This is a genomic window from Micromonospora sp. WMMD736 (genome assembly GCF_049179015.1).
Lineage (GTDB): Bacteria > Actinomycetota > Actinomycetes > Mycobacteriales > Micromonosporaceae > Micromonospora.
Genome location: NZ_JBMHMI010000001.1, coordinates 3,682,572 through 3,738,314, shown reverse-complemented (window position 1 = coordinate 3,738,314; position 55,743 = coordinate 3,682,572). Strand labels below are relative to the sequence as shown.

At 69.9% G+C, this 55,743-nt stretch carries 57 protein-coding genes, 4 tRNA genes and 1 pseudogene (2 of these 62 running past the window's edge); 38 read left to right on the top strand and 24 right to left on the bottom strand.

Annotated features, from left to right (window positions below):
- On the bottom strand, positions 1–361 hold the beginning of the coding sequence (locus ACN269_RS16575) for a hypothetical protein (protein ID WP_421473275.1). Its footprint begins 845 nt before the window's first position; 361 of the gene's 1,206 nt are visible here — the first part of the coding sequence; the start codon lies at positions 359–361; its stop codon lies off the left edge, out of view.
- The gene (locus ACN269_RS16570; RefSeq protein ID WP_357134126.1) at positions 354–890 is read right to left on the bottom strand and encodes a SigE family RNA polymerase sigma factor; all 537 of its coding nucleotides are present in this window, start codon (positions 888–890) and stop codon (positions 354–356) included. The genes ACN269_RS16575 and ACN269_RS16570 overlap by 8 nt, the downstream gene beginning before the upstream one ends.
- Before the next feature lie 178 nt (positions 891–1,068).
- Here ACN269_RS16570 and ACN269_RS16565 point away from each other — a divergent pair, with 178 nt between their 5' ends.
- Both ACN269_RS16565 and ACN269_RS16560 read left to right on the top strand, forming a co-directional pair.
- The gene (locus ACN269_RS16565) at positions 1,069–1,635 is read left to right on the top strand and encodes an NADH-quinone oxidoreductase subunit B (protein WP_421473274.1); all 567 of its coding nucleotides are present in this window, start codon (positions 1,069–1,071) and stop codon (positions 1,633–1,635) included.
- Between the two features lie 37 nt (positions 1,636–1,672).
- Positions 1,673–2,989 (top strand): DUF2252 domain-containing protein, encoded by a 1,317-nt coding sequence (locus ACN269_RS16560; protein WP_421473273.1) that lies wholly within the window; start codon positions 1,673–1,675, stop codon positions 2,987–2,989.
- 4 nt (positions 2,990–2,993) lie between these two features.
- Here the strand turns inward: ACN269_RS16560 and ACN269_RS16555 are convergent, their stop codons facing one another.
- Positions 2,994–4,040 (bottom strand): glucose 1-dehydrogenase, encoded by a 1,047-nt coding sequence (locus tag ACN269_RS16555; protein WP_421473272.1) that lies wholly within the window; start codon positions 4,038–4,040, stop codon positions 2,994–2,996.
- A gap of 206 nt (positions 4,041–4,246) precedes the next feature.
- On the opposite strand from ACN269_RS16555, the gene ACN269_RS16550 reads away from it, so the two are divergent.
- Positions 4,247–5,041, top strand: a complete 795-nt coding sequence (locus ACN269_RS16550) for an NADH-quinone oxidoreductase subunit C (protein WP_421473271.1) — start codon at positions 4,247–4,249, stop codon at positions 5,039–5,041.
- The gene (locus ACN269_RS16545) at positions 5,041–6,003 is read left to right on the top strand and encodes a complex I subunit 1/NuoH family protein (protein WP_421473270.1); all 963 of its coding nucleotides are present in this window, start codon (positions 5,041–5,043) and stop codon (positions 6,001–6,003) included. Before ACN269_RS16550 ends, ACN269_RS16545 begins: the two co-directional genes overlap by 1 nt.
- Before the next feature lie 313 nt (positions 6,004–6,316).
- Here the strand turns inward: ACN269_RS16545 and ACN269_RS16540 are convergent, their stop codons facing one another.
- Positions 6,317–7,366 (bottom strand): glutathione S-transferase family protein, encoded by a 1,050-nt coding sequence (locus ACN269_RS16540; RefSeq protein WP_421473269.1) that lies wholly within the window; start codon positions 7,364–7,366, stop codon positions 6,317–6,319.
- Positions 7,367–7,631: 265 nt separating this feature from the next.
- Between ACN269_RS16540 and ACN269_RS16535 the strand changes: the two genes are divergently transcribed.
- A complete protein-coding gene (locus ACN269_RS16535; RefSeq protein WP_421473268.1) occupies positions 7,632–8,063 on the top strand; it encodes an ester cyclase in 432 nt (143 codons plus the stop codon).
- Here the strand turns inward: ACN269_RS16535 and ACN269_RS16530 are convergent.
- Entirely contained in the window at positions 8,044–8,619 is a 576-nt protein-coding gene (locus ACN269_RS16530; RefSeq protein ID WP_421473267.1) for a Uma2 family endonuclease, read from the bottom strand. The two genes, ACN269_RS16535 and ACN269_RS16530, sit on opposite strands and share 20 nt — an antisense overlap.
- A 95-nt stretch (positions 8,620–8,714) precedes the next feature.
- On the opposite strand from ACN269_RS16530, the gene ACN269_RS16525 reads away from it, so the two are divergent.
- The 7 genes from ACN269_RS16525 (at position 8,715) to htpX (ending at position 16,187) form a co-directional block, all read left to right on the top strand.
- Positions 8,715–9,323 carry a NuoI/complex I 23 kDa subunit family protein gene (locus tag ACN269_RS16525; protein ID WP_421473266.1) on the top strand — a complete coding sequence of 203 codons (609 nt, stop codon included), beginning with the start codon at positions 8,715–8,717 and terminating at the stop codon, positions 9,321–9,323.
- A 25-nt stretch (positions 9,324–9,348) separates the two neighbouring features.
- Positions 9,349–9,900 carry an NADH-quinone oxidoreductase subunit J gene (locus ACN269_RS16520; RefSeq protein WP_421473265.1) on the top strand — a complete coding sequence of 184 codons (552 nt, stop codon included), beginning with the start codon at positions 9,349–9,351 and terminating at the stop codon, positions 9,898–9,900.
- Entirely contained in the window at positions 9,897–10,259 is a 363-nt protein-coding gene (gene nuoK / locus ACN269_RS16515; RefSeq protein WP_421473264.1) for an NADH-quinone oxidoreductase subunit NuoK, read from the top strand. The genes ACN269_RS16520 and nuoK overlap by 4 nt, the downstream gene beginning before the upstream one ends.
- Positions 10,256–12,187, top strand: coding sequence for an NADH-quinone oxidoreductase subunit L (locus ACN269_RS16510; protein WP_421473263.1), 1,932 nt, complete (start codon positions 10,256–10,258; stop codon positions 12,185–12,187). Before nuoK ends, ACN269_RS16510 begins: the two co-directional genes overlap by 4 nt.
- On the top strand, positions 12,184–13,692 hold the full coding sequence (locus tag ACN269_RS16505) for a complex I subunit 4 family protein (protein WP_421473262.1): 1,509 nt from the start codon (positions 12,184–12,186) through the stop codon (positions 13,690–13,692). The genes ACN269_RS16510 and ACN269_RS16505 overlap by 4 nt, the downstream gene beginning before the upstream one ends.
- 34 nt (positions 13,693–13,726) lie before the next feature.
- Entirely contained in the window at positions 13,727–15,208 is a 1,482-nt protein-coding gene (locus ACN269_RS16500; protein WP_421473261.1) for an NADH-quinone oxidoreductase subunit N, read from the top strand.
- A 103-nt stretch (positions 15,209–15,311) separates the two neighbouring features.
- Positions 15,312–16,187: a zinc metalloprotease HtpX gene (htpX, locus tag ACN269_RS16495; RefSeq protein ID WP_421473260.1), complete on the top strand. Its 876-nt coding sequence runs from the start codon at positions 15,312–15,314 to the stop codon at positions 16,185–16,187.
- 61 nt (positions 16,188–16,248) lie between these two features.
- Here the strand turns inward: htpX and ACN269_RS16490 are convergent, their stop codons facing one another.
- On the bottom strand, positions 16,249–17,442 hold the full coding sequence (locus tag ACN269_RS16490; RefSeq protein ID WP_421473259.1) for an MFS transporter: 1,194 nt from the start codon (positions 17,440–17,442) through the stop codon (positions 16,249–16,251).
- Entirely contained in the window at positions 17,442–18,284 is an 843-nt protein-coding gene (locus tag ACN269_RS16485; protein ID WP_421473258.1) for a DUF6065 family protein, read from the bottom strand. The genes ACN269_RS16490 and ACN269_RS16485 overlap by 1 nt, the downstream gene beginning before the upstream one ends.
- Positions 18,285–18,475: 191 nt before the next feature.
- On the opposite strand from ACN269_RS16485, the gene ACN269_RS16480 reads away from it, so the two are divergent.
- A complete protein-coding gene (locus tag ACN269_RS16480) occupies positions 18,476–19,735 on the top strand; it encodes an MFS transporter (protein ID WP_421473257.1) in 1,260 nt (419 codons plus the stop codon).
- A gap of 67 nt (positions 19,736–19,802) precedes the next feature.
- Positions 19,803–20,330 (top strand): dihydrofolate reductase family protein, encoded by a 528-nt coding sequence (locus ACN269_RS16475; protein ID WP_421473256.1) that lies wholly within the window; start codon positions 19,803–19,805, stop codon positions 20,328–20,330.
- Between the two features lie 30 nt (positions 20,331–20,360).
- Here ACN269_RS16475 and ACN269_RS16470 read toward each other — a convergent pair whose 3' ends face one another.
- Positions 20,361–20,555: a hypothetical protein gene (locus ACN269_RS16470; protein ID WP_421473255.1), complete on the bottom strand. Its 195-nt coding sequence runs from the start codon at positions 20,553–20,555 to the stop codon at positions 20,361–20,363.
- 330 nt (positions 20,556–20,885) lie between these two features.
- Entirely contained in the window at positions 20,886–21,380 is a 495-nt protein-coding gene (locus ACN269_RS16465; RefSeq protein WP_421473254.1) for a YajQ family cyclic di-GMP-binding protein, read from the bottom strand.
- A gap of 148 nt (positions 21,381–21,528) precedes the next feature.
- On the opposite strand from ACN269_RS16465, the gene ACN269_RS16460 reads away from it, so the two are divergent.
- Positions 21,529–21,612 (top strand) — tRNA-Tyr (locus tag ACN269_RS16460).
- A gap of 161 nt (positions 21,613–21,773) precedes the next feature.
- On the top strand, positions 21,774–22,901 hold the full coding sequence (locus ACN269_RS16455) for a hypothetical protein (RefSeq protein WP_421473253.1): 1,128 nt from the start codon (positions 21,774–21,776) through the stop codon (positions 22,899–22,901).
- On the opposite strand, the gene ACN269_RS16450 is transcribed toward ACN269_RS16455, so the two are convergent.
- The 13 genes and pseudogenes from ACN269_RS16450 to ACN269_RS16390 all read right to left on the bottom strand — a co-directional run bounded on the left by ACN269_RS16450 (position 22,898) and on the right by ACN269_RS16390 (position 34,285).
- Entirely contained in the window at positions 22,898–24,286 is a 1,389-nt protein-coding gene (locus tag ACN269_RS16450) for a tyrosine-type recombinase/integrase (RefSeq protein WP_421473252.1), read from the bottom strand. The two genes, ACN269_RS16455 and ACN269_RS16450, sit on opposite strands and share 4 nt — an antisense overlap.
- On the bottom strand, positions 24,283–24,486 hold the full coding sequence (locus ACN269_RS16445; protein ID WP_187691360.1) for a helix-turn-helix transcriptional regulator: 204 nt from the start codon (positions 24,484–24,486) through the stop codon (positions 24,283–24,285). Before ACN269_RS16445 ends, ACN269_RS16450 begins: the two co-directional genes overlap by 4 nt.
- A gap of 533 nt (positions 24,487–25,019) precedes the next feature.
- The gene (locus ACN269_RS16440) at positions 25,020–26,621 is read right to left on the bottom strand and encodes a YfjI family protein (protein WP_421473251.1); all 1,602 of its coding nucleotides are present in this window, start codon (positions 26,619–26,621) and stop codon (positions 25,020–25,022) included.
- Positions 26,618–27,391, bottom strand: a complete 774-nt coding sequence (locus tag ACN269_RS16435) for a DUF6884 domain-containing protein (RefSeq protein ID WP_421473250.1) — start codon at positions 27,389–27,391, stop codon at positions 26,618–26,620. The genes ACN269_RS16440 and ACN269_RS16435 overlap by 4 nt, the downstream gene beginning before the upstream one ends.
- Positions 27,388–28,356, bottom strand: a pseudogene (locus ACN269_RS16430) (bifunctional DNA primase/polymerase); the annotation flags it as partial. The pseudogene ACN269_RS16430 and the gene ACN269_RS16435, both read right to left, overlap by 4 nt.
- 122 nt (positions 28,357–28,478) lie before the next feature.
- The gene (locus ACN269_RS16425; protein WP_421473249.1) at positions 28,479–28,778 is read right to left on the bottom strand and encodes a hypothetical protein; all 300 of its coding nucleotides are present in this window, start codon (positions 28,776–28,778) and stop codon (positions 28,479–28,481) included.
- The gene (locus ACN269_RS16420) at positions 28,775–29,050 is read right to left on the bottom strand and encodes a hypothetical protein (protein ID WP_421473248.1); all 276 of its coding nucleotides are present in this window, start codon (positions 29,048–29,050) and stop codon (positions 28,775–28,777) included. Before ACN269_RS16420 ends, ACN269_RS16425 begins: the two co-directional genes overlap by 4 nt.
- 136 nt (positions 29,051–29,186) lie before the next feature.
- Complete coding sequence (locus ACN269_RS16415) at positions 29,187–31,349, bottom strand: cell division protein FtsK (RefSeq protein ID WP_421473247.1); 2,163 nt, start codon at positions 31,347–31,349, stop codon at positions 29,187–29,189.
- Positions 31,350–31,591: 242 nt separating this feature from the next.
- On the bottom strand, positions 31,592–31,813 hold the full coding sequence (locus tag ACN269_RS16410) for a hypothetical protein (protein ID WP_421473246.1): 222 nt from the start codon (positions 31,811–31,813) through the stop codon (positions 31,592–31,594).
- Positions 31,814–31,898: 85 nt separating this feature from the next.
- Positions 31,899–32,366: a DUF3307 domain-containing protein gene (locus ACN269_RS16405; RefSeq protein WP_421473245.1), complete on the bottom strand. Its 468-nt coding sequence runs from the start codon at positions 32,364–32,366 to the stop codon at positions 31,899–31,901.
- A gap of 520 nt (positions 32,367–32,886) precedes the next feature.
- The gene (locus tag ACN269_RS16400; RefSeq protein ID WP_421473244.1) at positions 32,887–33,669 is read right to left on the bottom strand and encodes an ABC transporter permease; all 783 of its coding nucleotides are present in this window, start codon (positions 33,667–33,669) and stop codon (positions 32,887–32,889) included.
- Positions 33,666–34,040: an RRQRL motif-containing zinc-binding protein gene (locus ACN269_RS16395; protein WP_421473243.1), complete on the bottom strand. Its 375-nt coding sequence runs from the start codon at positions 34,038–34,040 to the stop codon at positions 33,666–33,668. Before ACN269_RS16395 ends, ACN269_RS16400 begins: the two co-directional genes overlap by 4 nt.
- Positions 34,040–34,285 carry a DUF6284 family protein gene (locus tag ACN269_RS16390; RefSeq protein WP_421473242.1) on the bottom strand — a complete coding sequence of 82 codons (246 nt, stop codon included), beginning with the start codon at positions 34,283–34,285 and terminating at the stop codon, positions 34,040–34,042. Before ACN269_RS16390 ends, ACN269_RS16395 begins: the two co-directional genes overlap by 1 nt.
- Before the next feature lie 409 nt (positions 34,286–34,694).
- Here ACN269_RS16390 and ACN269_RS16385 point away from each other — a divergent pair, with 409 nt between their 5' ends.
- Genes ACN269_RS16385 through ACN269_RS16375 form a run of 3 tightly spaced genes read left to right on the top strand, consistent with a single transcriptional unit; the run spans position 34,695 to position 37,631 of the window.
- Positions 34,695–35,561, top strand: a complete 867-nt coding sequence (locus tag ACN269_RS16385) for a GntR family transcriptional regulator (RefSeq protein WP_421473241.1) — start codon at positions 34,695–34,697, stop codon at positions 35,559–35,561.
- Complete coding sequence (locus ACN269_RS16380; protein WP_421473240.1) at positions 35,558–36,262, top strand: HAD family hydrolase; 705 nt, start codon at positions 35,558–35,560, stop codon at positions 36,260–36,262. The genes ACN269_RS16385 and ACN269_RS16380 overlap by 4 nt, the downstream gene beginning before the upstream one ends.
- A 10-nt stretch (positions 36,263–36,272) precedes the next feature.
- On the top strand, positions 36,273–37,631 hold the full coding sequence (locus ACN269_RS16375) for a pentapeptide repeat-containing protein (RefSeq protein ID WP_421473239.1): 1,359 nt from the start codon (positions 36,273–36,275) through the stop codon (positions 37,629–37,631).
- Positions 37,632–37,708: 77 nt separating this feature from the next.
- On the opposite strand, the gene ACN269_RS16370 is transcribed toward ACN269_RS16375, so the two are convergent.
- Positions 37,709–38,527, bottom strand: a complete 819-nt coding sequence (locus ACN269_RS16370) for a hypothetical protein (RefSeq protein WP_421473238.1) — start codon at positions 38,525–38,527, stop codon at positions 37,709–37,711.
- 585 nt (positions 38,528–39,112) lie between these two features.
- Between ACN269_RS16370 and ACN269_RS16365 the strand changes: the two genes are divergently transcribed.
- The 3 genes from ACN269_RS16365 (at position 39,113) to ACN269_RS16355 (ending at position 42,940) form a co-directional block, all read left to right on the top strand.
- Complete coding sequence (locus tag ACN269_RS16365) at positions 39,113–40,261, top strand: MrcB family domain-containing protein (RefSeq protein WP_421473237.1); 1,149 nt, start codon at positions 39,113–39,115, stop codon at positions 40,259–40,261.
- A 245-nt stretch (positions 40,262–40,506) separates the two neighbouring features.
- Complete coding sequence (locus tag ACN269_RS16360) at positions 40,507–41,865, top strand: pentapeptide repeat-containing protein (RefSeq protein WP_421473236.1); 1,359 nt, start codon at positions 40,507–40,509, stop codon at positions 41,863–41,865.
- Positions 41,866–42,223: 358 nt separating this feature from the next.
- Positions 42,224–42,940: a hypothetical protein gene (locus tag ACN269_RS16355; protein WP_421473235.1), complete on the top strand. Its 717-nt coding sequence runs from the start codon at positions 42,224–42,226 to the stop codon at positions 42,938–42,940.
- 557 nt (positions 42,941–43,497) lie between these two features.
- Here the strand turns inward: ACN269_RS16355 and ACN269_RS16350 are convergent.
- Entirely contained in the window at positions 43,498–44,226 is a 729-nt protein-coding gene (locus ACN269_RS16350) for a hypothetical protein (protein WP_421473234.1), read from the bottom strand.
- A 559-nt stretch (positions 44,227–44,785) separates the two neighbouring features.
- Here ACN269_RS16350 and ACN269_RS16345 point away from each other — a divergent pair.
- From ACN269_RS16345 to rplJ, 16 genes are all read left to right on the top strand, one after another.
- Complete coding sequence (locus ACN269_RS16345) at positions 44,786–45,289, top strand: DUF4265 domain-containing protein (RefSeq protein ID WP_421473233.1); 504 nt, start codon at positions 44,786–44,788, stop codon at positions 45,287–45,289.
- 550 nt (positions 45,290–45,839) lie between these two features.
- Positions 45,840–46,034 carry a hypothetical protein gene (locus ACN269_RS16340; protein WP_421473232.1) on the top strand — a complete coding sequence of 65 codons (195 nt, stop codon included), beginning with the start codon at positions 45,840–45,842 and terminating at the stop codon, positions 46,032–46,034.
- 104 nt (positions 46,035–46,138) lie between these two features.
- On the top strand, positions 46,139–48,667 hold the full coding sequence (locus ACN269_RS16335; RefSeq protein WP_421473231.1) for a putative bifunctional diguanylate cyclase/phosphodiesterase: 2,529 nt from the start codon (positions 46,139–46,141) through the stop codon (positions 48,665–48,667).
- Between the two features lie 92 nt (positions 48,668–48,759).
- A tRNA-Thr gene (locus tag ACN269_RS16330) sits at positions 48,760–48,832 on the top strand.
- A 24-nt stretch (positions 48,833–48,856) separates the two neighbouring features.
- Positions 48,857–48,929, top strand: a tRNA-Met gene (locus ACN269_RS16325).
- Positions 48,930–49,061: 132 nt separating this feature from the next.
- Complete coding sequence (gene rpmG / locus ACN269_RS16320) at positions 49,062–49,229, top strand: 50S ribosomal protein L33 (protein ID WP_007073056.1); 168 nt, start codon at positions 49,062–49,064, stop codon at positions 49,227–49,229.
- A gap of 125 nt (positions 49,230–49,354) precedes the next feature.
- On the top strand, positions 49,355–49,801 hold the full coding sequence (locus tag ACN269_RS16315; RefSeq protein ID WP_421473230.1) for an FAS1-like dehydratase domain-containing protein: 447 nt from the start codon (positions 49,355–49,357) through the stop codon (positions 49,799–49,801).
- Position 49,802: 1 nt separating this feature from the next.
- A complete protein-coding gene (locus tag ACN269_RS16310) occupies positions 49,803–50,195 on the top strand; it encodes a MaoC family dehydratase (RefSeq protein WP_421473229.1) in 393 nt (130 codons plus the stop codon).
- 197 nt (positions 50,196–50,392) lie between these two features.
- A tRNA-Trp gene (locus ACN269_RS16305) sits at positions 50,393–50,465 on the top strand.
- A gap of 213 nt (positions 50,466–50,678) precedes the next feature.
- Positions 50,679–51,071 (top strand): preprotein translocase subunit SecE, encoded by a 393-nt coding sequence (gene secE, locus ACN269_RS16300; RefSeq protein ID WP_421473228.1) that lies wholly within the window; start codon positions 50,679–50,681, stop codon positions 51,069–51,071.
- Between the two features lie 39 nt (positions 51,072–51,110).
- The gene (gene nusG, locus ACN269_RS16295) at positions 51,111–51,833 is read left to right on the top strand and encodes a transcription termination/antitermination protein NusG (RefSeq protein ID WP_421473227.1); all 723 of its coding nucleotides are present in this window, start codon (positions 51,111–51,113) and stop codon (positions 51,831–51,833) included.
- A 188-nt stretch (positions 51,834–52,021) separates the two neighbouring features.
- Positions 52,022–52,453, top strand: a complete 432-nt coding sequence (gene rplK, locus ACN269_RS16290; RefSeq protein WP_421473226.1) for a 50S ribosomal protein L11 — start codon at positions 52,022–52,024, stop codon at positions 52,451–52,453.
- Between the two features lie 79 nt (positions 52,454–52,532).
- On the top strand, positions 52,533–53,249 hold the full coding sequence (rplA, locus tag ACN269_RS16285; RefSeq protein WP_355053306.1) for a 50S ribosomal protein L1: 717 nt from the start codon (positions 52,533–52,535) through the stop codon (positions 53,247–53,249).
- Positions 53,250–53,329: 80 nt separating this feature from the next.
- Positions 53,330–54,196 carry an ABC transporter ATP-binding protein gene (locus ACN269_RS16280; RefSeq protein ID WP_421473225.1) on the top strand — a complete coding sequence of 289 codons (867 nt, stop codon included), beginning with the start codon at positions 53,330–53,332 and terminating at the stop codon, positions 54,194–54,196.
- Positions 54,193–54,882 carry a hypothetical protein gene (locus ACN269_RS16275; RefSeq protein WP_421473224.1) on the top strand — a complete coding sequence of 230 codons (690 nt, stop codon included), beginning with the start codon at positions 54,193–54,195 and terminating at the stop codon, positions 54,880–54,882. Before ACN269_RS16280 ends, ACN269_RS16275 begins: the two co-directional genes overlap by 4 nt.
- 335 nt (positions 54,883–55,217) lie before the next feature.
- Positions 55,218–55,743, top strand: the 5' portion of a protein-coding gene (rplJ, locus tag ACN269_RS16270) for a 50S ribosomal protein L10 (RefSeq protein WP_355050769.1). Its footprint extends 23 nt past the window's final position; the window shows 526 of its 549 coding nt (coding positions 1–526); the start codon lies at positions 55,218–55,220; its stop codon lies off the right edge, out of view.

The window sequence follows — 55,743 nt, the reverse complement described above, 5'->3', positions numbered from 1 at the left end:
CGCCCAGCAGTTGGGCTCGGCTGATCTTCCCGCCCGGTGGGGTGGCGGTCGGGCTGCCGCTCGTCACGGACGGGCTGGGGGCCGGGCTCGCCGAGCTGCTCGGCGTGGGCGAGGCGGAGATGGTCGGCGTGGGGTCGACCGGGCCCGGCTCGCGATCGGGGCCGTTCATCGCCGCGTACCCGACGGCGGCTCCGCCGAACAGCGCGAGCGCCGTCGCGGTGTAGGTGCCCAGCCGGCGACGGCCGCGTAGCCGTGCGGTCCGCCGCACGGCGGCGGGCCCGGGCACCTCGACCTCCGCCAGCACGGTACGGCGGTAGTGGGCGAATTCTTCGGCGAGGTCGAGGATCTCCTGCTCAGACATCTCGCACCTCCTCGGTGGTGTCGCGCAGGTGCGTCGCGAGGGCCGCCCGTCCCCGGTGCAGCCAGGACTTGACGGTCCCCTCCGCGACCCGTTCCTGGGCGGCGATCTCGGCGACCGTCAGGTCGGCGAGGTAGTGCAGCACGACGGCCCGGCGTTGTTTGGGTGGCAACTTGGCCAACGCGGTGTCGAGGGCGACGCGGTCCGGGCTCGGTTCGGCGACGTGTGTCTCCCGTTGCCGCAGCAGCCAGGCCTGCGCGGTCCGCAGCCGTCGCCAGCGGTTGTGGCCGAGGTTCCAGGCGACCCGGCGTACCCAGGCCAGCGGGTCGTCGTACCGGGCGAGCCGACCCCAGTGGGCGTACGCCCGGCAGAACGCCTCCTGGACCAGGTCCTGCGCCTGCCCACGATCACCCGTGTACGCGGTGAGCTGCACCACCAGCGATCGGAAGTGGGCGTGGTAGAAGTCGTCGAAGACCAGTTCGGCGGTCGCGGGGAGAGGGCTTCCCGGCGGGTCGGGGGGCGGCCCGCCCACCCGTACTTCTCCTGTCACAAGCACTCGTCCTCCCCGTGGTGGCCGCAGGCGGCGTGTTCGCCAGCACCGGTCACACACTCGGCCGTGCCCGCCGGTTGCGCTCGAAGCCGGTGGGGTTGCCTGTCCGGTCCGTGACAGCCGGCTGTGATTCACTGTGAGGTGAGGAGAGGGGACGTCCGTGCAGCTACCGGCAGTGCTCGGTGAGCCGATCCGGTTCGTGCTGAACTGGGGGCGCCGCTACTCGCTCTGGGTGTTCAATTTCGGCCTGGCCTGCTGCGCGATCGAGTTCATCGCCACCAGCATGGGCCGGCACGACTTCATCCGACTCGGCGTGATCCCGTTCGCCCACGGTCCCCGACAGGCCGATCTCATGGTCGTCTCCGGCACGGTGACCGACAAGATGGCCCCGGCCATCAAGCGGCTCTACGACCAGATGCCCGAGCCGAAGTACGTCATCTCGTTCGGCGCGTGCTCCAACTGCGGCGGCCCCTACTGGGACTCGTACTCGGTCACCAAGGGCGTCGACCAGCTCATCCCGGTCGACGTCTACGTGCCCGGCTGCCCGCCCCGCCCGGAGGCGCTGCTGCACGGCATCCTGCGCCTACAGGAGAAGATCGCGGCCGAGCAGTCCGGGATCGGCGGCGTGCCGCAGCGGGACCTGCTCGCCGCGCCGGCCGAGGCCAGCGCCCCGCGCTCGGTCGACTCCCTCACGGCCCCACCCGTACGCCCACCCACCGCGAGTTGACCCCGAGGGCTGGACCCGGCCCGCTAGCGTGCGGACCATGAGCAGCTCAGGGGACCAGCGCTCGGACCACATCATCGACGTGCTCAGCGCGGAGTTCGGTGCGTCGATGGCGGTCGACCCGGCGGCCTTCCGCCGCAAGTTCCGCAAGATGGCCGCGTCGCCGTTCGCCTTCTACCGGGGCAGCGCCGCGCTGTTCTACGCCGACCAGCGGGGCGACTTCGCCGACGACCGGTTCCTCGACGAGCGGACCGGCCGGGTGTGGATCCACGGCGACCTGCACGCGGAGAACTTCGGCACGTACATGAACGCCTCCGGGCAGCTGGTGTTCAACGTCAACGACTTCGACGAGGCGTACGTCGGGCCGTTCACCTGGGACCTGCGGCGGTTCGTGGCCAGCGTGGCGCTGCTCGGCTACAGCAAGGCCCTCTCCGACACGGTCATCGGCGAGCTGGTCACCGGCTTCGCCCGCGCCTACCTGACCGAGTTGCGGGCGATCGCCGCCGGTGGGGACGACGCCATCGGATCGATCACCCTGGACAACGCCGACGGGGTACTGCGCCGGGTGCTCCAGCAGGCCCGCCTCAACACGAGGGTCGACCTGCTCGCCGCACAGACCACCGTCGACAACTACGAGCGGCGGTTCTCCGTCGGCGACGGCATCTTCGAGGTCGACGCGACGACCCGGAGCAGGGTGCTCGCCGCCTTCGAGGAGTACCTGGGCACGCTGCCCGCCGCCACCGCCCGGCTGCGTCCGGGGGCCGCCCGGATCAAGGACGTGGTGCTGCGCAAGGGCGTGGGCATCGGCTCGGCGGGGCTGCCGTCGTACAACCTGCTGCTCGAGGGGCACACCCAGGCGCTGGAGAACGACGTGGTGATCTACATGAAGCAGGCGCAGGTGCCGGCGGTGGCCCGCTACAGCATCGACGAGTCGGTGGCCGGCTACTTCCGGCACCAGGGTCACCGGACCGCCGAGTCGCAGCGCGCGTTGCAGGCGCACGCCGACCCGTGGCTGGGCTACACCGAGCTGGACGGGGCGGGTCAACTGGTCGCCGAGGTCTCCCCGTACGCCGCCGATCTGGACTGGTCCGACGTCAACGAGCCGGACGAGCTGACCGGGGTGCTGGCCGACCTCGGCCGGGCGGTGGCCCGGATGCACTCGGTCGCCGACGACGAGTCCAGCCACGACCTCGTGGACTACTCCACCGAGGAGGCGATCGTCACGGCCGTGGACGCCGACGAGCCGGGGTTCGTCACCCACCTGGTGGACTTCGCGCACGCGTACGGGGTGCGCGCCCGGCAGGATCACCAGCTCTTCGTGGACCTGTTCCGCAACGGCCGGCTACCGGGGATCTGACCGTCTACGAGGCGAACTCCAGGACCACCTTGATGTCGTCCGGCCCGGGGGTGTACGCGTCGGCGTACCTGTTCACCGGCACCCGCCGGGTGATCAGGGAGGAGAGCCACACCTGGTCGGCGCGCGAGAGCGCCTGAGCTGCCATGTTCCAGTGCCGCCGGTTGGCGTTCACCGAGCCGAACACCACGTTGTTCTCCAGCACCAGCGCCCGGTTCAGCGCCCCGGCGTCGAAGTCGATGCTGCGGCCGCCGCTGGACACCCCGGCCAGGCAGACGATCCCGTTGGGCGCGGCCTTGCACATGACGTCCAGGACCACCGTGGGAGCGCCGGTGCACTCGATCACCACGTCCGGCTCGAAGGGCAGGTCGGTGACCGGCACCGTGTGGTAGGTCGCGCCCAGCCCGGCGACCAGCTCCGGCTTCGGCCCGTCGGTGGCCCGGTCCAGCACGTGCACGGTCAGCCCGCGCTGGGCGCCGAGCAGCGCCGCCAGCAGCCCGATCGGCCCGGCCCCGGTCACCAGGACGGTCTGTGGCTGCCACTCGGCCCGATGCCCGATCCGTTCGATGTGGTCCCACGCCTTGGCCACCACGCTGGTCGGCTCCAACAGCACGCCGACCTGGCCCAGCGCCGGATCGAGCTTGACCGCGAACTGCGGCTCGATCCGCCAACGGTCCCGGGCGAAACCGGGCAGCGCCTTGATGCCGTGCTCGGTGTACAGCCCGTTGCGGCACATGTCCCACTCGCCGACGGCGCAGTTGGGGCAGGGCACCGGGTCGGGATGCCGGACGATACCGGCCACCAGGTCGCCGGGTTGCACGGTGCCGGTCGGGTCCTCGAGCACCCGGCCCAGCGACTCGTGCCCGATCACCAGCCGGTCCGCGCCCGGCGGCGCCTCGCCGTAGTCACCGGCGATGATCTCGTGGTCGGTGCCGCAGATGCCCACGGCCAGCGCCTCGACCAGGACGGCGCCCTCCCCGGACGCCGGCTCCGGCTGATCCTCGACGAGGCTCAGCGAGTTGGCTTGCCCGGGTTCCACCGTCACAGCGCGCACGCCCTCATCTTTCCCCGTGGGCGGGACAACCGCCGGTAAAGCCGCCAGATCACCGGTGGTCGGTCACGCACCCGAGGCCCGGGTCGGTACCCCGCGGCCGGGGTCTGTTCCGGGAGCACTGGTCGCCCGCCGCGCCCTGCCGGATCGCCCCCTGGACTCCGCCTCGGCTCGACGCCCCTGGTGAAACAGACCCTAGGATCAGCGGCATGACGTCAGAAGAGGTCGGCGCTCGGCTGGTCGCGCTGCTCGCGCCGGTCGAGGCGACCGCGTCGGTCTCCGGCGGGCAGCGGTTCGCCCGGGCCACCGTCGACGTACCTGCGGCGAGTTGGTCGGCCGCTGTCCGCGCCGCCCGCGACGACACCGAGCTGGCCTGCGACTTCTTCGACTGGCTGTCGGCGGTCGACGAGTTGGCCGAGGGCTTCGACGTGGTCGCGCACCTCTGGTCGACGCGGCTGCGGCACGGCGTGCTGCTGCGCACCCGGGTGCCCCGCGACGCGCCCTCGGTGGCCTCGGTGGTGGACATCTTCCCCGGTGCCGCCTGGCACGAGCGGGAAACCCACGAGATGTTCGGCGTCGACTTCGCCGGGCACGGTGAGCTGCGACCGCTGCTGCTGCCGCCGGAGTTCGAGGGCAATCCACTACGCAAGGAGTTCGTGCTCGCCTCCCGGGTGGCCAAGCCCTGGCCGGGAGCGAAGGAACCGGGTGAATCGGAGGCCGGCGGCGGCCGTCGACCGATCCGCCCGCCGGGTGTGCCCGCCCCGGGCGAGTGGGGGACGACGCCCACCCCGGCCGGTGCGGGTGGCGTGGGGGAGGGGCCGCGCGGCGGCACCCCGGCCCGCCCGGCCGGTGACCGTCCGGCGCGGCCCGCTCCGGGGGCCCGTCCGGCGCGTACTCCCCGGGCTGCCGGCGCTACCGACGGCCCGGCGGGGGCCGCGCGGCCGCAGCCGGTCGCGGACCCGGCGGCGGGCGACGACAGCGACGACGACGGGGGTACGCGCTGATGCCGCTCTGGGTGGAGCTGGTGCTCCGGATCGGCGGCGTGGTGGTCGCGTTCCTCACCCTGCCGTTGCTGGTCGGGCAGGCCGAACACAAGGTGATGGCGCACATGCAGGGCCGGCTCGGTCCGATGTACGCGGGCGGCTTCCACGGCTGGGCGCAGCTCGTGGCGGACGGTGTGAAGTTCGTGCAGAAGGAGGACATCACCCCGCGCGAGGCGGACCGGGCGGTGTTCCGGTTGGCCCCCGCGGTGGCGCTGGTGCCCTATCTGCTGGTGCTGCTGGTCATTCCGCTCGGCCCGAACGACCTGGTCGGGCAACCGTTGGACATCGGCCTGTTCTTCGTGCTGGCCGTCGTCGGCATCGGTGTGGTGGCGGTGTTGATGTCGGCGTGGGCGTCGGCCAACAAGTACAGCTTGCTCGGCGGGTTGCGCGGGGCCGCCCAGCTCCTCGGCTACGAGCTGCCGCTGGTGTTGGCCGCCGCCTCGGTGGCGATGGCGGCGGGCACGCTCAGCCTGTCCGGCATCGTCGCGGCGTGGCAGCCCTGGTGGCTGCTCTGGCAGGCGCCCGCGATGATCATCTTCTTCGTCGCGGGTCTGGCCGAGATCCGCCGGCCGCCGTTCGACATGCCGGTGGCCGACTCGGAGCTGGTCTTCGGCTACATGACCGAGTACACGGGTCTGCGGTTCGCGTTCTTCCTGCTCGCCGAGTACGTCGGCATCGTGGTGATCGCCGCGCTCACCACCGTGCTGTTCCTGGGCGGCTGGCAGGGACCGTTCGCCGACGATCAGCTCGGCTGGCTCTGGACACTGCTCAAGATCGCCGCCGTGGCCTTCGTGATCATCTGGCTCCGGGTCTCCTACCCCCGCCTGCGCGAGGACCAACTCCAACGCCTCTGCTGGCTGGTCCTGGTCCCGGCCTCCCTGGCCCAACTGGTCCTGACCGCAGCAGTCCGCATAGCCCTATAACCCGCCCCCGCCCCCCCGGGCCCTCGCGCCGCCGCCCCGCCCCGCCTCCCCCGCCCCGCCCTCCCCTCGCCACGTCGATCATGGACTTGTGGTGGGGCCAAAGCACCCCTGAGTCCCCCAAACCCGGCACCATAACTCCGTGATCGACAAGGCTGTGCCGTGGTCGTCCGCGATCTTGCACTTACTGCGGCGACACAAGGGGCATTCCGCGCAGATCGACGACAGAAAGTGCAAGATCGCGGGCGCGGGCGCGGGCGCGGGCGCGGGCGCGGGTGGGGCTGGGCGTGGGTGGGTGGGTTGGTGGGTTGGTGGGTCAGGGTAGCGGGGTGTGTTGGGGGTCTACCGGTTCGGCCGGGGGTGGGGGTGGGGTGCCGTCGCCGAAGGGGCGGCCGCCGAGTTCCTCCCGGCCGTGCGGGGTGAGCCAGTTGGACAGGTCCGGGCCGAGCGGCACGATTCCCGTCGGGTTGATGTCGCGGTGCACCTGGTAGTAGTGCCGCTTGATGTGGTCGAAGTCGATGGTGTCGCCGAACCCGGGAGTCTGGAACAGGTCCCGGGCGTACGCCCACAGCACCGGCATCTCGCTGAGCTTCTGCCGGTTGCACTTGAAGTGTCCGTGGTAGACGGGGTCGAAACGGGCCAGCGTGGTGAACAGCCGTACGTCGGCTTCGGTGATGGTGTCGCCGACCAGGTACCGCTGGTTGGTCAGCCGCTCGGTCAACCAGTCCAGCCGGTCGAACAGTCGGTGGTACGCCTTGTCGTACGCCTCCTGGCTGCCGGCGAACCCGCACCGGTACACGCCGTTGTTGACGTCGCGGAACACCACCTGGTTGACCTCGTCGATCTGCTCGCGCAGGTGTTCGGGGTAGAGCTGCGGGGCGCCCTCGCGGTGGTACGGGGTCCATTCGGTGGACAGGTCCAGGCTCATCTGCGCGTAGTCGTTGGTCACCACCTGCCCGGTGGGCACGTCCACCATCGCCGGCACGGTGATGCCCCGGTCGTAGTCGGGGAAGCGCGCGAAGAACGCCTCCTGGAGGCGTTCGATGCCGAGCACCGGGTCGCGCCCACCCGGGTCGAGGTCGAAGGTCCAGCTGCGCGCGTCGTGCGTCGGGCCGGCGATCGCCATCGAGATGGCGTCCTCCAGGCCGAGCAGCCGCCGCACGATGATGAGGCGGTTGGCCCACGGGCAGGCTCGACTGACCGCCAACCGGTACCGGCCGGGCTCCACCGGGTAGCCGTCCCGCCCGTCCGCGGTGATCCGCGTGGCGATGTACCGCTGATCCCGGGTGAACTCGCCACCCGGCTCGACGTACTTCCCGCCTGTCTGCGCCACGTCGTCCGCCCTTCGCGCTCCGGTTGCCCTCACCGCCCATCCTCGCCGATTCACGGTGGTCCGGCGCGGCACGAGCGAACCTTGCCCGCGGGCCTGACGTCGAGCTTCGGGCCGTCGAGCTTCGGGCCGGCCGTCCGTCCGCTCGCCGGGTGGCCCCACCGCCCCCACGCCCTTTGCTCTGCTTCACCCAAGGCGATAGTTGGCAGCCAGAAGTGTTGCCTCCGTTGAAGCAGAGCAAAGGGCGTGCCAAACACCTGTGGTCCCCGCTCGCCGTTAGCCGGCCGGCTACCCTGCCGTCATGACGGATGTGGAGGCGGCGGCCCGGCGTCTCATCGCCGACGTGTGGAACGCGCGTCGCGACGAGTCGGCGTACGAGCTGATCGCCGAGGAGTGTCCGGGGCTCGGTGGGACGGGCCCGGAGGCGACGCTGGCCTGGCACCGCGAGCGCCGGATGGCCTTCCCGGACCTCCGCTACAAGATCGTCGACGTGGTGGCCGCCGGTGAGCGGGTGGCCGTGCACTGGCGGGCCGCCGGTACGCACGCCGGGCAGTTCGGGCCGGTGCCGCCGACCGGCCAGGTGGTCAGCTACTCCGGGGCGACGTTCCTGCGCTTCGACACCGTCGGCCGGATCATCGAGGTGTGGAGCTGCAACGAGCTGCTCCAGCTCCTCCAGCAGCTCGGCGTCGAGATGGTGCCGCCGGCCGGCGGTCTCAGCGGCTCCGCGGCGTGATCCGCTCCAGCGGAATGTCTATCTCCCACGGCTCCGGCACGAGGATCCCGTCGGTGAGCCGGTCCTGCTCGACGTAGACCTGCTTCATGGCGTCGAGTTTGTAGCTGTGCACGACGATGCCCGCCTCGGTTTCTATCCGCCAGAAGTATGGGATGTCCGCCTCGGCGTAGAGGGCCGGTTTGAGCACACGATCGATGCTGCGGGATCCCTCTGAAACGATCTCAACCACCAGAAGAACTTGATCCGGCAAATAGTGCGACGGATTCCGCTGCGCGGCGTCGAGGTAGGTGACCAGCAGATCGGGGATGAAGGAGCGCTTTCGCGAAATGCGTACCTCGACACCCTGCGTCACGTCGAGGTCGCTCGGGCAGCTCTCCAGCATGGCCGAGCCCAGCAGGAGCGCGATGGACTGGTGGAGTCGCTTGGGGGAGGGCGACATGAGCAGGTTTCCGTCCAGGAGTTCGGGGCGTGGGCGGCCGTCGTCGGGTAGGGCGTCCAAGGCGTCGGTCGTCCACTCGCCCGGCGGCGGAACGTCGTCGTGCAGCGCGGCGGTCATCGACGGGTCCTTTCCGGTGCGTCGTTCTCCCCGCGACCACGGTACCGCCGCCGACCTGTGGGTGGTGGTCGCGCGCGCCGGGGCCACAGGGCAGGATGGTCCACATGACCGTTTCCAGCGAGCATGGCGATCCGGCCGGCGGCGCCAGCGAGCGCGGCCTGCCCGGGGCCGGCCTGGTGAAGGGGCTGGCGGTCACCCTCAAGACGATGGCCAGCCGCTCGACCACCCAGCAGTACCCGGACGTCGCCCCCGAGCTGCCGCCGCGCTCGCGTGGGGTGATCGCGCTGTCCGAGGAGAACTGCACGGTCTGCATGCTCTGCGCCCGCGAGTGCCCGGACTGGTGCATCTACATCGACTCACACAAGGAGGAGGTGGCGGTGCCCGGCGCCGCCCGCCCCCGCCAGCGCAATGTGCTCGACCGGTTCGACATCGACTTCTCGCTCTGCATGTACTGCGGCATCTGCATCGAGGTCTGCCCGTTCGACGCGCTCTACTGGTCGCCCGAGTTCGAGTACGCCGAGTACGACATCAAGGATCTGCTGCACGACAAGGACCACCTGGGTCAGTGGATGGCGACGGTTCCGCCGCCGCCCGCGCACGATCCCAACGGCGAGCCGGCCAAGGAGGAGACCGCCGCCGCGCGCAAGGCCGCGCGGTCGATCGCACCGGCGGTACGCCCCGGCGACGAGAGCCCGGCGTCGTGACCGCCCGAGCCGTGGGGGCGGCCCGGTGACCGGCGCGGATCTGCTGCTGCTCGCGTTGGGCGCGGTGGCGGTCGGTGCCGGTGCGCTGGTGGTGACCACCAAGCACCTGGTCCGGGCGGGGCTCTACCTGGTGGTGTGTCTGGGCGCGCTGGCCGGCGACTATCTGGTGCTCGGCGCGGAGTTGGTCGCCTGGGTCCAGGTGCTGATCTATGTGGGCGCGGTGGTGGTGCTGCTGCTGTTCGCGGTGATGCTGACGCGGGCCCCGATCGGGGCGTCCGACGACCTGGACCGGCCCGGCTGGCCCGCCGCGCTGATCGGTGGCGGCGCCGGACTGGGGCTGAGCGTGCTCTTGGTCGACGCGTACCGGTGGAGCACCGTCACGCTGCCCGACGCGGGCACGGCCGAGCGGTTGGGGGAGCAGATCTTCGCCTCCTGGGTGCTGCCGTTCGAGGTGCTCTCCGTCCTGTTGCTGTCCGCCCTGGTCGGCGCGGTGGTGCTGTCCCGCCCCGACATCGGCCGCCGTACCGAGGACGTGCCCGCGCCGGCCGACGAACTGGCCGCCGGGGGGCGTCGGTGAGGCCGGTCATCCCGTACGTCACCGCCGCGCTGCTGTTCGGCCTCGGCGGGTACGGCGTGCTGCGTCGACGTAACGCCGTGCTGGTGCTGATGTCGGTCGAGTTGATGCTCAACGCGGTGAACCTGATCCTGGTCACCGCGGACACCACGGTCCGCGCGGTGCTGCCGCACTCCGGGCAGGTGTTCGCGCTCTTCGTCATCGTGCTCGCCGCCGCCGAGATCGGTGTGGGCTTGGCGATCGTGCTCCAGCTCTACCGCCTGCGGTCCACGGTGGCGGTGGACGACGTGGCGTTGACCGAACCGGCGCAGACCGTCGACGGGCGCGAGCCGGCCGTCCTGGACGTGGAGGCCGGCCGGTGACCGGGCTGCTCGGGGCGGCGCTGCCCGCCGTACCGCTGCTCGCCGGCCTGGCCGGGCTGCTGCTGTCGCCGGCCCCACGTCATGGCGACACGACCGGCGGTGGCCGGGCCCGGCAGGCTGCCGTCGCGCTCGGCGTCACCGGCGCGGCTGGTGCCCTGGCGCTGGCCGTCGCGCTGCTGCTGACCGTCGACGGGCCGACGGAGACGTCGACGACCTGGGTCGACTTCGGCGGGCTGGCGGTGACCCTCGGGATACGCCTGGACGGCGCGGCCGCGCTGGTCGCCGTGGCGGTCGCCGCGGTGGCGCTGGCCGTGCAGGTCTACTCGATCGGCTACCTGCGGCGCGGTCCCCACGACGACGTCGACGTCGACCACCGCTACCCGCCGTACGCCGCCCAGATCAGTCTCTTCACCGCGGCGATGCTGCTGGTGGTGGTCGCCGGTGACCTGATCATGCTGCTGGTGGGGTGGGAGGTGATGGGCCTCTGCTCGTACCTGTTGATCGCCCACGACCGCCGGCTCGCGGGCGCACCGGCCGCCGCCATGAAGGCCTTCCTGGTGACGCGGGTCGGGGACGTCGGGTTCCTGCTCGGCATCGCGCTGCTGGGTGTCTCGACGGGCAGCTTCCGGATCTCCGACGTGCTCGCGCACGACCACTCCACCACGACCCTGACCGCCGCCGGCCTGCTGCTGCTCGCCGGGGTGGCCGGCAAGAGCGCGCAGTTCCCGCTGCACACCTGGCTGCCGGACGCGATGGCCGGCCCGACGCCGATCTCCGCGCTGATCCATGCCGCGACGATGGTCGCCGCCGGGGTGTACGCGGTGACCCGGCTTTACCCGCTGTTCACGGCCGCGCCGGTGACGTTGACGGTGCTCGGGGTGCTCGCCGCGATCACCCTGCTGCTCGGGGCGCTCGCCGCCACCGCGCAGGACGACATCAAGCGGGTGCTGGCCTGGTCGACCGTCAGCCAACTGGGTTACATGACCGGCGCGCTGGCGGTCGGCTCGCCGTCGGCGGCGCTGTTCCACCTGCTCACCCACGCCGCGTTCAAGGCGTTGCTGTTCCTGGCCGCCGGTGCGGTGATCCACGCGGTGGGCACCACGCTGATGTCGGAGATGGGTGGGCTGCGCCGGAGCATGCCGGTGACGTTCTGGTGCACGGTGATCGGTCTCGGCGCGCTCGCCGGGGTGCCGCCGCTGTCCGGCTTCTGGAGCAAGGACGGTGTGCTGACCGTCGCCGAGTCGGCGGCGCTGGAGGGCACCGGTCCCGCGCCGTCGTGGGTGGGCTGGCTGGTCTGGCTGGCCGGACTGCTCGGCGTGGCGATCACCGCCTGGTACGCGGGTCGGCTGCTGCTGCGGGCCTTCTTCGGCGAGACCCGGCTGCCGCTGGTGCGCCCGCACGACCCGTCGGCGGTGCTGCGCTGGCCGGTGCTGCTGCTGGCCGTGCCGGCCGCGCTGCTGGGCCTGGCCGGGTTCGTCGGCGCGTTCGCCGACCGGCTGCGGTTCGCCACGGTGCCGGTCGCGGGCGCGGAGGACGGCCTGGTGCACCTCGGGCCGGGGCTGCTGCTGCCGCTGGCGCTGCTGCTGGTGGGCGCGGGGCTGGTGTGGGCGCGCTGGCGTCGGGACACTGCCGCCGATCCGGCGACCGCGCTGGGTCCGCTGCGGCCGGTCTTCGCCCGCGCGTTCCGGCTCGACGACGTCCAGCACACCCTTGTCGTACGCCCCGTCCGGGCGCTGGCCCGACTCGCGCGTACCGGCGACGAGGTGGTGGTGGACGGGGTCGTGGAGGGCAGCGGCCGGGCCGCCACGGGCCTGGGGGCCGGGTTGGCCGCGTTGCACCGGGCGGCGCTGCCCCGGGCCGCCGCCGGTGTGCTGGCCGGCGCGCTGCTGATCGGCCTGGCGGCCGCCGTGCTGGGGGCGATGTCATGACGGTGGGACAGGTGTTGCTCGTCGCCGTGCTGGCGCTGCCGGCGCTGGGCGCGGTCGCGGTGGCGGCGACACCCCGGGACCGGGTGGCGCGGATCGTCGGCACGGTCGCGGCGGCGCTGACCCTGCTGGCCGCCGTGGCGTTGGTGTCCGGTGGGCGGGGCTGGTTCACCTGGTCGGCCGGTACGCCCGCGGTGCGCCCCTGGCACGAGCTGGACCTGCCCTGGGCGTCCGGCCTGGAGCTGCGATTCCACCTCGGTGTCGACGGCATCTCCTGGCCGCTGGTGGTGTTGACGGCGCTGCTCACGCTGCTCTGCTGCGGGTACACGCAGTGGCGGGTGCCCGACGGCGGCAGCGGCCGGGCGCTGGTGGCGCTGCTGCTGGTCGTCGAGGTGGGCATCCTCGGCACGTTCCTCGCCCTGGACCTGGTGCTGTTCTTCCTCTTCTTCGAGGTCGTCCTGCTGCCGATGTACGCGATCATCGCGGGCTGGGGCGGCGCGGACCGGCGTCGGGCGGGCCGCAAGTTCGTGCTCTACACGCTCGTGGGTTCGGTGCTGCTGCTGGTCGGCGTGTACGTCGTGGTCGCGGCCGCGGGCACCGCCGACATCGTGGCCCTGACCGGCGGGGCCGGACTGTCCCGGAGCACCCAGTTGGCCGCGTTCACGCTGCTGGCGCTCGCGTTCGCGGTGAAGAGTCCACTCTGGCCGCTGCACTCGTGGCTGCCCGACGCGCACACGCAGGCCCCGACGGTGGGCAGCGTGGTGCTGGCGGGGGTGCTGCTCAAGATGGGCACGTACGGGCTGATCCGGGTCGCCGTGGGGGTCGCCCCGGAGGGCGCCCGCTGGGCCGCCCCGGTGCTCGGCGTGCTGGCGGTCGCCGCGATCCTGGTCGGCTCGCTGGTCTGCCTGGCGCAGGTCGAGGTGAAGCGGCTCATCGCGTACTCAAGCGTGGGGCACATGGGCTTCGTCCTGCTGGGCGTCGCCACGCTGACCGCCACCGGCATCCAGGCGGCCCTGATCGGCAACGTGGCGCACGGCGTCGTCACCGGCCTGCTGTTCTTCCTGGCCGGGGCCGTGAAGGACCGCACCGGTACGGGTGTGCTCGCCGACCTGTCCGGGCTGCGGGAGACCGCGCCCCGCCTCGCCGGTCTGCTGGCGTTCGCGGCCGTCGCGTCGCTGGGCCTGCCCGGGTTGGCCGGCTTCTGGGGGGAGGCGTTCGCGGTGGTCGCGGCGATCGGAGTGGGCGGCCCGCTGTGGCTGACCCTCGGGGTGCTGGCGGCGGTCGGTGGCGCGCTCACGGCCGCGTACTTCCTGCGGTTGTTGCGCCAGGTCACCCACGGCCGGCCGAGCACCGCGGTGGGCGGTGTCGGCGCGGGACTGGCCGGCGCGGAGGTGACCGCGTGGGCGCCGCTGGTGCTGCTCGCGCTGGCGATCGGCCTGGTTCCGGCGCTGGTCCTCGGCGTCGCCGAGGCGCCCGTCGACGCCCTCGTCGAGGTGATCCACAGGTGAGCACGAGAAGCGCGCGGCGACCGGGAGCGGACCGATGAGCGTCGTGCAGAGCGTGGACAGCGTCGCGCTGCTGCCGGCGTACCTGGCCGCCGGCACCGCCGTACTCGTGCTGGTGGTCGACCTGGTGCTGGCGCGGCCGCGCGCCACGGTCGCGGTGGCCGCGCTGGGGGCGCTCGGCACCGCCGTCACTTCGGCGCTGGTCGGTGCGGGCGGCGAGCGGCGGACGTTCTGCGCCGGCGTGGACTGCTCATGGATCTTCGGTGGCCGGGCGGCCCTGGTCGGCGCGGTGGTGGCCCTGCTCACCCTGGGCGTGCTCGGGCTGTCGGTACCGGCGTTGCGGGCCGGCCGGTCGCCGGTGGGGGAGTACGCCTTCCTGCTCGCCTGCTCGATGACCGGCGGCGTGGTGCTCGGCGCGGCCGGCGACCTGATCACCCTGATCGTGGCGTTGGAGACGCTGACCCTGCCGCTGTACGTGCTGGTGGGTCTGCGCCGGGGCAGCCTGGCCAGCGCCGAGGCGGCGGTGACGTTCTTCGTGGTCAGCGTGGTGGCCACCACGCTGACGCTGCTCGGCGCGGCGCTGCTGTACGCGGTGACCGGCGGGCTGCACCTCGATCGGGTGGGCGCGCTGCTGGCCGATCGGCCGGAGCTGCGGGACCTGCCGCTGACCACCGCCGCCGTGACGCTGCTGCTGCTCGGGCTGGCCTTCAAGGTGGCGGCGGTGCCGTTCCACGCCTGGGCGCCGGCGACCTACGACGGCGCCCCGCTGCCGGTGGCCGCGTACCTGTCGACGGCGTCGAAGCTGGGCGGCCTGGTGGCGGTGCTGGCCGTGGTGCAGCGGGCGCTGCCGGCGGACCGGACCGGTCCGGTGCTCGCCCTGCTGGCGGTCCTCACGATGACCGTCGGCAACCTGGTGGCGCTGCGTCAGCGGCGTACCGTCCGGCTGCTCGCCTGGTCCTCGGTCGCGCAGGCCGGTTACATCCTCGCCCCGCTGGGTGCGCTGGCGTTGGCCGCCGGACGCACGGGCGAGGCGCGATCGGCCGTGTACGCCGCCGCCGTGGCGTACGCGGTGTTCTTCGTGGTGCTGGAGCTGGCGGCGTTCGCCGGGGTCACCGCGCTGCGCCCGGTGGGGGCGGACGGCGGCACGCTGGCCGACCTGCGCGGGGCCGCGCGCCGGCACCCGTGGCGCGGCGCTGCCCTGGGCCTCGCGCTGGTGGGTCTGGCGGGACTGCCGCCGGGCCTGGCCGGTCTGTTCGCGAAGGTGACGGTGGTCCGGTCACTACTGGACGGCGGCGCGGCCTGGTTGGCGCTGGTGGTGGCGCTGAACGCGGTGCTCGGGCTCGCCTACTACCTGCGGGTGACCGCCGGCCTGTGGACGCCGACGCCCGCGCCGGCCGGGGACGGCGCGGTGGCCGTACCCCTGGTGGGTGTGGTGGCCGTGGTGCTGGCGGTGACCACGGTGGCCGCCGTGGTGCTCGGCGTCGCCCCGCAGCTGGTGCTGGACCTCGCCGCCCGCTGAGCGGGTCTCAGTCAACTCTCAGCGTTCCGATGGATGGTTGACGGGTATCGGGTTGTTGTACCGGTCAGCGGGTCGAGGCGATCCGCGCACCGAAGGAGAGATCGTGCACCACAACCGTCTGAAGACCGCCGCGCTGCTCGGCCTGCTCACCGCGCTGATCCTCGCGGTGGGCTACGGGTTCGGCGGCAGTGGCGGCCTGGTCATCGCCGTCCTCATCTCACTGGTCATGAACGGCATTTCCTACTTCTACTCCGACAAGATCGCGCTGCGCTCGATGCGGGCGCAACCGGTCAGCGAGGCACAGTTCCCCGAGCTCTACCGGATGGTGCGCGAACTGGCGGCTGAGGCCCGGCAGCCGATGCCCCGTCTGTACGTGAGCCCGACCGCGCAGCCCAACGCGTTCGCGACGGGGCGTAACCCGCAGCACGCGGCGGTCTGCGTGACCCAGGGCATCACCGAGATCCTGGACTACCGGGAGCTGCGCGGCGTGATCGGGCACGAGCTGTCCCACGTCTACAACCGGGACATCCTGATCTCCAGCGTCGCGGCCGGTCTGGCCGGCATCATCACGTTCCTGGCGAACATCGCCTGGTTCATCCCGCTGGGCGGCGGGGACGACGAGGACTCGCCGAACCCGGCCGTCCTGCTGCTGACCCTGATCCTCGGCCCGATCGCGGCCACCGTGATCCAGTTGGCGATCAGCCGCAGCCGCGAGTTCCAGGCCGACCAGTCGGGCGCCGAGCTGAGCCGGGACCCGCTGGCCCTGGCCAGCGCCCTGCGCAAGATCGACGCCGTGGCCCGGCGACGCCCGCTGCCCGCCCAGGGCACGCTGACCAGCAGCGCCCACCTGATGATCGCCAACCCGTTCGCCGGTGGCGCGGTGGCCGCGCTCTTCTCCACCCACCCGAAGATGGAGGACCGGGTCGCCCGGCTGGAGCGGATGGCCGCCAACTCGGGGCCGGTCCAGTTCCAGCGCTGACCCGCCGAACCCCGTACTCCACCCGCGTCCGCGCCTGGACGCGGGTGGAGTCGTTTCCCGGTCACTCCGGTGTGGTCAGCCGGTCCGGACGGGTCAGCAGCACGACGGCGAGCAGGACGACGCCCGCCGTGAGGTACGACGCGGCGGGCGAGACCACGGCGGCCACCCCACCCAGCAGGAAGATACCGACCCCCGAGGTGACGATGTTCGCCGCGACGATCGTCGCCTCGACCTGCCCCATCCGTTCCGGCGGGGCCAACCGGGCGAACGTGGCCTGCGCCCCGATCAACCAACAACCACCCGCGCCGATCAGGGCGTTGCCGACCGTCAGCGCCCCCAGCGGCGCGTCGACGGCGACCAGGACGCCGGTCAGCACCAGCGCACCGGCCAGCGCCGCGGCGACGGTCACCTGACCGGTGAGCCGGCCCATCCAGCGGGACCGGCCCACCACCAGCACGAAGATCGCACCACCCAGCGCCGACGCCGCCAGCACGGCGGGCCGCCAGGCCCCGCCGGCCAGATCCGGGGCGAGGGTCTCCGGCAGCGCGCCGGACAGCACCGTGCCCAGGGTGAGCAGTGCGACGCGCCGCAGCACCGGATGGCGGGCGATGATGCGCACGCCCGCGGTCGCCGGTGGACGCGGCCCGCGTACCCGGTGGGGGCGCTTCGGCAGTCCGGCCAGGACGACAGCGGCGACCAGGAACGACCCCAGGTCGATCAGCAGCGCCACCCGGGAACCGAGGGCCACCGTCAGACTGGCCCCCGCGAGCAGGCCGACCACCTGGCCCGCCTGGTTGGCGAAGGCGCTGAGGCCGAAGAGCGGCAGCCGCAGCGGGGCGTCCACCGCCTCGGCGACGACGGCGACGTTGACGCTCGCGTACGCGGCCCGCACCGCGCCCAGCAGGCCCGCCGCCACGATCGCCGGCAGCGGCTCGGGGACCGCCGCGGGCACGGCGATCAGCGCGGCGCCGACCACGGACAGCCAGACCAGCAGGGTACGGCGGGCCGGCACGTCCAGCCAGCCGCTGAAGACCGTGGCGACCAGCAGGGCCGGCAGGGTACGCGCGGCGTAGACCGCGGCCGGGCCGAGGACGGAGTTCGTCTGGTCGTACGCGAGCAGCAGCAGCGCGGCCAGGCCCACGAAGTCACCCAGCTCCGAGATGCCCCGGGCGATCACCAGCCGGGAGGCGACCGGATGCCGGAACAGCGCCCGGTAGCCGGGCGACGGTGTGAGCTGTGCGTCGGTGTCGGGCATCAGGTCGGCTGGTCGGCTTCCACTACCCCGATCGGCTGGTAGGCGGCGTTCTCCCGGACCCGGCGGGCCTGTTCCCGGCGGTAGCTGCTGCGGATCTCCGGGTCCTGGCGGCGGCGGCGCAGCGCCACGAAGTCCGACCAGACGTCCTCCGGCCACGCCGGCAGGCCCTCCCCGGTGACCAGTTCGGCCTGCCGGAAGGCTTCCAGTGTCGACCGGTGCACCGGTTGCAGGCACATGAGCGGGATGTTCCGGTAGAAGCGCACCACCTGCCCCGCCTCGGTGAGCCGCAGGATGGTGGGCAGCAGCGAGGTGTACCAGTCGGTCTCGACCACGCCCTCGTAGAGCTGCACGCCGCGCTGGGCCGGCCAGTTCGGCACGCCCCGGGCGATGAGGCACCAGCCCGGTGACGTACGCGCCACCACGCCGGTGACCAGCTCGACCGTGTTGGCGGCGCGCGGGTCGGCATCGAGGAACGGGATGCTCGCGCCGTACCTGTCGAAGATGTCCAGGTCACCGTGGAACTGCTCGGGCGCCGCCCGCAACTGGCCGGCCGCGTCCGGCAGTTTGCCGTCGTAACCGCCGGCGAGCGAACGCCAGTGGGCCGGCTCGTTCTCCGCCAGCAGGGTCCACTCGGTGTCCTGCCCGTCCCAGCGCAGCGCGAAGTCGGTTGGCGGGTAGACGTACCAGCCGAATCCCGAGGCGGCGGCGACCGGCGGGCACTGTTGGACGGCCCGGGCGGGCAGGGAGCCGCGCAGGCTGGGCGAGGCGGCCTCACTGGGCTTGGCGTCGCCGTACAGCGAATAGATCTCGACTCGCAGAGGTGCGGTGGTAGTCCCGGACATCGGACCTCCTGCCTCATCGTGCGGTGCCGGCGTATGGACCCAATTCGATCAGCAACCTACCCCCTTTGTGACCGCTCGGTCAGTCCCGGCCTCCGCGCTGCTGTGAGCGGATCGACCATCCACGGCCTGACCTCGGGCGTTAGGGTCGACAGGGCTTTTACCCGTTACCTGTCTCAGCGGAGGTACACCTCGTGGCCGCACTGCGCCAGTACCTGGCTGTCTGGCGGATCCCCGGTGCGCCGATCCTGCTGGTCACCGGCATCATCGGGCGGCTCGGCATCGGCATGACGCCGCTGGCGCTGCTGCTGGTGGTCGAGCAGGTGACCGGGCGCTACTCCCTGGCCGCCATCGCGGGCGGCATCTACGCCGTCGCCGGTGCCGCGCTCAGCCCGATCGCCGGTCGGATAGCCGACCGGGTCGGTCCGAGCCCGGTGCTGCTGGTCACCGCCGTGGCCCACCCGTTGGCGCTCACCGGGCTGCTGCTGGCCAGCCGCTCCGGCGACGACGCCCTCGCCGCCATCTACCTGACGGCCGGTGTCGCGGGCGCGACGTACCCGCCGCTGACCGCCGCCATCCGCGGCGCCTGGAACGACCTGACCAGCCCCGCCTCCGGCCGGTACGCCCTGCGCAACACCGCCCTCGCGGCGGAGACCTCGCTGTTCGAGATCGTGTTCGTGCTCGGCCCGCTGCTCGTGGCCGGGTTCGTCCTGGTCGCCGACGCGGCGGCCGCGCTGATCGGTGCGGCGGTCGTCACCCTGGTCGGCACCGTCGCCGTCGCCCTCGGCCGGGTGATGCGCGCCTGGCGTCCCCACCCCCGCGAACACCACGCCCGCGGGCTCGGCCCGCTGCGGGTCGCCGGCTTCGGAGCCCTGCTGCTCTGCGTCGCCGGACTGGGCATCGCGTTCGGTGCCGCCGGTGTGATCGTCCCCGCGTACGCCGGCAACGCCACCACCGACGACCCGGAGAGCCTCGCCGGGCTGCTGCTGGCGGTCTGGGGGGTCGGCAGCGCAATCGGCGGCTTCTGGTTCGGCGTCCGCCGGCCCTCGCCGAACATGACCCGCCAGTTCGCCCTGCTGCTCGCCGCGCTGGCCGGCACGTTCGTGGTGTTCGCGGTCATGCCCACGCCGCTGGCGCTGGGCGTCGCCCTGGTCGTCGGTGGAGCCACCATCGCTCCGGCGCTGACCCTGGAGAACACCCTGGTCGGCCGGATCGCCCCGGCGGGCATGCTGAACGAGGCGTACACCTGGGTGGTCACGGTGGCCGTGGCGGCGAGCGCCGCCGGCGGCGCGGTGGCCGGCCTGATCGTGGACCACGCGGGCGGCGTGCCGTGGGCCTTCGTCTTCGCGGGCGCGGCGGTGGCCGTCGGGGCCGCGGTCGCCGCGCTGCCCGCCGGGCCCATCGCCCGAGCGGAAAACCAGGCGGTACGCGCCGACGAGGCCGTCCCGATCTGACCTCCTCCCACGTTTTCCGGCGATGTCGGTGGGGTGCGCCAGACTGGTCGTCGACGAGAGGGGGACCATGGCCCAGCTGCTCTACTCGGCGACCGCGTCGCTCGACGGCTACATCGCCGGCCCCGGCGGTGACATGTCCTGGCTGACCGAGCACCTCACCGGCGACAATCCGACCGCCGACCGTCTGCTGGCCAACGTCGGCGCGATCCTCGCCGGCAACCGCACCTTCGGTGGCGACGACCCGAACCGTGGCACCGACAGCGAAGGCGCCTTCGGCGGCCAGTACCACGGGCCGGTGATCGTCCTGACCCACCGCCCACCCGCCGACCCGCCCGCAGGCGTCACCTTCGCCGACGACCTGCACCGCGCCGTCGCGCAGGCCAAGGAGGCGGCCGGCGACAAGTACGTCAACGTGCTCGGCGCGGACGTCGCCAAGCAGTGCCTGCGAGCCGGCCTGCTCGACGAGATCCTGATCTTCTTCGCGCCGGTTCTGCTCGGCGACGGCGTACGGATCCTCGACGACCCGGGTGGCGACCGCGTCCGGCTGACGCCGATCCCCGGTGAAACGGTCCACTGGTACCGCGTCGACCGCTGAGGTCCGACCTCCAGCCGGCCCCGGTGAAGGCTACGGTTTCCGGTCCGTGATCGCCGCCTCGATCCGTAGACCGATGCCGGTCAGCACGAGCAGGAACGCGACGAAGTGCGGTGCCATGCCGTCGTAGCCCGCTGACAGGGTGAGTAGCGAGGTCAGAAAGCCAACGACGAGCGACAGCGTGCCGAGTATCCGTCCGGTGTCCGCTCGTCGAGATCGAGGATCCACGATGCGACCGTAGCGGAGCCGCTGCACGTCGGTGCACCCCCGCTTCAGTCCTTTGGCTTCCACCAGGCGGCGAGCAGCCCTACGACGGCGAGGAGGAAGAGGCAACTGCATCCTGCGCAGGCGGCCAGGCCAACAGGAGCGAAGGTTCCGTATTCCACCGGTCGAACATAGGTGGACCAACCTGGGCGCCGAGGAGGCGGTCGGGCGCACCGGGGCCGTCGCCTGGCCGCCGGGCGCTGAACAGCAGCAACCAAGGACGACCGTTGGCGACGACCTCCACCGAGATCACAACACGTGATCCACGATGGCACCGGCGGACGTGATCAAGTCTTACCGGTAGTTCGTGAACTGGAGGGCGACGCCGAAGTCCTCCCCCTTGAGCAGCGAGATGACCGCCTGGAGGTCGTCCCGCTTCTTACCGGTGACGCGCAGCTGGTCGCCCTGGATCTGTGCCTGAACGCCCTTCGGGCCCTCGTCGCGGATCTTCTTGCTGATCGCCTTGGCCTTGTCCGCCTCGATGCCCTGGATCACCTTGCAGTCGATCTTGAAGACCTTGCCGGACGGGCGCGCCTCACCCGCGTCCAACGACTTCAACGAGATGTTCCGCTTGACCAACTTCTCCTTGAAGACGTCCAGCGCGGCGCGGACCCGCTCCTCGGTCTCCGCCTGAAGGCCGATCGCCTCCTCACCCGACCAGGAGATCTCCGCGCCCGTGCCGCGGAAGTCGAACCGCGTCGAGAGCTCCTTCTCCGCCTGCCGGAGGGCGTTGTCGACCTCCTGGCGGTCGACCTTGCTCACGATGTCGAAAGACGGGTTCGCTGGCATGCTTCTGCTCCTGCTGTCCGGCGGTCTGGGGCCTGCAGTCGGCCGCCGACCAGCGGCACGACCCCCTGACGGTACCCGGTTGCACCGGTCCCGGGGTGAGCCGCTATCCTTGCTTCCGCCGCCGCGTTGCGACGCGGTGGGGTGCCCTGGCGGGTTGCCCGAGCGGCCAATGGGAGCGGACTGTAAATCCGTCGCGAAAGCTACAGAGGTTCGAATCCTCTACCCGCCACCAGGTGCACGAAGAGGCCCCTGACCAGCGCGAACGCCGGTCAGGGGCCTCTTCTGTGAGTCTCACTCAGTCCCGCTCTAGCCCGCTCAATCCCGCTGGGCGTGTCGTATACGTGTCGGCGTCACGAAGGCGACCTAGTGGCAGGCCAAGGCTACGCTGCGCGCGTGCAGAGATTGATCGCATGGCTGCCGAGGTGGGTGACCTACATCGCCGGCGCCCTAGCTACCGGCCTGCTGGTCGTCGTACCGATGATGGCCCGACTGCTGTCGGGCCCCGCCCTGGTCGTGTGCGCAGTGGTGGGTTTCCTCCTGGGCGTTGTTGGTTTCGGCGGATCGGCCCTTAAGCAACATCAGGAACGCCACGATGCTCGGCTGAATCTTGAGCTGAGCGTTAGAAGCCAGCCCGATCCCCTGCCGAGCATGCACGTCCTTCCCGCCATCGATGCGTGGTGTGCCGAGGAAAGGAACGTATGTCTTGCCTCTATTGATAAGTGGCGCGAAGAGTCTGCGCCTGATGTTTACCGAGAAGCTGATGTCGATGACATTCCTCTTGCAGAGTTGGAGCGGATTGAGGAGAAGGCCAAAAAGGGTCATGAGTTAACTGCCGACGAAGCGCGAACACGTGTTGTAGCCAATAGGCATTTGAGGCTCACTCTGCCGTTGTTGCTGCATGGCCTGGGCGGTGGCGAATCTCGGACAGTGGATCAGTACAGGCGTGAGGTTGAAAGCCATGTTCGCGACTGCAATAACGTGCTCGCGCTTGGCGTGATCAGACAGTATGTTCAGCAGGGGATGGGTACTTTCGATATCGCTCTATCGACAGCGAAAGAGAAAACCTACGAGAAGGTGCAGGTTGTGCTCCGCGTGGAGGGACGGCTTCGCCTGCGAGCCGTAGACCAGCCCCCGGCGCGTCACCGCCTGCCCGAGCGGCCAGTGCCCTACGGCAAGTTGTCGTGGTTGCATACTTCCCTCCCCTCGGACATGATTCGGCCAGTCATCCCCCCTCAATCGTTTCCAGTTGAGCATAAGGAACGGGTCGAGATAGAGCGGGAGACCGAGGTGACCACGGTCACTTATCCATCTGTTACGGTTCGGCCTGGTAGGGCCGTAAGGCTTCCTGCAATCGCCGTTATGGCGTCCGCGGAGCCGGGGACGAACTTTCGAGTGGAGTGGTCCGCCACCTCGACTAGCGCCGAGGGGCACATCAAGGGGGAGTTCGAACTCAGGATTGGCGACATTCAGGTCCCCGTCGATGACCTTCTAATAGCAGCCTTGCATGAAGCGCGGGGCTAGGATTTTAACGCCGCTTCAATCCTCTTCTTTGCAGCTTCTTCTTGACCATAAATGCACTTCGCGTATACCCGCATGAGAACGTGCACACTGTGCCCGGCCCACTCGGCGACCTGGGTAGCCGGCACTCCGGCGTTGAGCCAGAGCGACACTGCCGCGTGCCGCAGGTCGTACGGTCGCCGAGCTAGCGGAGAGCGCTGCTGTGCCGGGGTGAGCACCTTTGCCCGTGCGTCGCGCCACGCCTTCCCGTAGGTGTTGTTCGGAATGGGCCGGCCAGCAGTGGGCACGTACCGGCCCCCGGGGCCGCGCCGGGTGACGAACAGCTTCCCGTTCGATCCGGGCGGGTACTCCTCGATGTGGTGGTCGAGCAGCCGCACGAGTGGCGGTGGAACCGGCACATCCCGTGTGGAGGCCTTCGCCCGGTGCTTCAACCCTCGTTCCTCGGCCGTGTCGTGGCTATCGCCCCAGTCCCGGCCCACGGCCACCGTCGAGCCGGTCAGGTGCAGTACTCCCCACCCGTCAGGCTGGGCGGGTCGCTCGTACTCGTCTTCGCGCACGTGGAGTACCTCCTCGGGGCGTAGGGCGGCGTAGTACATGCACCCGAAGAACGCTTCCAGTTCGGGCACGCTGCGCCCCACCTCGGCTAGCAGGGCACGCGCCTGATCGGGGTTGACCACCGCTCCCCGGTCGACCTCATCGGCTGTCTTCGGCGCGGTCCAGCTCACCAGGGACATCGGGTGGGCGTCGAGTAGCCGCAGCTCAACGGCGTACTTGAGAGCGCCGGAGAAGACTGCACGCTTACGGGCGATCGTGCTTGCCGCTGCGGGCGCACCATCCATCCGCAAGGCGAGCGTGTCGAGCGCCTTCCGCACCAAGGCAGCGTCGGTGAGTGCCGTCAGATCAACGGTGTTGGCCCTAAGCCAGCGCACGGCGGCGACCAGGTGAGCGGGCGGGTCACCCGCGTCGCGGCGAGCCTTGTTGAACACCCACCCGTAGAGCGCGGCCCGTAGCGCCTTGTCGCTGGGCACACCCCGGTCAGTCGCCAGCAGTGCTGGTGTGACCGTGGCCAACGTCTCGGCGATGCCCTTGCGGTGCTTCGCCGACGCGCGGGGCCACTTCATGTCGACGTAGGTCGTTGCGTGCTCGTACCACGAACGGGCGCTGAGAGCGCGGGCCATGGGCTCAGGTAGGCCGCTGGCCTTGTCGAACGCGACGCCTTCCCGCTGAGACACCACCAGCTTTGACCGGAAGCTCTCGGCCAGGGCGCGGGTGGCGAACGTCTTCCTGAACGGACGGCTCGCCACCTTCCAGCGGACCACGTAGGAGTAACCCTTGCTGAGTTGGTTCTTGAGGATGCCGTGTACACGTACGTCGTAGGTGTTGTTCATGCTGCCTCTTCGTGGTCGTTGAGCCAGTTGTCCAGGTCGCGGCGGCGGACGTACAGGCTTCCGTTCGGGTACTTGATCGTTCGGGGGGCGCGGCCGGTGGCCTTCCAGCGGAAGAAGGTCGAGCGGGGTACGCGTAGTTCGTCTAGGACTTCGGCGAGGGTGAGTAGGTTTCCGGTCGGGGTGCGGCGGGCGGTGGTCATGGTCGGGTGTCCTCCCTCGGGGTGGCGTGGAGGTGGATGCGCTGGAACAGCGGGGATCGGCGGTCGGGGTAGGGCCGGCTGACCTGCTGGATGTGCAGCACTCGGGCGATGGCGGCGAGCGTCGCGGCTGTTTCAGTGGGTGTGCCGTGCAGCCTGATTCGAACGGTGAGCGCCTTCCGGTCGATACGGGTCGCGTGTGGAGGGGTCGGCTAGGCATCGCGGCAGAAGGGCGTAGGGCGGCTCGCTGAGAGCGCCGTAGAGCCAAGATGCGGGGCGTCCTGGTGTGAGGCATAGGGCCTAGTGCTCTCCGTGGCTCTCAGCGGGTCCTTTCGGGGGACGTCGGACCGCCGGTTGATGCCGGCCGGTGGTGGTGGGAGGCCGGGAAGCGCTGACACGCTGACAGCAGCACCTACTGGCGACGTATCCGCAGGCCAACGGGGGTGTGAAGCTGTCAGCGGGGTGCGCTGACAGGCGCTGACAGCGCTGACACCGGGCGGGGTGTCGGCGGCGCTGTCAGCACCTGTCAGCGCCTGTCAGCACGGACCGTTGACACCTTCGTGGGTGCTCTGAGCTGCGGAAACGCCGTCCGTCGTCGCAGTTGTCAGCGTGTCAGCGCTTCCGGGGTCGTCTCCGATGGCGCGGGGGTGCAGCTCGTAGCGGCCGTCCGGCCCGTTGCGGACCCATCCGAGCGCGATCAGCTCGTTGAGTACGGCGGTTACCTCGTCGGACTTCGGCAGCCGGCGGGCTACCCGCCGGTGTGCCTCCCGGCGGGTGAACGTGGTCATGCCCTTGGTGGTGAGCACTCCGAGCACGTACCGGGCGTTCTCCATGGCGGTGTCGCTGCCGATGGTGCTGAGCGCGGCCCGGTAGTGCGCGGCGAAGAACTCGGCCAGTGTCACGGCGTCGGTCATGCGGTCGGCGTCGATGGGGCGTCGCCACGCGTCGGCGGGGTGGTGTGCGACGTGCAGCAGGCCGGCTAGGCGCAGCGTTGCGCCGGAGAGTTTGTTGCCCCATTCGCGCATGTCGTGCAAGGTGCCGCCGGGGCGTAGCTGCGTCTCCACCTCCTGAGCGGCGGCGAGGCGCACCCGTCCGGCCTCGGGGGTGAGGGTGACGACGGCGGGGTCTTCCCATTCGGCGAGGGTGGCGGCCAGGTCGTGCACCCGGTGCCGGTAGCCGGCGGTCACCTGCTCGGGCACCGGCTCCGTGTCGACCAGCCGATACCCGGCGAGGGATCGGGGCAGGGCGAACAGGAACCGGGCCGGCAGGCCGCGCCCGGCCAGGTCGGCGTTGCCGCCGAACTTGCGCAGCACGGTCGGTTGTGCCATCACGCACACGGTCAGCGCGGGTTTGTCGACCGAGGCGCCCTCGCGGGTCTGCCGTTCGTTGCTCATCGGCTGCCCGGCGTGGCCTTTGAGGTAGGGGTCAAGGTTGGGTGCGCCGGAGTAGCGGCCGGCGAGGGTGTCGAAGATCCCGCCTTCATCGCTGATGATCGCCATGCGTCCGCCGTTGGCGGCCATCAGCCCGATGAGGGCTTCCGGGGTGGCGTCGTCGACGATCAGGCGGGGCAGGCCGGGAACGGTGATTGCCTCGGCCGCGATGGCGGCGGCTACCGCCTCGGCGGCGGCCTCGTCGCGCTTGCCCGGGTCGCTGGCCTTGGCCGCTGCGGCTTTGGCTTGTTCGGCGTGCCGGTCGGCGATGTCCCGCAGCGCGGCGGCCTCGGCGATCCGGGGTCGCATGGCCTCACCGAGCGTCGATTGCGCGGCGAACAGCGGCGCGGTCATCGCCCGATGCACGGGTGACTTCCGCTCGCCGGGGCCGGCGATGACGGCGGCGAACACGTTGACCGGCTCGCGCCACCCGCCGACCGGCTCGACTTCCAGGCGGCCACCCGCGCACGCGGACAGCACGGCGACGGCAAGGGTGCCGGCCATCGCCGGATCGGTCTGGGTGAACCGGGCAACGCCGGTCACCATGTCGCCCAACCAGCGCGGGAACACGTCGACCGGGAACGGCGGCGGCGCGCTGCTCGGCCCGGTCAAGGGCACTGGAACATCCCACAACGGGCCGCCGCTGGCCGGTGGTGCGTCGGTGGCGTCCGGATCGTCGGTGACGAGGTGAAGGCGGGCTGGCGTCATGCGGCACGTCCTTCCGGTATCGGTGCGGTGAAACGGGGGTCGGTGACAACCGGGGTTGTCGTCGCGCGCGCCAGCTCGGCGAGCACGGCCATCTGTTCGGGCATCCCGCGCGTGCCGTCCAGGGGGCGGCGGGCATGCGGCCACACCGCCGTTACGGGGTCGGCGTAGTCGCGGCCGGCGAGCACGGTCACGGTGCCGGCTGTGTCGAGGCCGAGGCGGCGTGCTTGCGCGTACAGGGTCGCCACGGTGACCGCGCCGGGTTGGCCCATCCGCAGGTCGTAGGGCTCGATCACGGTGTCTGGGGTGAGTAGCCCGTAGCGGGCGGACAGGATGACCAACCGCCCGCCGAGGCGGTCGGCGGCGCGGCGGCACGCGCGGTGATAGCTGCCCGTGTACATGCGCCCGGCAGGTGCGGGCCGGTCGAGTTTCGCGGTGCCGCACGGCACGATGACCACCGCGTCGTCGCGGCCCATCACGGTGCGGCGCATCCGGGCGTTCACCGGGTCGGCGTATGCCTTGCTGGCCGCCTGCCGGGTGGTGCCCGTCGCCCGGCCTACCTCGGCATACGACCACCCGTCGTTGAGTACCAGGTCCACCGCGACCCACTCGCGGGCTTCCCGGCAGGCGGCCTCCATCGCGGCCAGCGCGGCGAGGAGGTCCGATGGCGTTCGAGCGGCGGCCAGCGCGGCGGCGTGGTCGGCGACGTGTGCGGCTGCGGGGTGGAGCTGGGGCGCGCGGTGACAACTGCGGTTGTCGCCACGGCCGGTCATGCGGCCACCGTCCGGGGTCGGCGGGCACCGGCAGCGAGGCCGGATCGGACGGTCCGGTACGCCTCGGCGACGCTCAACCCGGCCGTCACGCCGGCCTGTTCCAGCACGCTCTGCGCGTCGTCCTCGGCGAGCGCGCCGCCCGCCACCAACTGGCCCAGCGCGACACCCGCGACGTAGAGACAGCGGTTACGCTCCCCGGCCGCTGCGGTGGTCACCCGGTCGACTTCCCGGCTGATCGCGGCCCGCACGTACGCGCCGCTGCGGTCGGTCGGCAGGGACACCACCACCGGCCGCTGCGGCGGCAGCGGCGCCGGGGCCAACCGGGCGGCCAGCCACCCGGGCAGCGGCGCGGGGTCGATATCCAGGTCGACCCGATACGGCCGACCCGCCACCGTCGACCCGGCGGCCACCACGTAGCCGCCGTGCGCACGGGTGTCGACCAGCGGCCCGAGCGCGCCGGCCGTATTGCGCAGGTCCGGCCCCTCGTCCGGGTGGCGGTAGTAGAGGTGCGTGCCGCCGCGCCCGGTGGTCACCGTGTACGTCGGTTCGATGACGGCGGCGTGCGCGGCGGCCAGGTCGGCGAGGGTGTCGAGGCCGGTCGGCCCGGTGGCGTCGTCCTTCGGGTTGTCGAGGTCGACCACCACGAGGCGGGACGGGCCGCAGGCCAGGCCGATCCCGTAGGGGCGGTGCGTCCAGGCGCGGCGGATGCGGTCCGCGTCGCAGGTGGCGCGCGGCTCCCACCCGAGGTGATGGCCGGCGGCGCGGCAGCGCGGGTCGCGCCCGGTGCAGTCGTCGGCGGTGTGGTCGGGGAACGCAGGCCGCTTGTCGTCGGGCCGCAGCGGGAAGACGTGCCAGCCGCGCGCCGCATGGGCGAGCGCGGCGGTGAGCAGGTCGGTGGTCGGCACAGCGCGCCTCCCTTCATTGCTGATGAACGGGTGCAGTGGAGTCGATGAGGGCTCGGGCCGCCCGACCAGCGCGGCCGGGGTGTGGGCGGGGCAGCGCAGCCCTTGCAGGTACGGGCGCAGGTGGTCCGGGGCGTGGCAGTAGCGGCCGGCGGGGCCGATCCAGTGGCCGCACCGCCCGCCGGTCACCGCGCCGCCCGCCCGGGTCGCGGCCGGGCGCTGATCGCGGCCCGGGTTACCGCGTGCCGCAGGTCGCCGAGCAACCCGACCAGTTGCCGCCGCGCGGCCAGGTCGGACGGCGCGAGCGCGACCCTGACGCGCACCTCGGCGTGTTCGCGCCCGGCGGCGGTGCGTACGCGTACGAGGACGGCGCGGGAGAGGCCGGCGACGTCAACCACGATCTCTTCAGATCGGTGTTCGCCGAGGCCGCAGCGGTGGTCCTTGCCGCACCAGTCGGTGTGTCCGTCGCGGGCGCGGCGGTTCATCGGGGGATGCCTTTGTCGTGTAGCGCGCGCAGGTAGTTGATGGCGACACGGCCGGCGCGTAGGTGCTCTCCGTTGCCGTCGCAGCGGCGGCAGATGCGCCCGACGCGCAGGATCAGGGTCCGGCGTCGGCCGATGCCGTGGCAGCGCCGGCAGCGCCGAAACGGCCTGATCATGCACGCGGCGAGGTAACCGAGTGTGACGATGGCGAGAATCAGGATGATCATGCCGGCAGCGCTGCCGGTCTGGGTTGCGGTCGCGGCGTGGGTGGGCACGGTGGGGCCTCCCGAGGCGGTTTTCCGGCGCGAGGTGGGGTCAGGGCGACCCGCGACCGGCCAATGTCTGTCCTGACCAGGCCGGTCGCGGGTCGAGTCGCGCGAACGCGACCGGTCGCGGGCGAGCCGCGACCTACTAGGCGGCCTTGCGGCGGGTGATCGCGGCGTCGATGTCGTCGGCCTTGGCTCCCTTGAGGGCCTTGCCGGAGCGCTTGACATCTACGCTGCGTACACCGAACGAGCGGACCTGAGCGGAGATCGATTCGGCGGTCACGTCCGCGTACGCCTCGGGCAGCCGGGCAGCGAGGCGGGCCGCGATCTCTTCCCACTGCGCGCCGGTCTCGCCGCGCTCGATCACGCTGCGAACGTCGGCGAGCACATCGCGGATCTCCCGTGCGACGTCCTCCCCGGCCGCCATGCCGGACAGGGTGCCGGCGGCCTCGCGCAGCTTCCGCGCGGCGATCAGGATCTTCTCCGCGTCGTCGGCGTCGGCGAGGTACGTCCGCACGGTGGGGGTGGCGTCCGACGCGCCGCGCAGGATGCCGACGCCCTTGTAGGACGGCAGCAGCGTCGACGAGTCGTAACCCTCGGAGTTCGCCCCCGCCCCCAACACCAGGTCCGAGACGTTCCACGACCCGGTACGCAGCGAGAACCGCACCTGGTGGTTGTCCCGGAAGCTGATGAACTGCGTAGCCACCTGACCACCGCCGACCCCGGAGGGCCGCTGCGTGGCATCAACGAACATCACCCCGGCGGCCGGGGCGACCTTCACCAGGTACACCAGCAGAGACGCGATCTCCTTGGAGATGTCGCCGAGATCGAAGTACTCCTGGAACTCGTCCAGGAACACCGCCCGCACCGGCATGTTGTACTTCGGGTCGCGGGCGATCTCGCGGGTCAGCTTGCCTTCCGGGCAGACGTCCACGGGCAGCCGCGACAGCCGCTCGTAGCGGTCTTGCACGTCGGCCTTGATCTCCCGCAACGCGTCGAGGACGATTTCCGCCGGATCGCCGTCGCGGGTCATCGCGAGGCCGAACGCGTACCGGTCGGCGACCAGCGCGAACTTACGCCAGTCGGGCTTACCGCCACCGTCGAGGACGGTCAGCTTCACGTACGGGTCCAGCGCCGCGTAGAGGGCCAGGGAGCGGGCGGCGAACGTCTTGCCCTGCCGAGGCTGCGCGCCGATCAAGACGCTGTTCCACATCAGGTCGACGCTCACCTTGTTGCCGCGCTCATCCAGCCCGAACGGGGCCGGCTGCCAAATGTCTGTCGGCTTGCACCGCAGCAGCGGCGTCCGGCCCGCACCTTGGGCGAGCGGGTCACGGTCGGCGACCCACAGCGTGTGCCGGCGGTGCGAGGACGGATCGCGGGTGATGAACACCTGCGACACCGCGACGTCCAACCCCGAGGCGATCGAACCGCGGGCCTTCACCGCGTCGTCAAAGGTCTTGCCGTACGGCAGATCGATCGACACCTGAGAGCCGGTACCGGAGGGGTCACGGGCCATCGTGGAACCGAACTCCACCCGCTGGTGCGGCTTGTCCGGGTTGCCGAGGCCGGCGGCGTAGTAGGCGCGCAGGATGATGTCCGGGTTGACTCGCCGGAACCGCCCCGCGACGGTCGCCGGGGTGATGATCGGCCGGTCATCCGGTCGCCCGACGTGCGCGAGGTAGGCCACGGCCAGGCCGGCACCGGCGGTCAGCGCCCACCACGGCGCGGTCGCCCACGCGAGCGGCGCGGCCACCGCCAGCGTGACCGCCTCGGCCAGCAGGACGACACCCCGCCAGGCGCGGGTGGCCTTGACCTCCCGGTGCAGCTTGTGCCACATCGCCGGGTCGTTCGCGTCGGCGGCGGCCTGCCGCAGCCCGGTCTGCTCGGTGACCCACCACCACCGCAGTTGCCGACCCGTCAGGCGGAACGCGCCGACCGTGGCCCAGAACGCGGCCTGCGTGGCGTACCACGGCGAGCGGACCGCGTGGAAACCGGCGCGGTAGCCGGCCAGCTCGGCGGCCTGCCGCACGCTGTGCTTGATGTTCTGCCACCCCGACCACCCCGCCGGGATGATCGGCCGCCGGCCGTTCGGCGCGGTAGCCGGCGGGTCGACCAGCATCCCGCCGCGCTGCGGCGTCTCATCGAGGGGCAGGTCGAAGTGCGTGGCGTCGGCGGCCGGGCGTGCCCGGCGGGCGCGGGCGTCGTCCAGGTCGACCACCTCGGCATCCGGGCCGGCGGCGGCCGGGTTGGTCAGGTCGTTTTCGGCGGCCTGCCAGTCGAATCGGTCATCTTCGTGGGGGGACGTCATGATGGGTGTTCCTCCATCTGATCCGTGAGGGTCGGGGGTTGAGGGCCGGCGGCGCGGCCGGGTTGTCGAGGCCGTGAGGCCGCGCCGCCGGGCAGGGGGTTAGCTGTCGGTCGCGCCGCAGCAGCGGCACGTCTTACCGCCGTTGACCGGGGAGCACGCGCACCCGCAGGACAGGCACCCGCGTCCCGGGACGCCGCCGGAGTAGGCGTGCATACAGCCGCAGTCGGGGCAGCGGGCCGGCATCAGCGGCCCTTCTTGCCCTTGCGGCCAATCGCGGTCGCGCCGTTGCCGATCGCGGACTGACCCTTGACCTTGACCTTCCCGGTCGTGATCGATCCGCCGTCGGAGCGGCTACCGGCGTCAAAGTTGTAGTGACCGGCGGTGCAGATCGCGAGGGTGCCGGTGCTGTCGACGGAGACGGACCGGAAGCTCTTGCCGCAGGTGGTGCAGGACGACATCGCCACGAGGATTTCCTCCTTGCCGTGGCTGCCAGCGGGTCTGGCAACCTCCGCACCCCACCGGAGATCAGGCCGGTGGGGGCGGGGGTGGTCAGACCGCGCAGAACAGCGCGGCGACGAACAGGAACCCGATGTGCCAGGACTGATCCAGCGCGTACGCGCCGGTCCCAAGCGAGGGATTGTCGTCGTGGTCCGGGCGAGGGATGCCGAGGACGTAGAGGCGGCCCGCGCCGAGCACGTCGGCGATGCGGCGCAACGGGGTGCGCCGGTCGGCGATGTAGTGCGACACCGCCGAGACGGTCAGCCCGACCGCGACGCCCCACGGGTCGAGGCGCAGGCCGGTTGCCAGCAGCATCGCGGCCAGCGTGACGGCGGCGGTCAGGGTGTAGGTGCCGACGTGGGCGGCGCAGGCGAGGCGGCCGAGCCAACCGGGTTGGCCCTTGGTGTCTGCCTGCCATTGGGTCTGTACCCAGTGGTCGGCGATCTGGTGGGCGACGTAGAGGGTGGCGAACACGGCGGCGAACGCGCCAGCGTGCGCGCTGGTCGGGTCTGCGAGCATGTTGGACTCTCCCGAGGTCCGGAACGGGCTGTGAGGGGTGAGGGCCGGCGGCGCGGCCGGGTTGTCGAGGCCGTGAGGCCGCGCCGCCGGGCGGTGCTGCGTGGGGCAGGGCCGGTCAGATCTCCCACATCTGGCCGCAGTGGGTGCAGACCATGTACTTCACGCCGTCGATGTAGGTGGTGTAGAAGGCGGGGTGCGGGCAGATCGCCATTGGTCGGGTCCTCTCGCTGTGCCGTCAGCGGGTCTGGCGGCCTCCGCGCGCCACCGGGTGATGAGCCGGTGACGGCGGGGGCGGTCAGCGACCGCGACCGGTCGGGGGGCAGTCGTCGCAGGTCGTGGGCGGTTGCGCGTTGCCCCACAAGGTGGCGGTGTGCTTGCCGCACGGGAGCAGGACCGTGCGGGAGTGCGGGTTGGGTGCGCGTCGGGGGATCATGGGTGCCTCTCCTGAGGTCGTGAGGCCGATGGGGGGACCGGCGGCGCGGCGCAGGTTGCGAGCCAGGGGCCGCGCCGCCGGGCGGCGCTAGTTGTGCGTGCGAACGAGGTGTGCGAGTGCGGCGCCCATGCCGAGTACTGCGACCGGGAGGCACGCGACGGCGGTAGTGATCCACCACGGGGCTGAGGTGACTCCGGCGGCTTCCAACAGGTGGTAGGCGACCTGACCGAGCGCGCCGATGGCGAGGGAGCCGAGGGCGGACCACTTGGCGAACGTCCGCGCCCGGTCCGGCACCCGGCCCGACAGCCATACGTACAGGGCGTACGCGCCGTACGTCTCCACCCCAATCGGGAGCGTGATCGCGGAGTTGATGGAGAAGCTGTCCCAGATGCCCGGCAGCGGGTGCACGATGCCGAACCCGGTGAGTCCGCCGAGGCCAACCCACCCGGACCAGATCGCGACGAACGCCGGCAGGGCCAGCAGCACCACCGGCCACACCACCACCGAGCGGGCCGGCGCGGGCGTGTCCGGGTGACTGACCGGCGCGACCTGCTCGACCGGCTCGGGCGGCGTGATCTCCGGCGCGGGCAGCGGGTCCGGTACGACCGGCGGCGCGGGCTCGGGTGTGGCCGGTGCGGGTGCCGGGTCCGGGGTGGCCGGGTCGGTGGTGTCGGCCGGCGGCGCGGCGGGCGTGGTCTTGAGCAGCGTCAGTAGTTCGCCGGCCTTCGGTGCGCCGATGCGGAACTCGCGCATGAGCCGGTTGCGCGACGGGAACGACTCCCCGTCCGACAGGGGCAGCGCGCGGGCCGCCGGAAGCAGGTCTTCGATCGGTTGGGGGTAGCGGGTGCCGTTGATGGTGGGGGCGGTCATGCTGCGTCCTCCTGGGGGAAGGCGCACGCGAGGCATTCGCCCAGCGAGCGCGGGATGAAGTACGGCCGAACCGTGTGGCAGGTCGGGCAGGTGCGGCGGGCGGTGAGTGCCTTGCCGATCGCGGCGCGCTGCGCGGGGGTCGCGGTGCGCTTCGGCGCGGCCAGGTCAAGGCGGTAGAGGTAGGCGGCGCGGGTGCCGCCGACGCCGCGCCACAGGATCTGAGCGGCGACGGGTTGACCACCGGGGCGCAGGCCGGCGGCGGTCAGTTGACGGCGGGTGGCGTAGCCGGGCGGGGCGCCCTTCCACCAGTAGGTAGGGATGCCGTACCGCGCTCCGTCCGGGTCGTGAAAGGCGGCGCGGACGCGGGACATCAGGCCGCGCGGCGCGGGTCGGTCCGGGCGGCGGAGTCGGCGGCGGCGCGGGTGACACGGGCCTCGGCCCGGCGCAACCGACGCCAGTCCAGCGAGGTGGGGCCGCCGTGGTCGTCGGCGTAGATCAGCGTGATTTCGGCGTCCAGGACGTCCAACTCGGCTTCGATCAGCGGCCACTCCGCATCGATCGCCGCCAGGTCGGCGGCGGTCGGTTCGGCGGTGACGGGGGCAAGGTGCGTACGCACGGGGAAACCTCCGGTGGAGTCGATGAAGTGGGGCAAACCCCCCGGGGTGCGACCAGACCGGCCGCACCCCGGGGCGAACAGGAATCAGGGGGCAGAAGCAACCGCGCGCCAGACCCGGCCCGCTCGCCCCGCTCGCCCGGGAAGACACCGGGGTCGGCCACCGTGTGGCTCAAGGCAGGGATGCCGCAGACGGATCTACGCGGCGCTTCTGCTGTGAAGTTCTTAATGAACGACCACACGACCGGCCCGTGAGCGCGCAGCGCAAAGCGTTGCCTTCCCCGGCTTCCGATCGGCTTGTCGTGCCTGGCTAGCCAGGTGCGACGAGATGAACGTAGGCCGGCTTGGCTAGTCAGGTCAAGAGAGTGCGACGAACTTTCCTAACTTGGCTAGTCAGCGCTACCGTGAGCGGGTGAGCGAGAACCTTGACTTCCTCGGCGAGCTAGACCCCGACGACCCCAAACAGGCCTCGCAGCAGATCGCGAACAAGCTGCGGGCGGCCATCCTCACGCGTCGGCTCGCGCCCGGTGACAAGCTGCCGTCTCAGCCCGAGCTAGCCACCCGCTACGGCGTGGCGCGAGAGACGGTCAAGCGAGCCTTGGACCTGCTCCGGGCAGAACGGCTGATTGTGTCCCGGCAGGGCAGCGGCGCGTTTGTTCGCGCCCAGACACAGCGGGCGGTTGAGCTGCGACCGCACATCGAAGCCTCATTCGACCGACCCCACGTCACCATCGACTTCGCCGGCTTTTCCGGCGAGACGCTGCGCGACGCGCTCGCCGAAGCACTCGACAAGGTGCGCGTCGGCCGACTTGCGCCGGAGACGATCGCGGTGCGGGTCCTGATCTCCGACATGGCTGTGCCGATGGCGCTGCCGTCGCGGGCCGAGACGCAAGCAGACGACCCAGCAGTACGCGAACGCGCGGAGCGGATCACCCGCCGGGCCGCAGACGGAATCATTGATCAGGTCGCCGAGCTGGGCGACCTCGGGCTGATCCGGTCGGCCACCGTTGAGGTGCGACTGCATCGGGCGTCTCCGCTGTTCAAGCTCTACGTCCTGAACGGCGAAGAGGTCTTCTACGGCTTCTATCCGGTGGTTGAGCGCACCGTATCGATTAAGGGTGAGCCGATGGCGATCTACGACCTCATGGGCAAGGACGTCCCGCTGTTCCACTACGCGGTGACCGACGACGACGCCTCGCACGGGACTCAGTTCGTGGAGGCGTCTCGCCAGTGGTTCGACTCGGTGTGGTCGACCATCGCTTACCGGTACGACGGATGAGCGCCGACCTCGGTCGACTGCTAGGCGAGGTCGGCGCGGTGTTGCTCGATTTCGACGGGCCGGTTTGCAGCATTTTCGCCGGTTACCCTGCGCCGCAGGTTGCCGCCGAGCTGGTTGACGTGCTGCGACAGAGCGGGGTCGACGTGCCGCCGGACCTCGCCAGCGAGCCTGATCCGCTTGAGGTTCTGCGCCGCGCCAGCGCGACCGGCGATCAAGGCATCACGCGGGCGGTGGAGGATGCGCTCTGCGCGGCCGAGCGCCGGGCCGTCGACGCTGCCGAGCCAACGCCATACGCCCGCGAGGTCATTGTGGCTGCCGGGCAAGCAGGGATCCCGGTGGCGGTGGTTAGCAACAATTCACCGGGTGCCGTAACCGCCTACCTGGCAGCGCACCGGCTCGCCGGCTACGTATCGTCGGTAGTGGGTCGAGCCTACGCCGACCCAGGCCGGATGAAGCCCAACCCGGAACCGATCCTGCAAGCCGCCCGTGCGCTCAATCAGTTGCCGGCGCGGTGCGTGCTGGTTGGTGACTCCCTCTCGGACATCCAGGGAGCGCAAGCCGCCGGGACCACCGTCGTTGCCTACGCGAACCGCCCACTCAAGGTGGAGGCGTTCCGGGCTGCCGGCGCGGATGTGGTGATCACCAGTATGGGTGCTCTGGCGTCTGCCTTGCTAGATGCCGAGTTGGACGGGATGCGGTAGGAGGTTGGGAGTGGAGCTGCCCCCCGCGCAACCGTCGACGGTTCCTGATCTCGGTACCAAGGTTGGCCCCGCCACCGCTGTTGGCAGCAGAGTGCCAGTACTCCGGTTGTGGAGTATCCGCCGGTCGATCGTTCTGGTTGTTGTTGCTGCCCTCATGATGGTTGGGGCCATGTTTGCCGGCGCGCTCTGGTTCGCTGGCTGGCCCAGCGTCAAGAGGGACGCAAGTGTCACGACATCGACGCTGTTTGAGCTTCTTAAGCTCGTGCTTGCCGTTGTGGCGGGTATTGGCGGTGTTGCCGCTCTGGTGGTTGCTTATCGTCGCCAGAGAGTCTCTGAGCACGCAAATCTTCTTGCTGAATTCGCACATCAGTTGGCGCACGCTGCTGACCTGCGTGCCGAAGTGACCACAGCCCTTGCTGAGGCGGCCGACAAGAGAGCGATGACGGAGACAGAGCGCAATGGCGTTCGCCTCTTCAATGAGCGGTTCGCTAAAGCGTCGGAGCAGATAGGTTCGGAGAAGCCAGCCGTCCGGCTGGCTGGCGTCTATGCCATGGCCGGTCTTGCAGACGACTGGCAAGAAGGCAGACAAACATGCATAGATGTTCTTTGTGCTTACTTTCGTATGCCTTATACCCCGCCGCCCCCGCAAAGTGAGGAAAATTCTAGCAAGGGCCAGCAAAGGCGGATGAGCAGGCAGGAGGCGCGCGACGCCATCGAGGAGAGGGAGGTAAGGCGCACCATCATTGGCCTAGTCAGGGATCACCTAACGTCTACTGACCCAACAATAGAGCTGCGGTCATGGCGCGGGCACAACTTCAACTTCGATGGGGCCGTTTTTGACGGGGCCGACTTCGCGGGAGTTATCCAGATCGGAGGAAGATTCTCGTTCGAAAATGCAAAATTTCTGGAAGGGCTCACGTCCTTCGCAGGTTCCGTGTTGGCCGGGTATGTTTCGTTTGAAGGGGCTCAATTCGCTGGTGGAGAAGTTAGCTTCGACGATGTGAGGCTCGATGGAGAGGTAAGTTTTCGGCGGGCGGCCTTTTCGGGTTGTGAAGTTAGCTTCTCTCGCGCGACTTTTCGTGGTCGAGTCGGGTTCGCCGACGCCATCGTCAGCAACGGCATAGTTCTCTTCGATGCCGCCTCCTTCGACTCTGGGTCTGTTGTCTTCACTGAAACCAAGCTCGAAGGAGGTGCGGTAGTTTTCGATGGGGCTTGGTTTGGGCGCTCGGCTCGTGTCACCCTGGACGAAGCGTTGTTCAACGGTGGTACTGTTTCGCTGCGCTGGCCGGTTCTCGACCAGGGTGCATGGCTATACCTACTGCCTCTCGCCGAACTGCCCGGAGTGATTACGGGGGCAGCGCGCGAATAATTGTCTTTTGATTCCCGCACAGGGCCCCAGAGCCGCCGAGCTGAAACTCCTGCCCTTCCCTAGTAAGTATTGCCGGATCAATCTGCGGGCTTCCTCGTGTGAGGAATTTCCGGATGGATGTACTTAACCATTCGATTAATTACATCAAGGCTGAGCGCAAACAAATCTTGCACTTCTTCGATATCGTAAATCTTGTCGGGATGCTGCGTCGGGTTCCGAAATCCTGTGCGCAGGTTGTCCAGGTTATTTAACAGAATCGCCGGCGGGGCATCGTGGCGCTTCCTGAGGTGGTTGACTATAGCGCCCCAGACCATCTGCTTCTGATCTAATCTACCTCGTTTAACTATTGAGCAGTAAAACCAACGAAGGGTGTCCTCGGTACCCCTCATAAGGTGGAAGGCGGCGGCCGTGGGAGTTTCAAATGCGATGCAGCGCCCCGCCTCGCCGAGATCATATTTCGCAACCTCTGGGAGCTTGTCGAAGACGCCAGGCGCCATTATTGATTCTACGTCATTAAGAAGCTTGTCGACGTTAAACCGCTTGTCTTTGGTGACATATGCATAGATTCCTTGCGCTTCCGCCACCAAGGTCGATTGAACTATGTGGGCGGCCTGCCTTATTAGGATGGCTTCGTCCGCGCTGAGTTTGCAGGCGACTTTCTCGTCACCTTCAAGATTAGCGTGGTGCTCCTGCCACAAATTCAAAATCGCTTCGAACTGTCGCTCGAACACCCGTAGTGTCACGTGCAGACGTTGGGCTTTGCAGGATTCAACGAAACGCTTCATGCAATATTCAAGCGTCTTCGGAGCGTACAAGTGGACGCCTTCTTGGACGCCGAGCATCAACCGGATGTCGTTCCCGAGGAGAACGTACTTCTCAATCGACAGAGCTTCCACGTGAGACTCGCTAAGATAGCAGGGACGAAGCCCTTCAGGATATCGCCAGCCCTCGTCGCTCCTGAAGCGGAAACGCCGTGCAGTGGCGTCGCGAGTTTCGCCGCCAGCCCGACCAGGACCGAGCGCGCCGAGCGCCTACGCGACTCCTTTGGCGAAGTCGCTCATCGCTACGGTGCCGCCCTGGGCTCGGGTGCGTACGTTGATGAGCACGAGGCTGACCGGGAACAGGATCGAGCCCGAGCCGCTGAGCAGCACCTAGAGCAGGTGAGTGTCGCGGGCGCGAGTAGCAGGCCGAGGTAGCCGAGCACGAAGCGGCCCCGGCGGCTCAATTGGTGATGCAGCCGGCGTTCAAGCGTCCGGCGGCAAGTGGGCGGCAGGGAGTAGTCGTGGAAGCGCTGCACCGCAGGTCGGCGGCCTACGCGCTTCGGTCTTGAAAACCTATCGCTGACGCCCCAACGACGCGGCCTTGCCCGGCACGGATGTTCCGGCCGTTGCCCCAGTGGCGGATCAATCACCCGTTAGTCCCCGAACCGCAGGCGGCCGCCTGAGCCGTAGTGACGCACGTCCTCCCTAAGATCCGGGTTCATGGATCTGGGGGAAGCGCTCCGCGGTGTTCAACTGAAGGCCTACGTGCACTCGCAGGGGAGGGACCAGCCTGCGCAGCAGCACCTACAGGCGGTCCGGCGTGAGTTGAAAGCGCTCGTACCGTCGGGCATGAGGGTGCTCACCAGCGGCGCCGGTCAGAGCTTGCCCGTGGTGCCGTGGATCGCGGTCCTCGACAGCAATGTGACCACGACCGCGCAGGAAGGGCTCTACGTCGTCTACCTGTACCGGCAGGATCTCTCGCGGGTCTACCTGAGCATGAACCAAGGCGCGACGCAGCATCAGCGGAACGCCGGAGAGGCCGGTCTAACGGGTGTGGCCCAGGATCGGGCCGCTCTGGCCGAGCTTCGGGCCGAGACGGCGCTGATGCGTAAATACCTCAGCGAGGAAGCCTTGGTCGGCCTGACAGAGGTGATCGAGCTCGGGGCGCCGCGGAACCGCTTTCTGCCGTGCGGCTACGAGGAGGGCAACGTGGCCGCGATCCAGTACGACCCGGCGCAGCTCCCGGACGAGGATGCGTTGCAAGCTGACCTCAATCGCTTCCTGGCGCTGTACGCGTCGTGTGTCGAGATCAAGAACGAGATTCGGACGACCGAACAGGGCCTGATCAAGACCACGGCCGGCTCGGGCAAGGCCAAGCCCAGGTTCAAGCCCAAGCCGCCGGCGTTCCGTCCTAAGACGCCCGCGGAGTACCACGCGCGGATGAAGGCGTATCTCCAGGACCGTATGCCACGTCATGAGGCGCTGCTGAACGACTTCGCCAAGCAAGCTAGGGCCGCCGGGCTCGTTCCGGCAAACAATGCTCACCCCTGCGACCTCACCGTCACGGGCCAGGGCAACCACTGGCTGGTCGAGGTGAAGACGGTAGGCGCGAACGCGGAGCATGCAGTCCGAGACGCGATCGGGCAGCTCTTCTCCTACCGGCACTTCTGCTACCGCGAGAACGGACGCAGCGACCCGTCCCTGGTGGCGCTGTTCTCCGAACCGGTGGGCGAGGCGCTGGTGGACCTCATCGAGTCCTTGGGCATCGAAGCCATTTGGCGACAGGGCGCGGAGTGGTGCGGCCGTACTTCTGGCGGCGCCCGGAGCCTTCTGGCTGCCGCTACAACCTCGGCTGCACCCAACGCCTAGGAGGCTGGTACACCTCGGGCTGCGGCAGCTCGGCCCTTGACTGACAACCGTGGTTGTCGCTGTAGCGGTTTAGGCGCGCTCGACGTACTAGAGCTGAACGTAGTTGTCTGGATTCACTAGGAAGGGGGACTGTGGAGCGCAACGTTCAACCCCTGTCAGGGGCGAGCACCAGCGTCGGGGTGCCACCAGTCCCGCCAGCGGATAGTCCCGTGCCGGAGCTTCGGCTCTGGAGCATCCGCCGGTCAATGGCGGTGGTCATCGCCGCTGCGGTGCTGGTGGTCGGAGCCCTGGTTGCTGGAGCGCTCTGGTACGCCGGGTGGCCGGGCCTCCGTCGGGACAGCACCGTCACGGCGGGCACGCTGTTTGACCTTCTGAAGCTAGTTTTTTCTGTGGTGGCAGGCGTCGGGGGCGTCGCGGCTCTAGTAGTGGCGTACCGACGGCAGCGCGTCGCTGAGCACGCAAACGAGCTGGCCGAGTTCGCCCATGGGTTGGCGCATGCTGCTGACCTCCGCGCAGAAGCGGCCGAGGGCCGAGCCAAGATCGAAACCGATCGTAACGGCATCCGGCTGTTCAACGAGCGATTCGCCAAGGCGTCCGAACAGCTCGGGTCGGACAAAGCGGCAGTGCGGTTAGCTGGAGCCTACGCCATGGCCGGGCTCGCAGACGACTGGCGAGACGGCCGGCAGACCTGCATCGACGTCCTCTGCGCCTATCTCCGCATGCCGCCTCCAGAGCCCCCGAGCGAAGCGCCGACTGAGGCGGACGACAAAGCATCGGTGGCGGCTGCGGAGAGTGCTCGGATTGTTCGCGAGGAGCGGGAGGTGCGTCATACCGTCATCCGGCTCATCGGCAGGCATCTACGTCTTTCCGAGGGGGATGCAGCGTCCTGGCGCGGCTTCGACTTTGACTTCACCGGCGCAGTTCTCGACGGTGGTGACCTGTCGGCCGCGACGTTCAGCGGCGGGCGGGTGTCCTTCATAGGAACGACGTTCACCGACGGACGGGTGTCCTTCGACGGGGCGACGTTCAGCGGCGGGCACGTGCTCTTCGAGGGGGCGACGTTCAGCGGCGGGCAGGTGTCCTTCCTCGGGGCGACGTTCAGCGGCGGGCAGGTGTCCTTCCTCGGGGCGACGTTCAGCGGCGGGGAGGTGTTCTTCCACAGGGCGACGTTCAGCGGCGGGAAGGTGTTCTTCCTCGGGGCGACGTTCAGCGGGGGTGAGATGCCCTTCCACAGAGCGACGTTCAGCGACGGGGAGGTGATCTTCGCCGGGGCGACGTTCAGCGGCGCGCGGCTGTCCTTCGAGGGGGCGACGTTCAGCGGCGGGGAGGTGCCCTTCGTCGGGGCGACGTTCACTGGCGGGCAGGTGTCCTTCCGCAGGGCCACGTTCAGCGGCGGGAAGGTGCCCTTCCAGGGGGCGACGTTCAGCGGGGGCCGGGTGCGCTTCCTCAAGGCGACGTTCAGCGGCGGGGAGGTGTCCTTTATCGGGGCGACGTTCAAGGGCGGAGACGTGTCCTTCGAGGGGGCGCAGTTGGACGTGCCGCCGAAGTTCGGCCAATGGCCGGACGGGCGTCCGCCGGACGGGTTGCACCTGCCTACTTGCTAAAGGCGCGTCGTATCTGTGTCGCGAGCAGGGCGAGGGAGTCCATCTGACCAGTTCAGGGCCGCGAGGGTAGCGCTCTGTAAATCCGTCGCGAAAGCTACAGAGGTTCGAATCCTCTACCCGCCACCAGGGAGCGTCAGACCCCTGACCCGCATTTTGCGGGTCAGGGGTCTGGCCTGCTTTGCAAGGCAGCAACTACCGATGTCCACGAGACGCCCTTGATCGGGCACGTAGGGGGCACGACGTGAGCGAGCCAACACCGCCGGATGGGGTGGCTGCCAACGTTCCGGCGAAGCCCTGCTTTGTCATCGCGCCCATTGGGCCCGCCGGTTCAGAGACTCGACGTCGCAGCAACCAGATCATGAAGTACCTGATCCGTCCGGTGCTGGGCAGGCATGGCTACGTCGCCGTCCGAGGCGATGAGATGGATCAAGGCGGGCTGATTACCAGTCACATTTTGACCCGGATCGCAAACGATCCGCTTGTGATCGCCGACCTTACGGATGCCAACCCCAACGTCTACTACGAGTTGGCGGTGCGCCACGTGCTGCGGAAGCCCTTCATCCAGCTGATCGATTCCGCTCAGCGGCTGCCATTCGACGTCGCGGGCCTACGAACGATCCATGTCGATCATAGAGATCTCGATAGCGTGGAGGACGCAAAGGCGGCCCTCACGCGGGCGATCGAGAGCATTCACAAGGGCGAGCCGATCGAGACGCCTATGTCCTTCGCGATCGAGCTACAGGATCTGCGAACATCGGCTAATCCCGAGGAGCAGGGACTCGCGCAGATCTTGGAGGCTGTGAAGCGCATTCAGCGGGACGTCCAGGTCAGCCGGACACGGGGCGCGTCTCTTGAGGATTTCATGTCTCTCCGAAGGTGTGTCGAAAGACTTGCGGAGGAGGGCCGCCTGACGGACGACGACGTCGCCATGCTAGTCACCAGAACAACCACCGGCCCTTTTGATGATTGGGCTAATTCACTCCCAATCAAGGGCGCGGCTTTTGACGACCCGTGGGCGAATACGCCCCCGTCGCCGTCGGCCTCACCGACCTTTGATGACGAACCGCCATTCTAGGCTTGGGCAAGAGCGCAGGGGTGGGCCTCGCGGACGCTAAGTGGCGGATCTGCTGTTCTGCCGATGACCGTGGGCGTTGGGCGGCCGACCTGACTTCCGCGTCGGTTCGTTTGAGGCGCGTCAGACGTAGGGGCTGCTGTCGCAGATGATGGGCGCGGTCGGTAGACAGAAGGCAGGTCCCGGTCACCCCCGTGCCGGGGAGTCGAGTAGTCTCGGCCGCTGGCCACGTGCCGGATCTTCGTCGGTGTCTCGTCTGGTTGACGCCGCCTCTGCTGACCGGAGCCGCAGGGATTGCTACTGGGCTCGCGGTGCCCGGAACTTCGGGGCACGGCCCGCACGTTTGGCTGCTAGGTCTGTCGGCCTTCCTCGCTGCTCTAAGTGTCCGCGCGGGCGGCGTGGCACCATCGCCCAATAAAAAACCGCGTGCTAGAAATTTAAGGTCCCGGTGGGTTGCTCCACGGCGGGTGAGCGCGTGTGGCACATGGTCGGCCGTCGGTGGGCCAGGCCGAGGGTAGTCCGCTCAGGGTGCTGACCAGAGCGCCCATGTTGGCCCGGCATTACTCCCAGACGAGAAAGCTGACTTCCAACACGCATATGCTGCCCGCGAAGCGCTCGCGGTCTTCATCGTCCTTGAGGAATTTCTCGCACATGCTCAACTTCGATACCACCAGCTTGCCGTGACGGCCCTCGCTGGTGCGTAGGCAGAAGGAGGAACCGGCTTGGAGCTGCGGCGCCGTGGCCAGCGATGACCACGCAGCGTTGTCGACTTGTGCGCATTCCTGAAATGTTGCTTTCCCGCTTGGCGATGAAGCGAAGACGGTTCCGTTGGCTCCACCAAGGGAGCTTTCGTTGAGCACGAGATCTGTGCCGTTGGTCGTCCCGAAATGCCGGTGGTTGTCGTCGACATCCCAGTATCTGTTGCCCTGCGGATCATCGGAGCCGTACTCGTCGAGGGTCTGGAAGCGAGGGCTCCCGCTGCTGTGCACTACTTCTCGTGTCGGCGCCTCCGTTGAAGGGGGCGACGTATCGCCGTTGCCCAGGCTCCCAGAGGGAGTTGGTGGGCCCGTGTTCGTGCTTTGCGTGGGGGAGGAGCTCAGGCTGTTGGAAGGCGCGGTGGATGGCGTGGGTGGCGACGCGGCTCCCTGGTCATCCTTGACGGGAAAGAGCCATGCAAGCAGGGCCACGAGAGCGCTGAGAAGCCCGACGACCGCGCCGATGCCGGCCCACTCTCCTCTGCCGAGGTGCTGACGGAGGCTGTTCCGGGATGGCTTGTCACGATCGCTCACGTTCGACCTCGCTCCACACACGACAGATCACATAACTTAGCGTCGTGCAGCGGTGACCGAAGCCCCGCTTGCTGGCCCTACGGCCTGCGGCACGCGGCAGCCTCGCTCTGGCTGAAGGCCGGCGTCCCGCCGACCGATGTGCCGGGCGCCTGGGCCGCGCCGCCGTCGTCCTGCTTCCGCGTCTGGGCCAGCTGCATCGACTGCGGCGACGACGCCATGAACCACAAGATCGGCGACTGGTCAGAATTTTCGGGTGATGACAGGAATGGTCGGCCTCGTGCTGCTGTTGGCGCTGGGCTCCGCTGCGCTCTTAGCCCTCGTGCACGTGGCTGCGTGGCTGTGGCGGTCGTTGAGGCGTGGGGTTACTTCTCTGCCGCGCGCTGTGAAGTCCCTGACGGTCGAGCAACCTCCGGGAGGGGCCTTCAACGACTCCCGGGACGTGTGGCCGATGCCCAGGGACGACTGATCCGAGGCGCTGCCAAGCTGGCGCTGCCTTCAGAACTATCGGCTCGCCGGGCTGGTGTGGTGGGCTCCCCACCCTCCCGGGAATGATGCGGGCATGTCCTCACCCGCACCGGACCGCGACGCACCTGCCGGAGAGCACCTCATCAAGATCTGGTTCAGGTTCGTGCCGCGGGAGGGCTGGCTTCCTTACGACACCGAGGGCTTGTGGGGTGTCGCGGCGGGCCCGGACACGGCTCGCATATGCAATGCGCCGTTCCTTCAGGACGGCGTTGCCGAGGGAGACGTGGTGCGCTTCACCGTGGATCCGCAGGGAGTTCGCTGGGCGACTGGACGGGTCGAGGCATCGGGAAACTGCACGGTGAGGGTCCTACCGAAGCCCCGTGGCCCTCTCGGGTCAAACGCGCAAGCTGTCTACGACCGCCTGGCGGGCTTCGGCCTCGGCGGCGAGGCGTTCAGCACGGAACTTCCGCTCGTCGCCGTGACGGTGCCAGCGACAGCCGATTTCTCGGCCATCAAGGCGACCCTGCAACACGGCGAGGCGGCGGGCTGGTGGAGCTTCGAGGTCGGCTGCGCGAACGACGCGTGGGAAGCGGCCTGAACATCGGGGGCGTGGGCACGGCGGGGCCATGGCCTGTGGAGGCGCGAGCGGCGTTCGAGGAGCCCCGCGACTTCCCACGCCCGTTCTTCCGGACGTGTAGGACCCCTAACTGAGGCTTCCTGCCCCGGTTGAGCTGTGCAAATGCGTCGCTCGGCGGGCTCGGCGGTGCTCCTGGCCGCCAGGAGGGAATCCGGTCCGGGGACTGGTCTATTGGCGAAGACCCGGTATGGTGGTCGATGGCTGGACGCCGAACGCACGACGCGAACGCACCTCCTGGAGGCGTCACTCACAGTGACCAAGATGTCGGATCTGGTGCTCTGCCGCGACAGCGCCGAATTTGTGGTGAAGGTCGTATTCGACGCTGTGTGAAGCGCTGACCTGCCCTGCACGGCTGTGATCTGCTCCGGTGCGGTGGGGCTGGTGGGCCGAACGGCGGGAAGTTACAGACGGTGGGGCCCAACGGGCTGCCCACCACTTCTCTGGCTGCCCGCACTGTGGCACGATCGTGGAACCTCCACCACCCCCACGACATTTTCCGACAGGAGCAATCATGTCTGGTCTTAGGTTGGGCCGGCTGCTTGGCTCACTTTTCACCCTCGCCGCACTTGTGAGCGGCATCGTCAGTGTTGATCTCGGCAGCAGCTCAGGGGGCGGCGCTCAGGCTGGCGACATCGTTTGGCAGACCGTGCAAACCGCCGACAAGTCCGTGCCGACGGCGCAGGCAGCCGACATCGTCTGGCAGTGAGGCGATTGCCTCGGGCTGGTCATCCAGTTTGGCCGTCCTGGTGGAAGGCACCATCGACGTAGTGACGGTATCGTGACCGCTCGGCGTCAATCCGAAGGAGCGCCATGAGCGGTCATGGTCAACCCCGGCGCAGGTCGTCCGAGGACGCGTGGATCATCACCGCGCCCCTCGCGCTGATCGCGGTCGTCTGTGCCACCGCCACCGGGTTGATCGCGAAGGAGCCCTTCGGCGACTGGCCCGAGGCGATGCTCCTTCTCGTCATCATGATCGTGGCGGGGTTGCCGCTGCTCAGCCTGGTGGTCCGGCGGCAGACGATCGGCGTCACGCTCACCGAGCTGCCGATGGTCCTCGCGCTCTACTTTCTGCCGCCGCTGACGGTGGTGGTCATCTACACGTTGAGCTCCCTGATCACCCACACCAGGCAACGGTTCTCGGCGCCGAAGGTGTGGTTCAACGTCGCGCGCGCCGCCGCGGGAACGTCGCTGGCTGTCCTGGTCCTCCAGGCGTTCCCGCCCATGGAGGGCGTCGGTCCGAGCACCTGGGTCAGCATCTTCGCCGCCGTGAGCATGGTGATCCTGATCAGCTACGCCAGCGTGGCGGCCGTACACACGTTGCTGCACGGCTGGCAGACCGGGCGCGGGACGTTGCGGACCGCCACGCCGGCGGTGCTCACCGCGGCGATCAACGTGGCGGTCGGCCTGATCGTGCTGATTCTGGTCCGTAGCACGTGGTGGTCGCTGCTCCTCCTGGCAGCCCTCGGTGCCGGCCTTGCCCTGGTCTACCGGGCTTACGCTCAGTTCTTCCGCCAGCACCGCACCCTCACCGACCTGTACGACCTGACCCGCGCCGTAGTGGGTAGCGGGCACAGCGGCACGCTCGCCGACGCTCTGCTCGGCCGGGTCCGGGCGTTGATGCAGGTGGAGTACGCGACGTTGTGGCTGCCGGCCCAGGGGAGGCACCCCGAGACCCTGCTGACCGCGCGGGTGGACGACCCGGGCCTGCTCGACCTGGCGCTCACCCCGGCGATGATCCGCGAACGGGTCCTGGAGACTGGGCGTACCGTCGCGGTGGGCCGTGGGGTGACGACCGACGGTGAGTTCCGCGCGGAGCTGGCCGAGCGCCGGATCAAGGACGCGGTGGTGGTGCCGCTGCGGTCGGGTGAGGTCGTCATCGGGACCCTCGAGGTGGCCAACCGGCTCGGCGACGGCAACAACTTCAGCTCAGCGGACATCGCGGTCTTCGAGACGGTGGCCGCGCACGCCGCGGTGGCGCTCGAGAATTCGCGACTTGTCGACCGCCTGCGGCACGACGCGTACCACGACACCCTGACGCGGCTGCCCAACCGACGGCGCATCACCGCCGCCCTGGACGAGTCGGTCAAGATCGGTGCGCCCGACGAGGTGGTGGCGTTGCTGCTGTTCGACGTCGACGGGTTGCAGCAGGTCAACGAGTCCCTCGGTCACGCCGCCGGGGACAAGGTGCTGGTCGAGGTCGCCAACCGGCTGCGGGCGAGCGCGCCGTCGTCGGCTCTGGTCGGTCGTGCGGGCGGCGACGAGTTCCTGGTGACCCTCCGGTTGGAGAGCGCCGAGGCGGCACTCGAACTGGCCGAACAGTTGCGCGACCAGATCCGCGACGAGATGGTCTTCGACGCGCTCACCCTCGACGTGAACACCGCCGTCGGGGTGGCCGTACACCCGGATCATGGCAGCGATGCCGCGACCCTGCTGCTCCGGGTCGACCTGGCGGCGAACGTCGCCAAGTCGGTGCCGGGCAGCGTGCAGTTGTTCAACCCGGGTCTGGAGTCCCGGTCGTTGCGCCGCCTGGGTCTCGCCGGTGACCTGCGCCAGGCGTTGGACCAGGGCGAGCTGGAGGTCTACTTCCAGCCGAAGGTGACCTTGCGGGACCGGCGTCTGGTCGGTGTCGAGTGTCTGGCCCGCTGGGAGCATCCGACGCACGGCACCGTCGCTCCCGAGGACTTCGTGGCGGTGGCCGCGCACACCGGCCAGTTGAGTCGGCTCACCGAGGTGGTGCTCCGCGAGGGGCTGCGGCGCAGCCGGGACTGGGCCGAGGCCGACCAGCCGCTGCCCATCGCGGTGAACCTCGCCGCCCGCACGCTCACCGACCAGCACTTCCCGGACCGGGTGCAGGAGCTGCTGACCGAGTACGGGGTGCCGGCGCAGCGCCTCACCCTGGAGATCACCGAGTCGGGCGTGCTGGACGGTACGGACCGGCCCATCCCGACGCTGCGTCGCCTCCGCGACCTCGGCGTCCGGCTGTCGGTGGACGACTTCGGCACCGGTGACTCGTCGCTGGCCCACCTGCGCCGGTTGCCGGTGCACGAGGTGAAGGTGGACCGCTCCTTCGTCCAGGGCATGGCCACCGACCCGGGAGACCTCGCGATCGTCAACGCGGTGGTGACACTCTCGCAGCAGTTCGGCCTGGCCGTGGTCGCCGAGGGGGTGGAGAGCGAACTGACCCTGGAGCTTCTTCAGGACATCGGGTGCGAGATCGGTCAGGGATTCCTGTTCAGTCGGCCGCTGCCGTACGAGCGACTGGCTGCCTGGTTCGGCGCTCAGGTGGACCCGGAGACGATCTCCGGCGGCGAGCTTCCGCGCCTGCGTGTGGTGCCCTGAGCTGGTCATACGCGGCCGCTGGGGATCCGATTTCACCTGCCGACCCCTGCCGTGTATTCTACTTCTGCGCGCCCCACGGGGAGATCGCGCAGGCCCCCTTAGCTCAGTCGGCAGAGCGTCTCCATGGTAAGGAGAAGGTCTACGGTTCGATTCCGTAAGGGGGCTCGAGGGTTCAGCTGGACCCACCGCGGCGGTGTAGCTCAGATGGCAGAGCAAGCGGCTCATAATCGCTGTGTCGCCGGTTCAAGTCCGGCCACCGCTACTCTCGTCTTCCGGGCTGGTTCCCGGTGGTCGTTGAGATGGGCGCCACTGGCGCCCACTTTGCATGTCCGCGCAGTCAGCGTCTAGGCTGACGCGTCGTAGTTGTTTCCGTTAGCGAGGAAGGCACTCCGCCGTGGCGAAGGCTACCGATGTCCGGCCGAAGATCACTTTGGCGTGTGTGGAGTGCAAGGAGCGCAACTACATCACGCGCAAGAACCGCCGGAACGACCCCGACCGCATCGAGCTGAAGAAGTTCTGCCCGCGCGACGGCCGGCACACGGTTCACCGCGAGACCCGCTGACCGCCGGCCGGCACCCGTCGGCCGTCGTCGAAGCCTTTCCAACCGCCGATCTGACCGGTCGGGCGCGGCGTTGCCGCAGCCTGCCAACCAGATCGGCGGTTGTGCTTTCCGTGTAGGTTCGCGGCATGTCCCTGGACCCTTCCTTCGTCGGCCGCACGTATCCGCCGACCGCCCCGTACCAGGTGGGCCGAGAAAAGATCCGTGAGTTCGCCACGGCCATCGGCGCCACGGACGCGGCTCACCACGACCCGGCCGCGGCGCAGGCCCTGGGCCACCCGGACGTGGTCGCTCCGCCGACCTTCCCGGTGATCGTCACCATGGCCGCGACCCGTCAGATCATCGAGGACCCGGACCTGGGCGTCGACTACAGCCGCCTCGTCCACGGCGACCAGCGGTTCGCGTACACCCGGCCGGTGGTCGCGGGCGACGAGCTGGTCTGCGTCAACACCATCGAAGAGGTCAGCAACCGGGGCGGGCACGGCCTCCTCACCACCCGCACGGACGTGAGCACCGTCGCCGGGGAGCCGGTGGTCGCCGTCTGGGCCCGGTACGTCATCCGTGGAGAGGCCTGAGATGGAACTGCCAACCAAGACGTTCCGGGTGACCCGGGCGGACCTGATCCGCTACGCCGGCGCCTCGGGTGACTTCAACCCGATCCACTGGAGCGACCGGGTCGCCACCAAGGTGGGCCTGCCCGGGGTCATCGCGCACGGCATGTTCACGATGGCGCTGGTCGGCCGGGCGGTCACCGAGTGGGCCGGCGCGCCCGACGCGGTGGTCGAGTACGGCGTACGGTTCACCCGGCCGGTGGTGGTCCCCGACGACGACCAGGGGACCGAGATCGAGGTGACCGCGCGGGTCCGTGAGGTGACCGAGGACGGCCTCACCCGGCTCGAGGTGACCGCGACCTGCCTGGGCGACAAGGTGCTGTCGCAGGCCCGCGCGGTGATCCGTACGGCACGCTGAACCGAGGCCGGATAGGCGCAGATCCCGGGCGGCACGGCACGCTGAACCGGGGGCGCGCGGCGCGCGGAATCGGCTTCGCCACGCGTGGCGGGGAGACCGGTTGGGAAAGTCGGGCGCCTACCCGTACACTGGTCCGCCGTGGGGCAAGTGACCCCTGCACGGTCGTCTGTGACCGCGTGGGGCGAGTGTTGCCGCACAGGGGTGTAGCTCAATTGGCAGAGCAGCGGTCTCCAAAACCGCAGGCTGCAGGTTCAAGTCCTGTCACCCCTGCGCCTCAGGCCTGACCGTTCCCGTGGGTCGCGCCGCCGACAAGGCGGCGTCCGGCCCGTGGTGGTGGCACCGGCGGGGTGGTTCCGAGGCAATCGGGGCTCCCGGTCGGACCACCGGCCGCGGCCCGTCGCGGGACGGTTGGGTCCGGCCGGCGTGACCAGCGCCGCGTACGCCGCCCGGCGTGCGACCCGAGATTCCGCGACGGAGGGCGAAGTGGCCGACAACAAGCGGCGCGGCGAGGACGCCGGCGACGATCGTCTCGACGACGAGATCGTCGACGACGTAGCCGACGACGATGCCACCGGCGCGGACGAGCCGGTTTCCCGGGGCGGCACCGCGACGCGGGCCCGCGCTCGGGCGGAATCGGCGGACAGCCGGCCGACCACGAGGTCGGAAACCGGTCGGGTGGGCGTGTTCGGCCGCATCGCCCGGTTTTTCCGCGAGGTCGTTGCCGAACTGCGTAAGGTCATCTGGCCGACCCGCAAGGAGTTGCTGACGTACACCGCCGTGGTGGTCACGTTCGTCGCGGTGATGCTGACGATCGTGGGTCTGCTGGACTACGGCTTCGCCAAGGCCGTGTTGTTCGTCTTCGGCAACTCGGACTGACCGGCTGTCTCCAGCCGATAGTGACGGAAGTGAGCGAGCGTGCCTGAGTACGACGAGACCGCCGGAGAAGTGGACGAGCAGTCCACGGTCGCGACGGCGGCTGGTGACGAGTCGGTTGAGGCCGCCAGCGAGCCGGAGTTCCCCACCACCGAGCCTGCGCCGGACGAGGACTACGACCCGGTCGCCGAGCTGCGGCAGAAGCTGCGTTACGCGCCGGGTGACTGGTACGTGGTGCACTCGTACGCCGGTTACGAGAACAAGGTGAAGACCAACCTCGAGACGCGGATCACGAGCCTCGACATGGAGGACTTCATCTACCAGGTCGAGGTGCCGACCCGGGAAGAGGTCGAGGTCAAGAACGGTAAGCGTTCGCAGGTCCAGGCCAAGGTCTTCCCCGGTTACATCCTGGTCCGGATGGAGCTGACCGCCGAGTCCTACTCGTGTGTCCGCAACACCCCGGGTGTGACCGGCTTCGTCGGTGCGACCGACCGGGCCGACCGGCCCGCGCCGCTGTCGCTCGACGAGGTGCTGAAGTGGCTGGCGCCGGCCGTCGAGACCGAGCAGAAGAAGGTGAAGCCGGAGATCAAGGTCCTCGACTTCGAGGTCGGCGACTCCGTCACCGTCACCGACGGCGCGTTCGCCTCGCTGCCGGCCACGATCAGTGAGATCAACGCCGACCAGCAGAAGCTCAAGGTGCTGGTGTCGATCTTCGGCCGGGAGACCCCGGTGGAGCTCAACTTCAACCAGGTCGCCAAGATCTGATGGTCGTCGGCGGCGGGCCCAGCCCGCCGCCGACGTCGGCGTACGCCCTCCCGCTCGACCTCGGCGGACGAGCGGGCTGCGGCCTGCGCTATTCTTGAACGTCGCCGCTGTCGCATCGCGCTGACCGTGCGCGCCCCGCCGCGGCGGCGACGGCCGCATTTTCCCAGCTCCAAGCCCCAGGAAGTGACATGCCTCCGAAGAAGAAGCTCGTCAAGACGTTCACGCTTCAGCTGCCGGCGGGCCAGGCCACGCCGGCGCCGCCGGTCGGCCCCGCGCTCGGTCAGCACGGCGTGAACATCATGGAGTTCTGCAAGTCCTACAACGCGCAGACCGAGTCCCAGCGGGGCGACATCGTCCCCGCCGAGATCAGCGTGTACGAGGACCGGTCCTTCACCTTCGTGCTGAAGACCCCGCCCGCCGCCCGGCTCCTGCTCAAGGCCGCCGGTATCCAGAAGGGTTCGGGCGTTCCGCAGGCGACGAAGGTCGGCTCGGTCAGCCGCAGCCAGCTCCGTGAGATCGCCGAGAAGAAGATGGCCGACCTCAACGCCAACGACGTGGACCAGGCCGAGAAGATCATCGCCGGCACCGCCCGGTCGATGGGCATCACCGTCAACGACTGACGTCGGCTCCCCGCCGACGACCCGATCGTGGGAGGGCTCGCGCCGAGCGGCCCGCCAGAGACCACAGGAGTAATCAGCAATGCAGCGCAGCAAGAGCTACCGCAAGGCCGCCGACGTCATCGACCGGTCGAAGCTCTACACCCCCGCCGAGGCCGTGAAGCTGGCCAAGGAGACCACCAACGTCAAGTTCGACGCCACGGTCGAGGTCGCCATGCGCCTCGGCGTCGACCCCCGCAAGGCGGACCAGATGGTCCGCGGTGTGGTCAACCTGCCGCACGGCACCGGTAAGACCGCCCGCGTGATCGTCTTCGCCAGCGGCGCGAAGGCCGAGGAGGCCGCTGCGGCGGGTGCGGACGAGGTGGGCACCGACGAGCTGGTCGCCCGCATCCAGGGTGGTTGGCTCGACTTCGACGCGGCGATCGCCACGCCGGACCAGATGGCCAAGATCGGCCGGATCGCGCGGATCCTGGGCCCGCGCGGTCTCATGCCGAACCCGAAGACCGGCACGGTGACCATGGACGTCACCAAGGCGGTGCAGGACATCAAGGGCGGCAAGATCACCTTCCGGGTGGACAAGCACTCGAACCTGCACCTGATCATCGGCAAGGCCTCCTTCTCGGAGAGCCAGCTGGTGGACAATTACGCCGCGGTGCTCGACGAGGTGCTGCGGGCCAAGCCGTCCGCGGCGAAGGGCAAGTACCTCCGCAAGGTCATCCTCACCACCACGATGGGCCCGGGCGTTCCGGTCGACCCGAACCTGGTGAAGAACCTGACCGAGGACTCGGCCGACGCCTGAGCCGACTCATCGCTCCACCGGGGCGCCGCCACGATCGTGGCGGCGCCCCGGCGCGTTCCGGGTGTGGCAAGCTCGACCGCATGCGGCTGGAGAACGTCTGGTTGCGGTACCACCGGCGGGGCCCGTGGGTGCTGCGTGACGTGGACGCGCGGATCGGTCCGGGTGAGGTGGCGGTCGTCCTGGGCCGCAACGGGGTGGGCAAGTCCACCCTGCTCCAGGTGGCCGCCGGGGTGTTGCGGCCGGGCCAGGGGCGGGTCGTCGACCGGCCGGCCCGGGTGGGTTGGGTGCCGGAGCGCTTCCCGGCCGACCAGCCCTTCACCGTGTCCCGCTATCTGACCGGCATGGCCCGCGCGGCCGGGCTGGGGCGCACAGCGGCCGACGAGGCGGTGGCGACCTGGACGCGGCGGCTCGGGCTGGACCCGTTCCGCGCGGTGCGGCTCCCGGAGTTGTCCAAGGGCACCGCGCAGAAGGTCGGTCTCGCCCAGGCCATGCTGCGGACGCCGGGCCTGCTCGTACTCGACGAGCCGTGGGAGGGCCTGGACGCCGCGACCCGTGAGCTGGTTCCCGAGCTGATCGACGAGGTGCTGGCCGACGGTGGCATGGTCCTGGTCAGCGACCACCGGGGGGAGACGGTCCGGTTGCCGGCCGCCCGCCGCTGGTCGGTGGCCGCCGGCGTGCTGACCGAGGAGACCGCGCCCGCCGACGAGGAGGCCATCGCCGTGGTCGAGGTCGCGGTGCCGGCCGCGCGCGTCGCCGGCACCGTCGCCCGCCTGCGGGCCGAGGGCCACCAGATTCTTCGGGTACGCGCCGACGCCTCCACCGCCCCACCCCAGGCGCACCCGTCCACCCCATCGGCCTCCACGGCGCTGCCGACCCCGTCGGCCTCGACGGCGCGGCCCGGAGCGGCCGACGAGATGGTCGAGCCCGGCACGGGGGAGGGCCGGTGAACGCGCTGGTGTGGATGCGGCTGGCGGGTCTCCTGCGTACCGGACGGGCGCTGGCGCCGCTGCTCGCGGGCCTCGTCGTGCTCGGCACGCTCTACGGTGGCGGCCGGTCCCAGCCGGCGGAGGCGTACGGCGTCTCGGCCGTGGTGCTCTTCCCGGTGCTCGCCTGGCAGACCAAGATCCTGCTGGACATCGAGCCGGACGTGCAGCGCCGGCTGGCCCAGGTAACCGTCGGGGTGGCCCGGGAGCGTCTCGCCGGTCTCCTGGCGGCCGGCGTGGCGGCGCTGGTCGCGGTGGCCGTCGCACTGCTCTTTCCGTGGCTGGTGGGTGGCGTCACCGGGCCGGTCGAGCCGGGGGACCGCTCGGTGCCCGTCGGTATCGCGCTGGGGCTGTGGGCGCACCTGCTGGCCGTACCCGCTGCGGTTGCTCTTGGCGCGTTTGCCAGCCGGGCGTCGGTGGGCGGTGCCGCGTACGGCGTCGCGGTGTTGGCCCTCGGCGGGGTCGGCGCGGTGGCGCTCGGCCTGCGTGGGTCGATCGCGCCCTGGCTGGTACCGCCGATCATGGCCACCGCCCGGACGACCGCGGGTGACGCCGCCGCGCTGACCCTGCTCGGGCTCACGGCCTGGGCCCTGGCGTGGAGCGTGGTGGTCACCGCCGGCTACCTCTGGCGGCGCCGGGTCCAGGGCTGAGCGGGCCGGCGGCGTGACCCGGGTCACCGGGGGCGATTTGGCGCTGGTCGTATGGGCGCGTACTCTCGACCTCATCCGTGTTATTGCGGATAAGAACCACCCAGAGACCGCTGGTCACCGTGCTCCGGCACGGTCGAAGGTCCCGCGACGACGGGCGACCCGCGTAGGGCGGCAAGCGTAACTCGGCAGTGAGCATGGTCCGCCGACCGTGACTTCCCGCCGGCCCTCGCCCCGTGCGCCCTGCGCCGGGGCTTTTCGTTGTCGTGCTGCCTCCGCCCCCGCTTTCGGCTTCGGCCGTGTCGGGGACCAGCCTCGAGTAACGAGAGAGGAGGGACATGGCGGACAAGCCGATCCGAGCCGACAAGGCCACGGCCGTCGCTGAGCTGACCGAGAGCTTCCGCAGCGCGGGCGCCACCGTGCTGACCGAGTACCGCGGTCTGACGGTTTCCCAGCTCACCCAGCTGCGGCGCTCGCTCGGTGCCGAGACCAGCTACACGGTCGCGAAGAACACGCTGGCGAAGCGTGCCGCGACGGACGCGGGCATCACCGGCCTCGACGAGCTGTTCACCGGTCCTACCGCGCTGACTTTCGTTTCGGGCGACGTCGTCGAGGCGGCGAAGGGGCTTCGCGACTTCGCGAAGGCCAACCCGAAGCTCGTCATCAAGGGCGGTGTCTTCGAGGGCAAGGCCATTTCCGCGGCCGAGGTCACGAAGCTCGCCGACCTGGAGTCCCGCGAGGTGCTGCTGGCCAAGCTGGCCGGCGCGATGAAGGGCAACCTGAGCAAGGCCGCGGCCCTGTTCCAGGCTCCGCTCTCCAAGGCCGCCCGCGCGGCGGCCGCCCTGGCGGACAAGAAGCGCGAGC

Excerpts from the sequence above, each read along its gene's own strand:
- ACN269_RS16560 (WP_421473273.1), top strand. The coding sequence starts at position 1,673 with ATGAGCAGCTCAGGGGACCAGCGCTCGGACCACATCATCGACGTGCTC.
- ACN269_RS16550 (WP_421473271.1), top strand. The coding sequence starts at position 4,247 with ATGACGTCAGAAGAGGTCGGCGCTCGGCTGGTCGCGCTGCTCGCGCCG.
- ACN269_RS16545 (WP_421473270.1), top strand. The coding sequence starts at position 5,041 with ATGCCGCTCTGGGTGGAGCTGGTGCTCCGGATCGGCGGCGTGGTGGTC.
- ACN269_RS16535 (WP_421473268.1), top strand. The coding sequence starts at position 7,632 with ATGACGGATGTGGAGGCGGCGGCCCGGCGTCTCATCGCCGACGTGTGG.
- ACN269_RS16530 (WP_421473267.1), bottom strand. The coding sequence starts at position 8,619 with ATGACCGCCGCGCTGCACGACGACGTTCCGCCGCCGGGCGAGTGGACG.
- ACN269_RS16525 (WP_421473266.1), top strand. The coding sequence starts at position 8,715 with ATGGTCCACATGACCGTTTCCAGCGAGCATGGCGATCCGGCCGGCGGC.
- ACN269_RS16505 (WP_421473262.1), top strand. The coding sequence starts at position 12,184 with ATGACGGTGGGACAGGTGTTGCTCGTCGCCGTGCTGGCGCTGCCGGCG.
- ACN269_RS16500 (WP_421473261.1), top strand. The coding sequence starts at position 13,727 with ATGAGCGTCGTGCAGAGCGTGGACAGCGTCGCGCTGCTGCCGGCGTAC.
- ACN269_RS16490 (WP_421473259.1), bottom strand. The coding sequence starts at position 17,442 with ATGCCCGACACCGACGCACAGCTCACACCGTCGCCCGGCTACCGGGCG.
- ACN269_RS16485 (WP_421473258.1), bottom strand. The coding sequence starts at position 18,284 with ATGTCCGGGACTACCACCGCACCTCTGCGAGTCGAGATCTATTCGCTG.
- ACN269_RS16475 (WP_421473256.1), top strand. The coding sequence starts at position 19,803 with ATGGCCCAGCTGCTCTACTCGGCGACCGCGTCGCTCGACGGCTACATC.
- ACN269_RS16465 (WP_421473254.1), bottom strand. The coding sequence starts at position 21,380 with ATGCCAGCGAACCCGTCTTTCGACATCGTGAGCAAGGTCGACCGCCAG.
- ACN269_RS16450 (WP_421473252.1), bottom strand. The coding sequence starts at position 24,286 with ATGAACAACACCTACGACGTACGTGTACACGGCATCCTCAAGAACCAA.
- ACN269_RS16445 (WP_187691360.1), bottom strand. The coding sequence starts at position 24,486 with ATGACCACCGCCCGCCGCACCCCGACCGGAAACCTACTCACCCTCGCC.
- ACN269_RS16440 (WP_421473251.1), bottom strand. The coding sequence starts at position 26,621 with ATGACGCCAGCCCGCCTTCACCTCGTCACCGACGATCCGGACGCCACC.
- ACN269_RS16435 (WP_421473250.1), bottom strand. The coding sequence starts at position 27,391 with ATGACCGGCCGTGGCGACAACCGCAGTTGTCACCGCGCGCCCCAGCTC.
- ACN269_RS16425 (WP_421473249.1), bottom strand. The coding sequence starts at position 28,778 with ATGAACCGCCGCGCCCGCGACGGACACACCGACTGGTGCGGCAAGGAC.
- ACN269_RS16415 (WP_421473247.1), bottom strand. The coding sequence starts at position 31,349 with ATGACGTCCCCCCACGAAGATGACCGATTCGACTGGCAGGCCGCCGAA.
- ACN269_RS16405 (WP_421473245.1), bottom strand. The coding sequence starts at position 32,366 with ATGCTCGCAGACCCGACCAGCGCGCACGCTGGCGCGTTCGCCGCCGTG.
- ACN269_RS16400 (WP_421473244.1), bottom strand. The coding sequence starts at position 33,669 with ATGACCGCCCCCACCATCAACGGCACCCGCTACCCCCAACCGATCGAA.
- ACN269_RS16395 (WP_421473243.1), bottom strand. The coding sequence starts at position 34,040 with ATGTCCCGCGTCCGCGCCGCCTTTCACGACCCGGACGGAGCGCGGTAC.
- ACN269_RS16380 (WP_421473240.1), top strand. The coding sequence starts at position 35,558 with ATGAGCGCCGACCTCGGTCGACTGCTAGGCGAGGTCGGCGCGGTGTTG.
- ACN269_RS16365 (WP_421473237.1), top strand. The coding sequence starts at position 39,113 with ATGGATCTGGGGGAAGCGCTCCGCGGTGTTCAACTGAAGGCCTACGTG.
- ACN269_RS16360 (WP_421473236.1), top strand. The coding sequence starts at position 40,507 with ATGGCGGTGGTCATCGCCGCTGCGGTGCTGGTGGTCGGAGCCCTGGTT.
- ACN269_RS16355 (WP_421473235.1), top strand. The coding sequence starts at position 42,224 with ATGAAGTACCTGATCCGTCCGGTGCTGGGCAGGCATGGCTACGTCGCC.
- ACN269_RS16345 (WP_421473233.1), top strand. The coding sequence starts at position 44,786 with ATGTCCTCACCCGCACCGGACCGCGACGCACCTGCCGGAGAGCACCTC.
- ACN269_RS16340 (WP_421473232.1), top strand. The coding sequence starts at position 45,840 with ATGTCTGGTCTTAGGTTGGGCCGGCTGCTTGGCTCACTTTTCACCCTC.
- ACN269_RS16335 (WP_421473231.1), top strand. The coding sequence starts at position 46,139 with ATGAGCGGTCATGGTCAACCCCGGCGCAGGTCGTCCGAGGACGCGTGG.
- ACN269_RS16315 (WP_421473230.1), top strand. The coding sequence starts at position 49,355 with ATGTCCCTGGACCCTTCCTTCGTCGGCCGCACGTATCCGCCGACCGCC.
- ACN269_RS16310 (WP_421473229.1), top strand. The coding sequence starts at position 49,803 with ATGGAACTGCCAACCAAGACGTTCCGGGTGACCCGGGCGGACCTGATC.
- rplK (WP_421473226.1), top strand. The coding sequence starts at position 52,022 with ATGCCTCCGAAGAAGAAGCTCGTCAAGACGTTCACGCTTCAGCTGCCG.
- rplA (WP_355053306.1), top strand. The coding sequence starts at position 52,533 with ATGCAGCGCAGCAAGAGCTACCGCAAGGCCGCCGACGTCATCGACCGG.
- ACN269_RS16280 (WP_421473225.1), top strand. The coding sequence starts at position 53,330 with ATGCGGCTGGAGAACGTCTGGTTGCGGTACCACCGGCGGGGCCCGTGG.